The 57671-nt window shown below is 43.6% G+C and carries 55 protein-coding genes and 1 pseudogene (2 of these 56 running past the window's edge); 34 read left to right on the top strand and 22 right to left on the bottom strand.

The window, feature by feature from the left end; genetic code table 11:
• From U5R06_02375 to U5R06_02340, 8 genes are all read left to right on the top strand, one after another.
• On the top strand, positions 1-329 hold the 3' portion of the coding sequence (locus tag U5R06_02375) for a hypothetical protein (protein ID MDZ7721686.1). It extends 7 nt beyond the left edge of the window; 329 of the gene's 336 nt are visible here — the last part of the coding sequence; its start codon lies off the left edge, out of view; the stop codon is at positions 327-329.
• Between the two features lie 226 nt (positions 330-555).
• A complete protein-coding gene (locus U5R06_02370; GenBank protein ID MDZ7721685.1) occupies positions 556-897 on the top strand; it encodes a hypothetical protein in 342 nt (113 codons plus the stop codon).
• Entirely contained in the window at positions 882-1565 is a 684-nt protein-coding gene (locus U5R06_02365) for a hypothetical protein (GenBank protein ID MDZ7721684.1), read from the top strand. The genes U5R06_02370 and U5R06_02365 overlap by 16 nt, the downstream gene beginning before the upstream one ends.
• 24 nt (positions 1566-1589) lie before the next feature.
• Positions 1590-2417 carry a hypothetical protein gene (locus tag U5R06_02360; GenBank protein ID MDZ7721683.1) on the top strand — a complete coding sequence of 276 codons (828 nt, stop codon included), beginning with the start codon at positions 1590-1592 and terminating at the stop codon, positions 2415-2417.
• A gap of 23 nt (positions 2418-2440) precedes the next feature.
• The gene (locus U5R06_02355) at positions 2441-3190 is read left to right on the top strand and encodes a DUF5131 family protein (GenBank protein MDZ7721682.1); all 750 of its coding nucleotides are present in this window, start codon (positions 2441-2443) and stop codon (positions 3188-3190) included.
• Between the two features lie 14 nt (positions 3191-3204).
• Positions 3205-3711: a hypothetical protein gene (locus tag U5R06_02350; protein MDZ7721681.1), complete on the top strand. Its 507-nt coding sequence runs from the start codon at positions 3205-3207 to the stop codon at positions 3709-3711.
• Between the two features lie 4 nt (positions 3712-3715).
• Entirely contained in the window at positions 3716-4186 is a 471-nt protein-coding gene (locus U5R06_02345) for a glycosyl hydrolase 108 family protein (protein MDZ7721680.1), read from the top strand.
• A gap of 36 nt (positions 4187-4222) precedes the next feature.
• On the top strand, positions 4223-4642 hold the full coding sequence (locus tag U5R06_02340) for a 3TM-type holin (GenBank protein ID MDZ7721679.1): 420 nt from the start codon (positions 4223-4225) through the stop codon (positions 4640-4642).
• A gap of 250 nt (positions 4643-4892) precedes the next feature.
• Here U5R06_02340 and U5R06_02335 read toward each other — a convergent pair whose 3' ends face one another.
• Both U5R06_02335 and U5R06_02330 read right to left on the bottom strand, forming a co-directional pair.
• Positions 4893-5279 (bottom strand): hypothetical protein, encoded by a 387-nt coding sequence (locus U5R06_02335; GenBank protein MDZ7721678.1) that lies wholly within the window; start codon positions 5277-5279, stop codon positions 4893-4895.
• Positions 5280-5344: 65 nt separating this feature from the next.
• Positions 5345-5911: pseudogene (locus tag U5R06_02330) on the bottom strand (GAF domain-containing protein).
• Positions 5912-6551: 640 nt separating this feature from the next.
• Here U5R06_02330 and U5R06_02325 point away from each other — a divergent pair.
• Both U5R06_02325 and U5R06_02320 read left to right on the top strand, forming a co-directional pair.
• Positions 6552-6764 (top strand): hypothetical protein, encoded by a 213-nt coding sequence (locus tag U5R06_02325; GenBank protein MDZ7721677.1) that lies wholly within the window; start codon positions 6552-6554, stop codon positions 6762-6764.
• 206 nt (positions 6765-6970) lie between these two features.
• On the top strand, positions 6971-7216 hold the full coding sequence (locus tag U5R06_02320; protein ID MDZ7721676.1) for a hypothetical protein: 246 nt from the start codon (positions 6971-6973) through the stop codon (positions 7214-7216).
• A 172-nt stretch (positions 7217-7388) separates the two neighbouring features.
• On the opposite strand, the gene U5R06_02315 is transcribed toward U5R06_02320, so the two are convergent.
• Positions 7389-9749: a PAS domain S-box protein gene (locus U5R06_02315; protein MDZ7721675.1), complete on the bottom strand. Its 2361-nt coding sequence runs from the start codon at positions 9747-9749 to the stop codon at positions 7389-7391.
• Between the two features lie 443 nt (positions 9750-10192).
• On the opposite strand from U5R06_02315, the gene U5R06_02310 reads away from it, so the two are divergent.
• The 12 genes from U5R06_02310 to U5R06_02255 all read left to right on the top strand — a co-directional run bounded on the left by U5R06_02310 (position 10193) and on the right by U5R06_02255 (position 16697).
• Positions 10193-10501 carry a hypothetical protein gene (locus U5R06_02310; protein ID MDZ7721674.1) on the top strand — a complete coding sequence of 103 codons (309 nt, stop codon included), beginning with the start codon at positions 10193-10195 and terminating at the stop codon, positions 10499-10501.
• A 108-nt stretch (positions 10502-10609) separates the two neighbouring features.
• Complete coding sequence (locus tag U5R06_02305; protein MDZ7721673.1) at positions 10610-11155, top strand: phospholipase D family protein; 546 nt, start codon at positions 10610-10612, stop codon at positions 11153-11155.
• Positions 11149-11505 (top strand): hypothetical protein, encoded by a 357-nt coding sequence (locus U5R06_02300; protein MDZ7721672.1) that lies wholly within the window; start codon positions 11149-11151, stop codon positions 11503-11505. Before U5R06_02305 ends, U5R06_02300 begins: the two co-directional genes overlap by 7 nt.
• Entirely contained in the window at positions 11498-11719 is a 222-nt protein-coding gene (locus U5R06_02295; protein ID MDZ7721671.1) for a hypothetical protein, read from the top strand. Before U5R06_02300 ends, U5R06_02295 begins: the two co-directional genes overlap by 8 nt.
• Before the next feature lie 11 nt (positions 11720-11730).
• Complete coding sequence (locus tag U5R06_02290; GenBank protein ID MDZ7721670.1) at positions 11731-12126, top strand: hypothetical protein; 396 nt, start codon at positions 11731-11733, stop codon at positions 12124-12126.
• Positions 12123-12860, top strand: coding sequence for a hypothetical protein (locus U5R06_02285; GenBank protein MDZ7721669.1), 738 nt, complete (start codon positions 12123-12125; stop codon positions 12858-12860). The genes U5R06_02290 and U5R06_02285 overlap by 4 nt, the downstream gene beginning before the upstream one ends.
• A gap of 150 nt (positions 12861-13010) precedes the next feature.
• Positions 13011-13517, top strand: coding sequence for a hypothetical protein (locus tag U5R06_02280; GenBank protein MDZ7721668.1), 507 nt, complete (start codon positions 13011-13013; stop codon positions 13515-13517).
• Positions 13518-13781 (top strand): hypothetical protein, encoded by a 264-nt coding sequence (locus tag U5R06_02275; protein MDZ7721667.1) that lies wholly within the window; start codon positions 13518-13520, stop codon positions 13779-13781.
• 35 nt (positions 13782-13816) lie between these two features.
• Positions 13817-14377: a hypothetical protein gene (locus U5R06_02270; protein MDZ7721666.1), complete on the top strand. Its 561-nt coding sequence runs from the start codon at positions 13817-13819 to the stop codon at positions 14375-14377.
• Positions 14378-14438: 61 nt separating this feature from the next.
• On the top strand, positions 14439-14792 hold the full coding sequence (locus U5R06_02265; GenBank protein ID MDZ7721665.1) for a hypothetical protein: 354 nt from the start codon (positions 14439-14441) through the stop codon (positions 14790-14792).
• Between the two features lie 29 nt (positions 14793-14821).
• Entirely contained in the window at positions 14822-16003 is a 1182-nt protein-coding gene (locus tag U5R06_02260; GenBank protein MDZ7721664.1) for a glycosyltransferase family 4 protein, read from the top strand.
• A 382-nt stretch (positions 16004-16385) separates the two neighbouring features.
• Entirely contained in the window at positions 16386-16697 is a 312-nt protein-coding gene (locus tag U5R06_02255) for a hypothetical protein (protein ID MDZ7721663.1), read from the top strand.
• 898 nt (positions 16698-17595) lie between these two features.
• Here the strand turns inward: U5R06_02255 and U5R06_02250 are convergent.
• Complete coding sequence (locus U5R06_02250) at positions 17596-17742, bottom strand: hypothetical protein (protein ID MDZ7721662.1); 147 nt, start codon at positions 17740-17742, stop codon at positions 17596-17598.
• Between the two features lie 1155 nt (positions 17743-18897).
• Positions 18898-19110 carry a hypothetical protein gene (locus tag U5R06_02245; GenBank protein MDZ7721661.1) on the bottom strand — a complete coding sequence of 71 codons (213 nt, stop codon included), beginning with the start codon at positions 19108-19110 and terminating at the stop codon, positions 18898-18900.
• A gap of 1403 nt (positions 19111-20513) precedes the next feature.
• On the opposite strand from U5R06_02245, the gene U5R06_02240 reads away from it, so the two are divergent.
• The 6 genes from U5R06_02240 to U5R06_02215 all read left to right on the top strand — a co-directional run bounded on the left by U5R06_02240 (position 20514) and on the right by U5R06_02215 (position 23455).
• A complete protein-coding gene (locus U5R06_02240; GenBank protein ID MDZ7721660.1) occupies positions 20514-21557 on the top strand; it encodes an integron integrase in 1044 nt (347 codons plus the stop codon).
• A gap of 165 nt (positions 21558-21722) precedes the next feature.
• Positions 21723-22025: a hypothetical protein gene (locus tag U5R06_02235; GenBank protein ID MDZ7721659.1), complete on the top strand. Its 303-nt coding sequence runs from the start codon at positions 21723-21725 to the stop codon at positions 22023-22025.
• Between the two features lie 16 nt (positions 22026-22041).
• On the top strand, positions 22042-22257 hold the full coding sequence (locus U5R06_02230; protein MDZ7721658.1) for a hypothetical protein: 216 nt from the start codon (positions 22042-22044) through the stop codon (positions 22255-22257).
• An 83-nt stretch (positions 22258-22340) separates the two neighbouring features.
• Positions 22341-22952 carry a DNA-processing protein DprA gene (locus U5R06_02225; protein MDZ7721657.1) on the top strand — a complete coding sequence of 204 codons (612 nt, stop codon included), beginning with the start codon at positions 22341-22343 and terminating at the stop codon, positions 22950-22952.
• Between the two features lie 67 nt (positions 22953-23019).
• Entirely contained in the window at positions 23020-23223 is a 204-nt protein-coding gene (locus U5R06_02220) for a hypothetical protein (protein ID MDZ7721656.1), read from the top strand.
• Positions 23224-23242: 19 nt separating this feature from the next.
• A complete protein-coding gene (locus tag U5R06_02215) occupies positions 23243-23455 on the top strand; it encodes a hypothetical protein (GenBank protein ID MDZ7721655.1) in 213 nt (70 codons plus the stop codon).
• A gap of 401 nt (positions 23456-23856) precedes the next feature.
• Here the strand turns inward: U5R06_02215 and U5R06_02210 are convergent, their stop codons facing one another.
• The 17 genes from U5R06_02210 to U5R06_02130 form a co-directional block, all read right to left on the bottom strand.
• Positions 23857-24966 carry a hypothetical protein gene (locus U5R06_02210; GenBank protein ID MDZ7721654.1) on the bottom strand — a complete coding sequence of 370 codons (1110 nt, stop codon included), beginning with the start codon at positions 24964-24966 and terminating at the stop codon, positions 23857-23859.
• A complete protein-coding gene (locus U5R06_02205; GenBank protein MDZ7721653.1) occupies positions 24927-26870 on the bottom strand; it encodes a tubulin-like doman-containing protein in 1944 nt (647 codons plus the stop codon). Before U5R06_02205 ends, U5R06_02210 begins: the two co-directional genes overlap by 40 nt.
• A gap of 9 nt (positions 26871-26879) precedes the next feature.
• The gene (locus U5R06_02200) at positions 26880-27344 is read right to left on the bottom strand and encodes a hypothetical protein (protein MDZ7721652.1); all 465 of its coding nucleotides are present in this window, start codon (positions 27342-27344) and stop codon (positions 26880-26882) included.
• A 35-nt stretch (positions 27345-27379) separates the two neighbouring features.
• Entirely contained in the window at positions 27380-29647 is a 2268-nt protein-coding gene (locus tag U5R06_02195) for a vWA domain-containing protein (protein MDZ7721651.1), read from the bottom strand.
• Positions 29648-29693: 46 nt separating this feature from the next.
• Positions 29694-30959: a M48 family metallopeptidase gene (locus tag U5R06_02190; GenBank protein ID MDZ7721650.1), complete on the bottom strand. Its 1266-nt coding sequence runs from the start codon at positions 30957-30959 to the stop codon at positions 29694-29696.
• A 709-nt stretch (positions 30960-31668) separates the two neighbouring features.
• A complete protein-coding gene (locus U5R06_02185) occupies positions 31669-31980 on the bottom strand; it encodes a hypothetical protein (protein MDZ7721649.1) in 312 nt (103 codons plus the stop codon).
• Between the two features lie 25 nt (positions 31981-32005).
• Entirely contained in the window at positions 32006-32341 is a 336-nt protein-coding gene (locus U5R06_02180; GenBank protein ID MDZ7721648.1) for a hypothetical protein, read from the bottom strand.
• A gap of 531 nt (positions 32342-32872) precedes the next feature.
• Entirely contained in the window at positions 32873-33601 is a 729-nt protein-coding gene (locus U5R06_02175) for a hypothetical protein (GenBank protein MDZ7721647.1), read from the bottom strand.
• 44 nt (positions 33602-33645) lie between these two features.
• On the bottom strand, positions 33646-35340 hold the full coding sequence (locus tag U5R06_02170; GenBank protein ID MDZ7721646.1) for a hypothetical protein: 1695 nt from the start codon (positions 35338-35340) through the stop codon (positions 33646-33648).
• Complete coding sequence (locus tag U5R06_02165; GenBank protein MDZ7721645.1) at positions 35330-37075, bottom strand: sigma 54-interacting transcriptional regulator; 1746 nt, start codon at positions 37073-37075, stop codon at positions 35330-35332. The genes U5R06_02170 and U5R06_02165 overlap by 11 nt, the downstream gene beginning before the upstream one ends.
• 12 nt (positions 37076-37087) lie before the next feature.
• The gene (locus U5R06_02160) at positions 37088-37573 is read right to left on the bottom strand and encodes a hypothetical protein (protein ID MDZ7721644.1); all 486 of its coding nucleotides are present in this window, start codon (positions 37571-37573) and stop codon (positions 37088-37090) included.
• A complete protein-coding gene (locus tag U5R06_02155; GenBank protein ID MDZ7721643.1) occupies positions 37560-38267 on the bottom strand; it encodes a hypothetical protein in 708 nt (235 codons plus the stop codon). Before U5R06_02155 ends, U5R06_02160 begins: the two co-directional genes overlap by 14 nt.
• A gap of 1 nt (position 38268) precedes the next feature.
• Positions 38269-40650 (bottom strand): class I SAM-dependent methyltransferase, encoded by a 2382-nt coding sequence (locus U5R06_02150; GenBank protein ID MDZ7721642.1) that lies wholly within the window; start codon positions 40648-40650, stop codon positions 38269-38271.
• Between the two features lie 19 nt (positions 40651-40669).
• On the bottom strand, positions 40670-41533 hold the full coding sequence (locus tag U5R06_02145; GenBank protein MDZ7721641.1) for a hypothetical protein: 864 nt from the start codon (positions 41531-41533) through the stop codon (positions 40670-40672).
• A gap of 116 nt (positions 41534-41649) precedes the next feature.
• On the bottom strand, positions 41650-43053 hold the full coding sequence (locus U5R06_02140) for a sodium:solute symporter family protein (protein ID MDZ7721640.1): 1404 nt from the start codon (positions 43051-43053) through the stop codon (positions 41650-41652).
• Between the two features lie 15 nt (positions 43054-43068).
• The gene (locus U5R06_02135; GenBank protein ID MDZ7721639.1) at positions 43069-44211 is read right to left on the bottom strand and encodes a cysteine desulfurase family protein; all 1143 of its coding nucleotides are present in this window, start codon (positions 44209-44211) and stop codon (positions 43069-43071) included.
• 226 nt (positions 44212-44437) lie between these two features.
• Positions 44438-45019, bottom strand: coding sequence for an NYN domain-containing protein (locus U5R06_02130; GenBank protein MDZ7721638.1), 582 nt, complete (start codon positions 45017-45019; stop codon positions 44438-44440).
• Between the two features lie 497 nt (positions 45020-45516).
• Between U5R06_02130 and U5R06_02125 the strand changes: the two genes are divergently transcribed.
• The 6 genes from U5R06_02125 to U5R06_02100 form a co-directional block, all read left to right on the top strand.
• Positions 45517-46308 carry a DEAD/DEAH box helicase gene (locus U5R06_02125; GenBank protein MDZ7721637.1) on the top strand — a complete coding sequence of 264 codons (792 nt, stop codon included), beginning with the start codon at positions 45517-45519 and terminating at the stop codon, positions 46306-46308.
• Positions 46260-46739, top strand: coding sequence for a hypothetical protein (locus U5R06_02120; protein ID MDZ7721636.1), 480 nt, complete (start codon positions 46260-46262; stop codon positions 46737-46739). Before U5R06_02125 ends, U5R06_02120 begins: the two co-directional genes overlap by 49 nt.
• A 196-nt stretch (positions 46740-46935) precedes the next feature.
• A complete protein-coding gene (locus tag U5R06_02115) occupies positions 46936-50667 on the top strand; it encodes a Zn-binding domain-containing protein (protein MDZ7721635.1) in 3732 nt (1243 codons plus the stop codon).
• Positions 50664-53492 (top strand): helicase-related protein, encoded by a 2829-nt coding sequence (locus U5R06_02110; protein MDZ7721634.1) that lies wholly within the window; start codon positions 50664-50666, stop codon positions 53490-53492. Before U5R06_02115 ends, U5R06_02110 begins: the two co-directional genes overlap by 4 nt.
• A gap of 9 nt (positions 53493-53501) precedes the next feature.
• Positions 53502-57479, top strand: coding sequence for an N-6 DNA methylase (locus U5R06_02105; GenBank protein MDZ7721633.1), 3978 nt, complete (start codon positions 53502-53504; stop codon positions 57477-57479).
• 52 nt (positions 57480-57531) lie between these two features.
• Positions 57532-57671 carry the start of a hypothetical protein gene (locus U5R06_02100; protein MDZ7721632.1) on the top strand. 1156 nt of this gene lie beyond the right edge of the window, so only the first 140 of its 1296 coding nucleotides appear in the window; it begins with the start codon at positions 57532-57534; its stop codon lies beyond the right edge, outside the window.

Below are 57671 nucleotides of genomic sequence, written 5' to 3'. Positions count from 1 at the left end.
AATTCAAATATCTACTCAGATTCGTTTCAGGTTTTTTGCACTCAATCGTTGCGGACATACACAAAAATCTATACCGGCTGGACGATCTCGCGGCTGAAACTTTTCCCAAAAGCTGGCTGTTTCATTTTATTTCATTTTTCCTGCTGTCCTGCGCTGTTCTTTTGGCCCGGATTTCACCCTGGTTCATCGTCGGCGCCGCACTGGCTCAGGAATATGAACAGTTTTTGCATTATTTCGCTTACAGAAATTGCCATGATTTCGTCATGGACCTGCTGGCCGATGCCGCCGGTCTGTTGCTTGCAATCAAACTCATGCAGAACCTTTTGTAATGATACCGTCCCGGGAACATAATTTCAAATGCCGCGACAAATGCCAGGCCATTTTCAAAGTGTATTTCCTGCAGCGTTCGGTTTCAGACGTCTGCCGTGATTACAATATTTCACGCCAGACCTTTTATCGCTGGGAGCGCCAGTTCAAAAAATCTATCCAGCCCGTCTGGGGCGGAATTTCACGGAAAAAAAGGAGACTGTAACCATGCAAGAAATCCAGGAAAGATTGGATAAAATTTTTGAAAAATACCCGAAATATGTTTCCTTCGAATACCGCAGAGAAACAGATTCTCGTACCAACCAAATCAAATACTATTTCAGAATTTACACCTCTGACATTGGCCATTATCAATTCGACAACAAACCTGATTTTCTAAATTTTCTTGATTCTGTTATCTCCGATTCAATACTGGAGATCAAAAAAAGAAAATTAGATAATTTGCTAATCAAACAAGCCCAACTTGAAAATAGCTCATACTGCACAATGAATGAAATCAAACAACTCGAATCCGAAATAAACCATCTATCCAATCCCCATCAGGAGGGCGATCAATGCCAAAAACAATAACCTGCATATTAGGGTCACAATCATCCGGCACCACACTCTTGACCGAATATTTCAAGGAGGCCGGTTTCACTCTCTCAGATTGTGCAGATAAAACCACGTTCTTTGAAGACCCCGAACTCAACAACATTAACGAGCAAATGCTTCTAAAACGCGGTATGAACTGGCATAATGTCCCGCTACATACCACGTTTCACCCGGATCAATTCACGGCAACCATCCTGCACAAATATTTTCTCAAGAATCCGCAAATCAATCTCATCAAAGACCCCCGGATTCTGCTGCTTCTGAATATCTATGAATACATCGATATTGATTTTCAGTTTATCTGCACCTTCCGCAATCCCCTGGCCACGGCCGCAAGCATCAAGAAACGATTCTCTCTTCCAGCTGAACAGAGCGTAAAGCTCTGGGCCTCTTATTATTCACGCATGATCAATAGAAAGATTCCCGTGATTCAATTCGGTGAAAGCGTTGAATTCTCGGATTATATCGACAACCTCCGCCGCTGTTGTGAGTTTTGGGATTTCGAATACGATCATTCCGCAGCGGTCAATGTGTTCAATCACAAAAAACTGCATATCCATGACCCGAATCTCTCCGGTGATCATATTTCACCGCTTTATGTCCTGCTCTACAAACACTTGCAAAAAATGGCGGCTGCCTGTTAATCAAACAGAAAGGATTTTTCACTCATGGCAAAAATTGCAATCATAACTCCGGTAATACTCAACACGCCTGAACTGGTCAATATGACCCTGAATTTTACAAAATCAATTCATTCCCGGGATCATTTCATAAAACTGTTTCTCATTCATAACGATTCCGGTCCGCTTCCCCGTGCTGCGGAATTTAAGCAAATCATGCAGTCAAAAAGCATGGATATAAAAGTCATTCACAATGGCACCAACCGCGGTGTTCCTTATGCCTACAATGAAGGACTCTACCGCGCACAGTGCAAAGGATTTCAAACGTTCATCCTGGGCAATAATGACGTTCTGCTCGCGCAACAGACCATCGATCAGCTTTACGCCTCTTTCCGCAAAAACGATTATCTCATGCTCTCTGCAGTCGACCGCAGACCCGAGCTTTCCCCCGATCAGTTGCAAACCATTTCTCGTTTTCCGGCTGATCTTCAATCGTCTGCCAGAGGATTCAAACCCGCATCCGATTATGCGTTCATCCTGTTTTCCAAGACAACCCTCAATCTTATCGGCTATTTCGACGAGCAATTCTCTCCCGCCTATTTCGACGATGACGATTACTCCGCCCGTCTCTGGATCGCCGGACACGATTCCGCAGCGTTCACCGGCGCGCCCATGATTCACCTGTCCGGCATCACCAACACGTCAAAACCCGGACGAATCTGCACGCACAAAAAATTCCGACTCAACCGCACAAAATTCGTCAATAAATGGGGATGCGAACCGTTCAAATCCTGCAAACCGGCTGTTCAACATTACTATCCGCACCCCTGTAATGATACTTCACGCAGCTTGTATATCCCCTATGGCCATCAATGATAAAAACACAGAAAGGGAGTACCATGGCAAAAAACACAAAAATCGAATGGACAGACCACACGTGGAATCCCTGGCGCGGCTGCCGCAAGGTCTGCAAGTGCTGTTCAAATTGCTATATGTTTCGCGAACAAAAACGCTACGGTAACGATCCCACGCAGATCATCCGGGCTGCGGATCAGACCTTCAATGCACCTTTGAAATGCAAGGACTCGGCTTTTGTGTTTACCTGCAGCTGGTCTGACTTTTTCATCCGGGAAGCCGACGAATGGCGGGGAGAGGCCTGGGATATCATTCGCAACACACCACACCTCACTTATCAAATTCTCACAAAACGCGCCGCCCGCATCCGCGAGTGCCTGCCCAAAGACTGGGGCAATGGCTGGAACAATGTTTGGTTGGGAACATCTATCGGTACAAACGATTCTCTCACACAGCTTAATTTCCTGCTGGACATTCCGGCGCAGATTCGTTTTATCAGCGCCGAACCCCTCCTCGAAAAAATTGATTTTGGATTCAGGCTTTGGTCCGAAAAGTCTCCAAATTCAGGCAAAATCAACTGGGTCATTGTGGGCGGTGAATCCGGCCCCGGCGCCCGACCCATACTCGAAAAATGGGTTCAACTGATACAAGAGGATTGTGCCCTGGCCAATATTCCGTTCTTTTTCAAGCAGTGGGGCGGCAAAGAAAAAATCAATGGTTCATACGGTGGCCATCGGCTCAACGGCGACATGGTTCAGGAAATGCCGTCTGTTCAAATGTCTTTATTTTCATAGACAGGAGTTATCCCATGAGATCCCTTGTCAGTCTCGAATCACCGTTCGCTCGCAATATTCCGGTCAATACAGCCTATGCAAGGCTCTGCATCAAGGATTCCCTCAATCGCGGAGAATCGCCAATTGCCGGCCACTTGCTTTATACGCAGCCGTTTATTCTGAATGACACAATCCCCCACGAACGCAAGATCGAAATCGACGCGCATCTTGCATGGCTGTCCGTTGCTGACCGGTCTGTGGTTTACATGGACCGCGGAATCAGTCAGGGCATGCGATACGCTATCGATAAAGCTCAAAGCTACACCGTTACCGTTGAATACCGCACACTCCCGGGAATTGATTCGCTCTATTATTACCCCTGGGGTAACAACTCCAAGCGCAAAGAATTAAAAGGACGCATATTCAAGTTGCTGTCCCGCGGCGACAAAAACAGCGCCCTGGTCGAATTCCTCGACAATGGCCAGCGCGAAATCATTTCAAGAAACGCAATCCGAAAACTCAAAACCAACCCACAAAGGTGATATTATGGCAAACTTTTTAAAATGCTTCGAAAACACAATGATCAACGAGGGATACGGAACCTACACGAATGATCCCACCGATCACGGCGGCGAAACAAGGTGGGGCATCTCAAAATCCGCCCATCCGGATATTGATATCAAAAACCTGGACCGCGAAGGGGCAATGAACATCTACCGCCATGAATATTGGAATCCTGTCAAAGGCGACAAAATCAAAGATCAACTCATTGCAGCCCTTTTATTTGACACGGCAGTGTTATCCGGCGTTTTTACAGCGACCAAACTTGCTCAAATCGCCGCCAACTGTCCGCCGATCGATGGCATCATGGGACCGGTCACCCTGAGCACGCTGAACAATCTTGATCACATTGGCCGGGAGTCTTTTTTCTTCGCTTCGCGGTTTCCCGCATTGCTCGATACGCTAAAATCTGTAACAAATCCTCCAGACAGAAACGCTTTCTTTTGGGCTGGATAAACCGTTCACTCAAAAGCGTAAAGGAGATATAACACAATGGCAAAAATAAAACTTGCAATCCTGGGCGATCTGATTGATTCTGTTGACAACCTAATCGACAACACATTCACATCCAAAGAAGAAAAATTGGAACTCAAGAACGAACTGGTCAAATCAAAAGCCCTGTTTCTCTCGGCGATCAATGCATCTCAATCACACACCAACACAACCGAAGCAAACTCCGGCTCCCTGTTTATCGCCGGATGGCGCCCTGCCATTGGCTGGATCGGCGCCCTGGCCCTGTTTTATCAATTTATTGTATACCCCATACTCCTATGGTTCAATGTCTCAGACACCCCGCCGGCCCCCTTTGACTATTCGCTTCTCTATTCAATCATCACCGGCATGTTGGGAATCGCCGGTCTCAGATCGTTTGATAAGATTAAAAAGGTTGATACAAAAAATATTAAAAAATGATGTTATAAGAGCAATTCGTTGTCGTTAATACCACTAATATATCTGGGATTTTTTGTATTAATTCTAATAGCTTTTACATTTTTATTTCCTCATAGTTTGCTGCTAACGGGCTGCGCGCTTTTTGCGCCGTCCACTGCAGCAGCAAGGTTCGATGCTTCAGATTTCTGCCTTCGCATCCTGTAACTTGCGAACTACCCCACAAAGAATAACAAGAAAAACCTTAAGCCTATTGTCTTCCCTTTCCTTTGGGTCACGTACCTGGGGCATAGATATCGATGTGATCGCCAGCGGCCATAAATAAGCGGTTTATCAACTCGGGTAAATTGGTGACCTCGATATCACGAGATAGACTATTGCGAATCTGGTTTAGTATTTCAAGTGTCGACCAGAACCATTTTTCATTATCCAACTCCTCCCGAAAGCATTTGCACAGCTTAAGTGTCTGGTAGAATCGAAGACCAACAGATTCAAGTCTTTCTTGATTTCGGACATTCTGCTGGAGGTATTGGAAAAGTAGGGCCTCAATAATCAAATGGGCTGCAACAACCGCGCTTTGATCATCGGGAGCAGGCCAGATTTTTTGCTTCACTGTAGATAATGCTTTTTCACGTGAATCTAATAAATGAACTTGAGGCATATTTTTGCTTCCGTCGAACCCATTGAATCACCCGCGTGGAATGGTCGCAGAGCAAAGCGGCGCGGCTATTTCTCGTCGGGTGAATTCAGTTGTTCGATGATCTCGTCGGCATTTTCGGGGTACAGTTCCCGGATGCAGTCGGGGCACATTCCGTGACTGAAATTAGTCCCTGTATGGTTTGAGACATACGCTTCGAGTCGTGTCCATAAGCCCTCGTCATCTCGAATTTTTCTGCAATGGGAGCACATCGGCAAGATGGAACGTAAGGTCTTGATTTCGGACAGCGTACGCTCCAACTCGTGGTTCTTTTCGTTGAGAAGGTCAAGGTGCCGACTGTTGGACAAGGCGATTGCGGCCAGATCTCCAAAGACACCTGCTATATCAGCGTCTGCATCCGTGAAGTCCGAAGGTTTGTTGGCCAGGCCCATGATGCCCACGGTCTTCCCATCAAGGTTCAGTGGTGCGAACAGCACATTTCTCATGACGACATGCCCCGCGGGCATGTACTTTACCCACTCGCTGTTCATGAAATCGTTGTTGTATACGGGCTTGTGGCTCACATACGCAGTTTCGCGGAGTCCACGAATGGGCATCGGCAGTTCTGGGTCTACTGAACACGGCATCCCTCCGGCCTCAAGAACGAGACTTCGTTCTCATGCCCATCGTCACTCAGAAGTGCAACATAGCCTGAGACTGCCCCAGTCATTTCGCAGCAACGGTCGAAGATCGCGCGTGCGGAATCGGAGAAGGTCTGCTTCTCCAGAATCGCGCGAGCCCCACTGACTACCGCAGCAAGCTTGGCTTCCGCAGATCGAACTACACTCATTGTATCATTTCTCCTCTCATCGAACAAGTGAGTATACAGTTTCTTATTAGCATTCAAAACAAACTATTCAAAATTATTGATAAAATCAATAAAAATCATTGCTTTTATCAAATAAATTCCTTATAGCTCTCGAGCGCTAAACAGGTCGTATAGCACTTTAAATGCAATGATAAACGGGAACAGGGGATTGTTTTCAGGATCGCATCGGGTTTCCACCCCGGCGTGCCGCATTAAAAGAGGTTCCACTTCCCAACGACCACCCTGTCCTCACAGATATCCCACCAAAGTTACAATCCCTTATTAATTTTCATTGTTTTTTAATCACTTACCTTTTTTTCTGTAACCCCTTGTTTCTTTTCTTGTTAATTTCCCTTGCGATTTCATTCCGTTTCTTTTATACTTTCCCTGTAAATCATAGTGCACCTAATTTAAGTCAGGAAATTGACATGGCCAAAGTAACAGCACCTCTGTTCTCCCTGGATGCGTCCGGAACCATCGGCAAGGCGTTCACCTTTTCCAAGTGGAAAGGCCGCAAGCAACTACGTGCGAACCCGCGTTTCGCCGTACAACCCAAAGTCTTCCGGCCAGACCACTCAGCGGACAGCTTTCAGCTCTGCTGTAACGGTATGGCAGGGAATGTCGTCCGGGGAAAAAGATAACTGGAATGCCCGCGCCAGAGGCTTGGGCCTGGTAATGTCCGGTTATGACGTTTTACGTCCAGCAGTACCTGGACCAGGGCGGTGTGCCGACGATGCCTTGACGAGTCCCATCTCAACGCCTCACCATAGCGCTTCGCTGAACCCGGCCGTTGACTCCCGGCCGGTCTTTTCAAAGGTGAATGAACACGGTCGAAAGGATCTAATGTATGGCGAAAATTCCGCAGAACACGCTCAACCATCTTCCTCAAAGCTATTCAATCCCGCTGATTTCCAACTATTTTCAAATACTCCCCCAATACCTCGACCGCGCAGAGGATTCAATCGATATCTGTATCTACACCGCCCGCTATTACCGGGGCCGTTCCAACAATGTCGTAAATGATTTCTTTAAAGCTCTGCGTGATGAACATGGACGAATAGTCGTATCCAAGTCCTGCTCAAGCCCAATTTAAGAAAGAACACTGTCAAAACACACTTGACTCATGGTTAATAGCTTGCCCGCCTGCTGGCGGGAACCGCCGTGTACGAGCCCCGTACGCACGGCCTGCCCCGATGTTTTTTTATCGGGGTGGTTTGAGAGGCGCACTCCGGTCTTATAGCCGTAGCCGCCTACTCGATTGGCAGCTATGTCGTTTGTACGGATGAGGCATCGAGCAACTCTCGCACTTTGCGAGCGAGGTCATCGCGCGTGAACGGCTTGGACATGAAATGCATGCCTTCGTCAATTACACCGCGTCTGCTTATCACATCAGATGTGTAACCGGACATGAACAGCACCTCGACGCCTGGCTTGGCCACAGTGATTCTTTTCGCCAGTTGGCGTCCATCCATTCCGGGCATGACCACGTCGGTCAACAACAGATGAATGGCCCCCGGATGCTGGGCTGTCAGTTTCAAGGCTTCGGCCGGTGTCTCCGCGACGACGACGTGATACCCGAGGGTTTCCAGGAACAGGCCACAGGTCACGCGCAGCGATTTCTCGTCCTCCACCAACAGGATGGTCTCCCCTCGTCCTCTGGGTGCTTCCGCCTTGCTGGTAACGGTTGTTTTCACGACCTCTGCCTCAACCTCTTGCAAATAGACCCTGAATGTCGAGCCCTTGCCTGGTTCGCTGTAGACGTCTACGGATCCAAAGTTCTGCTTGGCGATACCATAGACGGTGGACAATCCCAGACCCGTTCCCTTGCCGACCCCCTTCGTCGTGAAGAACGGCTCGAACACCTGCGCCAGATCCTCCTCTTTCATTCCGCAGCCATTGTCGCTGACCGAGAGACAGACATACTCTCCTGGAATGGCATCCGGATGGCTTGCGCAAAATTCTGCATCAATGTGAGCCTTTTCGGTCTCGATGACGATCTCACCGACGCCGGAAATGGCGTCACGAGCATTGACGCACAGGTTGGCAAGGATCTGGTCAATCTGCGCCGGATCGATCAGTACCGAACCCGTGCCCTTGCCGGGCCGCCAGGCCAAATTAATGTCCTCACCGATGAGCCGCCGCAACAGCTTGAGCATGCTCTCCACGGAATCATTGAGGTTCACGACCTTGGGCTCAATAGCCTGTTTCCGGGCAAAGGCTAAAAGTTGCCGGGTGATTTCAGCCGACCTCTCGGAGCACAAGCTTATTTCGTCGAGCCACCCCCTGATCGCATGGTTCGGCTCAATTTCCTCCTTGCACATCTCGGCGTATCCCATGATGCCCATGAGCAAATTGTTAAAGTCATGCGCCACGCCCCCCGCCAATCGGCCCACCGACTCCATCTTCTGGGCTTGATGGAGTTGTTCTTCAAGATGTGTTTCGTGCGAGAGATCGCGTTTCACGGCGACATAATGCGTGATATTGCCCGTCGTATTTTGCACGGGTGAGATCGTGGACTCTTCCTTGTAGAGGGTGCCGTCCTTTCGCTTGTTGATCATGCGGCATCGAAACACGCGCCCGGCGGTCAGTTCCGCCCACATCCGGCGGTAGAACTCTTCGTCGTGTTTGCCGCTCTTGAGAATTCGCGGGTTCCGGCCGATGGCATCTTCACGGGTATAGCCGGTAATCGTCTCGAAGACCGGATTCACATAGACAATGCTGCCCGTCTGATCCGTGATGATGATCGCCTCCGCCGCCTGCTCCACCGCAATCGCCAACAGGTCGCGGGATTCCTGGGACTGCTTGAGGGCCGTGATGTCCATATACGTTCCGATCACACCAACGATCTCACCGTCCTCATTGAGCAGCGGCAATTTGTTTGTCAGCAGCGTGATGGTGTCCCCGGCCGGGGTCGTCTGGGTTTCCTCGACGAGCAGCTTGGCGCAACCACTTTCGATGACGGCTCTATCATCGGCGCGATACTTTTCCGCCTGCTCGCGCCATCCCATCTGGAAGTCGTCTTTTCCGATAATGTCCGCGGGATCGGCGAAACCCGCATCATGGGCGAATGCCGCATTGCAGCCCAGGATGACAAGATCCTTGTCCTTCCAGAAAACACGAGCGGGTATTGCATTGATAATCCGTTGGATCATCAGTGCGGATTCCCGCTCTACTCTTTCTGCTTTCTTTCGTTCAGAAATTTCTCGGATGTTGCACTGCATGACCTTCTGGCCGCGTTCCAGATAGGTAGTGCTGATGAACTCCACCTCATGCCGCTTTCCGTCGCGGCCCTCCAGCGCCAGGTCATCGTACCGGATGAATTCCTTCTGCTGTAGCTCGGAAAAGTTAGCCTCGTTGGCGACAACATCCGCGAGGAAACCGATCTCCCAGACTTTCTTCTGGACCAAATCTTCGCGCGAGTAGCCCAGCAATTCCAATAGATACGGATTGGCATCCGTGATCATCCCGGTCTCGGCGTCGAGGATCAGAATACCGTCCTTGGCAGACTCGAAGAGTCTGCGATAGTGGCTTTCCGAAATTCGCAGAAAATCCGACATGCCGGCTTCCTCGCGCCTTGCATCCTGGCTCTGCTCCGTCTCGCTGTCCGGCGTTTGATTCGTGCTCATATCATTCTTCCTTTCGCCCAACCAGTGAGTATACAGTTTCTTATTAGCATTCAAAAGAAACTATTCAAAATTATTTATAAAATCAATAAAAATCATTGCTTTTATCAAATAAATTTTTTATCGCTCTCGGGCTCTAAATAGATTGTTTAGCGCTTCAAATGTAATGATAAACGGAAAAAGGAGGTTGTTTTCAGGATCGCGTCGGGTTTTCACCCCGGCGCGTATAATAACAGCAGATTCCACCTCCAGTCGAACACCCGGACCGCGCAGTATCTCACCAAAGTTACAATTCTGTATCCATTTCCCCTGTTTTCCCTAAACTTACCCTTATTTTCTGTAACACCTCGTTTCTTTCTGTTTCATTTTCCCTTGCGATTTCATTCCGTTTCTTTTATACTTTCCCTGTAAATCACAGTGCACCTAATTAAAGTCAGGAAATTGACATGGCCAAAGTAACAGCACCTCTGTTCTCCCTGGATGCGTCCGGAACCATCGGCAAGGCGTTCACCTTTTCCAAGTGGAAAGGCCGCAACTACGTGCGAACCCGTGTTTCGCCGTACAATCCGAAATCCACCGGCCAGACCACTCAGCGGACAGCTTTCAGCTCTGCTGTGACGGTATGGCAGGGAATGTCGTCCGGGGAAAAAGATAACTGGAATGCCCGCGCCAGAGGCCTGGGCCTGGTAATGTCCGGTTATAACTTTTACGTCCAGCAGTATCTGGACCAGGGCGGCGTGCCGACGATGCCTTGACGAGTCCCATCTCAACGCCTCACCATAGCGCTCCGCTGAAACCGGCCGCTTAATCCCACGGCCGGTTTTTTAAAAGGGTGAATGAACACGGTCGAAAGGATCTAATGTATGGCGAAAATTCCGCAGAACACGCTCAACAATCTTCCTCACAGCTACTCAGTCCCGCTTATTTCCAATTATTTTCAAATACTCCCCCAATACCTCGACCGCGCAGAGGATTCAATCGATATCTGTATCTATACCGCCCGCTATTACCGGGGCCGTTCCAACAATGTCGTAAATGATTTCTTTAAAGCTCTGCGCCGCGCCTGCGCCAGAGGCGTCAAGGTTCGTATGCTGCTCAATTCCGATTTCAGCAGTCCGCGATTTCGACTCTCAAACGAATTCATCGCCAAATTTTTCAAACAGGAAAATTTCAAAGTGGCCTTTGCCGGCAAAAGCACGCGTTTGCACGCCAAACTGGTCCTGATCGATGATAATATTTCCGTGGTAGGGTCACACAATTTCAGCCGCCGTGCCGCCCGCAGCAATTTCGAAACGTCAATTTTAACCCTGTCAGAGCCCGTAAATCATGACTATAGGCAGCAATTCGAACGCCTGTGGAAATCTCGTCAACTCATCAAAGGTAAAATAGGAGATCCGGTCAAATGTTAGAACTGTTATTCGTTTTCTTGTTTATCGCCATCATTTTCATGATTGCCGCTACATATTACATTCGCAAATGCTCACACATCTTTCATGATTTTGCCAACGTCAACCTGAACACCGCGCTTGATGTGTGGCTGGACAACCAGGTCACCCGAACCGTTTTTCTGGTCAAATCCGGTAAACTGGACGGTTATTATCAGCAACCCTGCAACCATCAGGAAGAAAAGCAAATCACAGACAAAATTCTGCAGGATGTTCTCACAAACGCCGGTTTGGATCCGAAAGATTATCATCTCGACGCCATTATTCAATCCAAATTCCATGAAATCAATTCCCGGAATCGATTAAATGCCTGATACAAATGAAACAATTGACAAGATGGCGGAACAGGTTCAGCAAATCTATGATTGTCTGTTCGGCAATCCTGACAATCCGCTCTCAGGTCTCTATGTCCATGTTGACCGCAATACCCGTTTCAGAAGAACATGCATCAAAATCCTGTTGATTCTGCTGCCCACTGTTGCGGGTATTCTGGTCTATATCATAAAATCTCATACCAACCATTTTTAAGGAGTATTCTAATGCCCGTTGACAGTCCATACCCCGAACAAATTGCAAATTCAGCAAACCTGCCGGATGTTCAGCAATATGTTGATACTTACGATGCCGCACATATGAACAATGTCCGCGCCTTTATCCGTGACATGACCGCCGCGATCGGTACGGATCCACAGGGAAATTGCAGTGATCTCACCACCCGTCTTGTGGACGTTGTCAGTGCGGACGGCAAACCGATCACCCCCTCCAGAATCGTGACCGTGGCAAAAGACAATGGCCAGTTCGAATCCATACAGGATGCCATCGATTCGATCACAGACGCCAGTCCCGATAAACGCTACACAATCCTGGTGTATCCCGGCATTTACACCGAAAATATCTCGCCCAAGAATATGTCGATATCGTCGGCGCGTCCATGATCATGCAGGATTACGAGAGCGCCATTGATCCCGTTGCTCAAATTCAACCCGCCAGCGGCCATTGTATTGATAACACCGGCGCCTCCAATCTGAGAATGTCAAACATTCTCTTTAAATTCACGGATGCGTCTGTAATCACCAGCTCTCGGGAGCTTTCCGTTCATCTGGTCAATTGCAAGGTCTACGGCAGTTCCTCCACGCTGCCTGCTTTGTTTGATACGGGCTATTGTGATGTCCACGCCCGCAATTGCTCGTTTCAGCTTTCGGAAAACGCACACCCGCTTATCAAATTCAACGACGCTATAAATCGTTCTGTGCATTATAGATTCATAGGCTGCCACATTCGCGGTATCATTGAACCGGTTATCGCCGGTGACAATACTGTATATTTCGATTTATCCTCTTCTATGTTTTTCGGTCATCTTTATTCGAATAACTGGTACACGAGTGTATCTCTATTCTTTTCTTTCATAGAAGCAGATAACAGCGCTCCGCTTTCTGCCTGTACGGGGACCAGTTTCTATTCAAAATTTAGAATCAATATGCGGTCAAGCACTTTGATTTTCAATGACTCGGGATCTACCATACAGCGCATTTCAGGAACCTATGATGTGAAACTCAATAGCTGCTTTTCTTGCTTTAATGAAGAACATGCTGCTTACATTGATGAATCCCTGAGCAACGGATACAATATAATCGGTGAATGGCCGCCATATTTTTTCTATCCGCTGTAGCCCAAAAGTCCGCCACCGAGATAATATTCATAATTTATGTAGCGGTTCATTAAAATTGAGACAGCGGTGCGAGAGTAACAAAAGAGCGGCGCGCGATAAGATCAACGCGCGCGCAGCAAGCACAGAAAGAAAAAGGAATTTCTAAAGACAATGTCCACAGACCTGGATGACAAACTAATCTTTGCAGGACTGAGAATATCAGGAACAGTCAGGCGCGGCCAGCCGGACGCGATCACATTTCAACGCAGCCACGGCAGCCTGCAAATCAAACATGGCGTGCAGGCCGGCGCGAATCCCAAAACCCAACGCCAGCAGCTCCAAAGGGTTCATCTCAAGGCGGCCACAAACAATACGAACAATATTTCATCCGCGGACAAGGAACGGTTTCGCCATGAAGCAATAAAACGCGGCAAACAACGATCAGGTACGTGCGAGTTTAAAAGTCAATTTTCCAAAAACAACAAATACGGGCAATCAAAATTCAGCACGGGACTCTACTCCGGCGACTTGCCGGAACGCCACAATCTCAGGTACGGCACCAGTGTTTTCGGCGAGGGGTTCTATTCAAATTCTCCTGATGTCCCGAATGACATCGACGCCATGGAATCACAATATCCTGACATTTCAATGGATTGTTTTAAACCGGAGACCGAATAAATGTTCGATCCATCAGATTTAAGCGGAGAACAAAAGGATGCTTTGCTCGAATATGTCCGCAAAGCCTCAAACGATCCGATCCACATGTTCACTCTAAAAGTACTGCAGAAATTTCTGCCGATTGAGGAATGGATCAAAAAGAACGATCCCAAAAACCTCAGGGAATTTCAGACAATGTGGGAGGGAATACAAAATCAAGTCCAGGCCGAAGCCAAACAATTCGAAACGGATTTACTCAGAGCAGCAGGCGCGCTCGATGCATGACGAACTTTGTACGACCAAAATCAAGGACCAGTCTCATGCCCAAAGTCACACAACCCCTCATGAATGGCTTTTATGAAGCATTCTCCAATATCTTTGTGTTCCAGCGCAATCCGTTCGGACAAACGATCTGCCGCAGAAAAGTCGTGCCCGCTCAGGACCCGACCAGCGCCCACGTTGATCAACGCGCCCACCGCTGGGCCCATGGTGTCCACAATTATCTGCACAATAATTCATCAGGCGAATCCCTGACAACCTGCGTCGTAGACGCCGCCATTTCTCCGGATAGCCCCAAAAACCCCACACACACGGACAAAGGCATAGACGAATCCGACCCCGTAAAACGAGTCATTGAGATATCCTGGGACGCCGTCACCAACAAATACAACGGCTGGCCGCTCAATAATCTCGCGGGCTATTTCATCAACCTGTCAACTGATTACGCCAGCTGGCAGCGACTCCCGGAGAGTCCAATCGTGGCCGATCACTATGACTTGATTTTACCGGCGGACAACTATTATATCACCGTTCAGGCCATTGATACCGAGGAAAATATCAGCAGCGAAAGCGATACATTGATTTTCACAGTGACAATCTGATTCACGTTAACCAGCTTTTTATACTATATCTCGAACTTTGTAGCGGAAAGATTTCCAAACCATGGCAAAAGTAAAAGCTCCATTATTCTCACTCAAAGCGCAGGGAACCCTGGGCAAAAAAATCACCTACCGCACCCACAAACAAAACACCACGGTCACCCGCTGGAGCAAACCCACCGGCCAGGCCTCACAAGCGCAGTTGCAGAACCGCGTCAAAATGAAACAAGCCCGTTTCGCCTGGTCGGATCCTCTGAAAGCGAAAAGCTCTATTATACCCGTTTGGGCTTTATCAGGGACAATATTCCCGGATATAATTTCTTTATCAAACAATGTTTCGCAGGCAAGATTGAATTGCCGCGCAGATGGTACGGCACAAACACCTTTGGCAATGGACAGTATCAGTAATAACAATTAAATGAACCTGATTTCGAGGAATGATTAAATATGTCAAACTCTGTAGAACTGGAATTGTACGGATGCATGCACGATCATTCGGGTTATGCCGTTCACACCCGCGCCGTCGCCCGATCTCTCATCAACGCCGGTTTCCGGGTCCGGCTCGTTTGCTACAATAACACAAAACCGCTGCCGTTCCCGGACCTGGAACCTTACCGCAAGATCAAGCTCAAACCCAGGTACCCGATCATTCGCTTGATCATGCTGCCCCCGCATCCGGTATATCAGCAGCGCCGATACACGATTCTCTACACCATGATCGAAACCCAATCCATGCATCCCGGTGTCATCCAAAGATGCTCAACCGCGGATGAAGTATGGACTCCGAATCCGGATAACGTTGTACAATTCAGAAAACACCTGCACAATTCGATGCCGGTCTACCACATGCCGGAAGGCACGGACCCTGTGCTTTACTCATCCTCCGGACCGGTTGCGTTCGATCGGGATGCGTACGATTTCATCGCCTGTTCCGTTTTCGCCTGGCAGTGGCGCAAAGGCCCGGACATTCTCTTGCGCGCCTGGATGAAAGCGTTCACACCGAAAGATAAAGTCCGGCTCTTGATCCGTTCCAGTGTTGTCGCGGTCAACAAATCAACCGGCCGCCGGATCATCCGCGAGGCCGTCGAAAGCGCCAAAACCGATACGGGTGTGAAAGACTTTGCGCCGATTCAAATCATCGAGGATCCGATCCCGGACGAGGATATCCCGAAATTATACCGGTCTTGTGACTGCTTTGTTCTGCCCACACGCGGCGAAGGTTGGTGCCTGCCGGCGCTCGATGCCATGGCCTGCGGCTGCGTCCCGGTGGTCACCAAAACCGGCGGTCTCCAATCCTTTTGCACATCGTCGAACTCTGTACAAATAAAACCCGGCAAACCCGTCGTATTCAAGCCGGACGAATTCAGGCTCATGAATTTCTTTGATGATCAGACGTTTCACAATCCATCACCCGACGATCTGGCAGCAGCCCTGAAAAAACTCAAATCCAACTCTGAACGGCTGAAAAAATTATCAAATCAAGGGTCAGAATATGCACGCAGTCATTTTTCCTGGAATAGATCGAATCAACCCATTATCAACCGGATTTTGGAAATCCATAAAAACATCCACCCAAAAGCAAAAAACAACAAATCAGAGGAATCATGCACGAAAAGCCAATCTATTTAATTTTAGCAGAATGCCGTTGCCTGTACCCGGAGCGAAAGTGTGGCACTTGCCGCGACCGCCCCCGTTGTTATGCAATGGCCAGAGCCGCCCACGACGCTTTATTCCGTAATTTCGCGTTTATCCCAAAATCAAAAATTCTCAAACAGGGATATTACCCACACATTCTCTCCGCCAAACATTATCTGTTCTTTGTCAATAAACTCGCCCTCACAATGTGCGACCACATTAAAAAGAACTGCAAAACCTGTTCATCCCGCGAATATTGCACAAATTGTTCAGCCAGAGCAGGCGCGTTAATTAACTTTGATTATGAAATCCTCATCGGCGGCACAGAGCCCGAACGCCGGCCCATCTCAAACAACACAGAAAGGAGCACCGAATAATGTTTGCAACCGACGCCTGGAAAATCATCGCCCGCATGTACTGCCCCCGGCAGGACAAAAACTGCAAACCCTGTCCGGAAAAAACGAGATGCATCCGGGATGCAAAATCGACTTCACTTTACCTGCAAAAAACCTTTACCTTGGTTCCCAAAGACGAGCAAGACATCCAGCCGATCTACCGTAAACATGCGATTGATGACGCCAAAATCCTCGACGAAACACCCAACCCCGTTCAATCTAATCCCAAAACCCGTCAGGGCCATAAATCGGACACACCGACAAAACTCAAAAAAAGGGCAGAGGCTGAATAAGCAATACCGGTGGCCGCCTCGTTCACCCTGCGCGCCGACCGTCTCACAGCCCCGACCGCCAGCCACCAGCGCGGCGCGCAAGCTTCCCTCGGCGTCCGCTTTTATAACAAACGGCGACGCACCGCGGCGTTCCTGGCCTGCCCGGCACGCGCGCCAGTCAAACTCATCGCAGCCAGGCCGAATCCGCCCGCACCGCAAACCACGCCCGCCATAACCAACACCGCCCGCACCACCTGCCACGATCACAGCCATTCCAGACTGGCTCCGCCAAATCCAGCCGCCAGACCACAAAGCCGGCCAAGCCATCCACGCCGCTCTGTGCACCCGCGCGCCCCGGACTCCTTTTTCTTTGCCGCGTCGCTAAAAAACGAGCCGCGATTGCAATTCGTGCGAAATCCGAACAGCGTTGCCCCGCACAGAGGGCGGCGCCAGCTGCGTCTGCGCTGAATTGCCGGCCGTCAAGTAAAGCGTCGGCGCCGGGGATTTATGCAGGCCAGGTGTTCACCGCCCGCCATGTTAGGGGGCTCCACAACCCGCCTGCTTCCGGTGCGTTTGCTCCGCTCATTCCGTCCCTCTCGAAATTCTCAAACCATCACTCGCTACGCAATCCGCTCCTCATTCGGCGGGCTGTTCCGCCTGGAGGGGATGGCCGTGCCCATGGCCAGACCGCGCCTTTTTCCGGCCAACCTGCCGGGCACCGCCAACAGGTCACAAGGCTTCAGGACGTGCGCCGCCCGCACCCTTTGTTCTCACTGGGGTTCATTAAAACACATGCCGCGAAAAAACAACCCCTCCCACTGGGTGTAGCAAGCGGGCGTTAGTCTTGGTTATATCCCTGCCGTTTACCCGCTGGCCACCTGGCGGGTCATGCAGACAGGCGGGCATCGATGCCAAACCATCAACCCCACATCACGCTTCCAACACACCCGACAAACGACAATCCGAAACGCGCCAACCCGCCTGCAGCATACCCTATCAGGTGGCCAGACGTAACCCTGCCCATGGCCACACCGCGCGTTGTCTCCCGGGCGCCCGCTTGCCGCATTTCCCCCCACCCGGGTATTGCTCAAAGCATCCCCCATATACATGGCCGCGTCGGTAGTAAAATCCGCCTGAACCTGTCACGCACACATCAACCCCGTTGGCTCTGACTCTGCTCTTGTTCCGTCCGCCATGTTGGGGGGCTTCAGCACGTGGCCTCACTTACTGCAGGGCCGGGCATTCTTCGCTTGGTTATTATGCTACGATGTTTAGCATCTACACCCCCAATGCGCATCACGGTGCCCGGTCCCTGCAGCCGCTTCGGCCACCTGTTCCGCCCGGAAGGGATTGTAATAGCCTGTGAAAAAACCAGGCTACTACAAAAAGGTCACAAGGCCTCAGGACGTGCGCCGCCCGCACCCATCGTTCTCGCTGGGGCTCATTGTAGGATGTGCCGCGAACAAACCCCCCGTCCCCGTTTGTGTGGCAAGCGGGCTGTTTCTCAATTTTCCTCCTATGGCCATACCGTGCAACGCCCGCTTGCCCCTTTCGCCCCCACCCATCTATCAATGTTTCAATCTTTTGCCGTGACGTTGTTGATGCCTTTTTTCCGGATTCTCTTATTCGGCACTCATCCAATTTTATTTGTCCAATATCAATCGGCTCGATTTGGGTGATGTCCGGTTTGGGTTCAGGTAAAATCCGTTTTCCCCTTTTTTCAGTTTCTTCTTTGAAATATCCATTATTTTAATTAATATTTTCCGGCCATGTCTTTATTTCATTATGATCAAATTAAAATTTAATTTCTGTATCATCTGTGAAAATGCTTTATTACTCGAATCATTCGCCGGTTTATCGCTCACAAAACCGACCTGGTGTTTAATGAATGACAACCCTTTCGCCCTTTTCGGTCATTTCTATTATCAAGAAATAAAAAACACAAAACACTATCCCCTGAACAATTCATTTCTATCCGTCATCAGTAAATCCCACGGCGGCCTTGATCTCGAATCTTTTTACATCATAAAAAACAAAATCAAAAACTCATTTGTAAGCAAAACCCTCGACCCATCCTTTGCCATTTAATTGCTGCCCGGCATTTCCCTTTTTTGTAGGTGGAGTAATCCCCCTCAACAATTCATTCCTATCTGACATCAGCAATTCTCACAACAGCCTTGACCCCGGATCATTCCACATCATAAAAAACAAAATCAAAAACTCATTTGTAAGCAAAACCATAGATCCATCCTTTGCCATTTAATTGCTGGCCTGCATTTTCCTTTTTTGAAAGGGAAAGTATCCCACCCAACAATTCATTCGTATCTGACATGAACAATTCACACAACGGTCTTGTCCCCGGATCATTCCACATCATAAAAACCAAAATCATAAACTCATTTGTAAACGTAACCATCGAGCCATTCTTTGCCATTTAATTGCTGATCTGCATTTTCCTTTTTTGAAGGGGCACAAATCCCCCTCAACAATTCATTCCTATCTGACATGAACAATTCTCACAACGGTCTTGTCCCCGAATTTTTTCACATCTTAAAAGACAAAATCAAAGACTCATTTGTAACCGAAACCATAGTACCATCCTTTGCTGTTTAATTGCTGATCTGCATTTTCCTTTTTTGAAGGGGCAAAAATCCCACTCAACAATTCATTCCTATCTGACATGAACAATTCACACAACGGCCTTGTCCCCGAATCATTTCACATCATAAAAGACAAAATCAAAGACTCATTTGTAAACGAAACCATCGAGCCATCCTTTGCCATTTAATTGCTAACCGGCATTTCCCTTTTGTAGGGGGAAGTATCCCCCTCGCTCCAGCCAGGCGACCCGCCCCTTTATTATTTTGCCGATAGTCAATGACGTACCCAAAGGGCGGGCACCTGTCTTCCGCTACCCCCTCTCTTTTCGCATCAAGCATTCACTGCAGAAAGCGCCGGTTTTCATCATTGTTTACGCTGCAAGCACCCGCTTCAAATCCTGAAATCTATACCCACCCACCCCCTCAAAAATGCCCTCGTTTTAGCCCTTGCACCCCCCTTTATCAACCCCATTAACCAACCACTATTTTTATTATACTTAAACCCCTTTATAACCCACTTTTGTAAAATTGCTTATTTTTAAGCATACCCTGATACCTTTTTGCTGATTTTTAACCCTTAGAATCCATCTGAGAGCTTTTACTTTTTTTATTATATATTGTTTTTATTGTTCTTATACCCATTATTTTTTAATGCTTTCTCTAATCTACTGTTTTTTATGAACTTTATAGCATTTATTTATTGTTGTTGCAGGTTGTTTCACATAAAACGCATTTAGCCGCGGCATACCCGCTTATTTTGCCTCTTATGTTTCATATCGTACCATTTCTGCCGCTATTTTTATTCTGATCTTTGACAGTAATTTTAATGAAAATTAAATGTGCCAAACCAGCTGTGGCAAAGGTAAAAAATGCTCCATGTTTTTGCAAATGGTGGCGGCTCCCCTGCAGCTCGGCTACCGCGGTTCATCCCGCAACCGCGTTCCTTCTCATTCAGGCTATATCTCAACACTGTATCTATACTGTCGCTTCGGTACGCCGCTGCCCGCCCTTTTTTTCGCTTGTTCCGGCCGCGCCGTTCTTTGTAAATGCCTCTGCATTCTCCCAAAGTCATTTAAAAATATTAAATGTCTCACTTTGCTTGAATGCGCGGCCTACACAAGCTGAACGGGCGCGGGCACATTTGCAAAATCACTCCGCATTTTTAAAAGAAAAGCAGCTGGTTTGGCAAAAAAATTTTCAAAAGAAAAAACCAAAAACCGTAAAAGGAGAATCAAAAATGCAAAAATCAAACAACACACAGTCTGAAAAGTCCGGTACTTTAACATCCTGCTCATATGATCAAAACTGGCAACATGAGCATAAACGTTTAATTGAAGAAATTCGCATTCGTCAATATTCCCCAAGAACTCTCAAATCCTATACAACATGGATTTATAAATTTCAGGCCTTTGTAAAAAGCAAATCACCGCAGCTCATTGAATCCAATGATGCGAAACAATTCATCACATTTCTTTCTGTAAAAGTCTCGGCGTCAACTCAAAATCAGGCATTGAATGCCTTGCTATTCTTTTTTCGTCATGTATTAGATAAAGAATTCAGTCATTTTGATAATATATCACACGCAAAACGTACAAAATATACACCGACGGTATTATCAAGAAAAGAAATTGATGATATTCTTGTAAACTTAAATTATCCTTTTAATCTCATTGTCCAGTTGCTTTACGGTTGTGGTTTGCGTTTAAACGAAGTGATCAACCTGCGTGTACATGATTTTGATTTTGACAATGGAACACTCACCGTATTTGGCAAAGGCCGCAAATTTAGAAAAGTCCTGTTGCCCAAAAAAATTATACCGGATCTGCAGGAGCATTTGCGTCGCGTTAAAAAACTGCACAAGCAGGACCTGTCAAATAATTATTCCGGTGTGTTTATGCCCGATCAGGTAGAACTAAAATACAAAAACAGCGCCAAAGAACTGGCCTGGCAGTTCTTTTTTCCCGCAAAGCAGTTAACCCGCATTCCGGACACGAAAACTTGCCGCCGCTATCATCTACATGAATCGCATGTGCAAAAAGCGGTCAAGGCTGCGGTTAACAAAGCTCAAATACCACGCCGGGCCACACCCCACACATTTCGCCATAGTTTTGCGACGCACTTGCTCAAAGCCGGATATGACATTCGTACCGTTCAGAATCTTTTAGGACATCGTGATGTAAGAACCACGATGATCTATACTCAAATTCTGGAATGCCCACATTCAAAAAAAATTAAAAGCCCACTTGATATGAATCCTGATAAACCATCATCAATAATCTGAACTATCAAAAAAGGTCTTTAGTATATGCAAAAAACAAAGTACAGTACTTTGCCTCCGACAATAAATTGGTTATCGACACCGGGAAACGGTCTTATTATTATAATGTAATTTCTGAACAACTGGAATTTATCTAATAACAATAACTATTAACAAGAGGAGTGCATCATGATCAACGGTGTAAAGTATGCTGAAACAAACGATGAATTCGTCAATTTTGTCTTTGACCCTGACGGCGCCTGTGAGGGCAGGGTAGAACGCCACAAACGAAAAATCATTTTTCGTAACATTAGCGGAAAAATTGATTGCAAAATAGATTATCATGGCGTCTTGTTGACTCGGACAGATCTTGATATAGGTAATAAAACCTATTACCCGGTCTGGATACCTCCGCACAAAGCTCATCTTTTTGATCCGCTATCGGGTCAGCTATACATTGATTGTGATAAATATGGTATGTTTTTTAAATAATCGAAAGGAGAACACCATGAAACCGGGCGATAAAATCCTTGTTTTTAAATTGCCGGCAGATAGCCATTATTTGGCGGTCGTGGGAACAATCACTGATATACAAGGGGATCGAATTTGGCTTCAAGCCACACGCGTCAAAGACAGATGGTCTAAAAAATGGAAGGTACATCCGACAAGCTGTGCAATGTCAACATTTAAAGCTCGCTGTGTTCCATACAGTTTAACAAATTAAATTTCTCCGGACACCAAGTATTTTTATAGAGAGCCTGGCTAATCGGTCAGGCTCTCCTTAAATAACATAAAGGATTACAAAGCATGCAAAAAACAGAACCACAAAATGTTTACACTTCCAAAACCGTCATATCCGGCGCATTTGATCACGTCGGAATTTTCGGCTCTCGCCATTTATCAGAATCCGAGCTCTCAAATATTTACCACTTTTCCCGGGCGCTCTGCATATCCGGATCCTCGATCGCATCCGGCGGCGCCCTCGGTGCGGACAGTGCCGCACTCGCCGCAGCGGTCTCGCTCTCGCAGCCTGCACTGGTCTACCTGCCGGGCAGGCGTTCCCAGGTACCACGCGGTCAGGCCGGCGCTCCCTGGACGTCTCCTGCTGCAATTATCAACAAATTACCCTCCGACTATGTAATAGAATACGGCGGGGGTTCAGCCGGCACCTTTCAACAGCGGTGCGTTCGCCGTTCCGCGGCATTGATACGACACCTCGCGGCCATGCCGGGCAGATCCGCTGTTTGCATATTTATTTCGATGCCATCGTACCGCGCACAGCAGGGCGGGAGTTGGCATGAAATTCAGGCGGCGCAGACGTCGGGCTTTGTCCTGGGGCAGTCTCTTTTTGTTTTTATCTGTTCTGGTAACTCTTTTCGAGCAATTTCACAGTGTGGTTCAACCGCTACGCTTTTTTAATCTGGCCACGTCTGCAGCTGTTTGCGCGGTTATGGTATGCTTGAATTTCTGTAAAGGAGTCTATGCCATGAAAATATGGGTCAGAATCTGCAAAGAAAAAGCCGATCACGGTGATTTCCGTGCCGCCTATGGGTACGCCAAAGGAGCAAAGCTCCTGGAGAACAAAGTGCAGTATTTCGCCTCCGACAATAAATTGGTTATCGACACGGGAAAACGGTCTTATTATTATAATGTAATTCCTGAACAACTTGGCTTAAATGAATGCAAATAATGGTAAAAGGAGGAACATCATGATCATGATCGACGGTGTAAAGTATGCTGAAACAAACGATGAATTCGTCAACTCTGTCTTTGACCCTGACGGAACCTGTGAGGGCAGGGTAGAACGCCACAAACGAAAAATCATGTTTCGCAATATCAACGGCAGAATTGATTATAAAATAGATTATCATGGCATACTGCTGACTCAGACAGACCTCGATATAGGCAATGAAACCTATTAGCCGGTCTGGATATCACCGGCCAAAGCTCATCTTTTTGATCCGCTCCCGGATCAGCTATGGGTAGATTGTGATAAATATGGAATGATTTTTAAATAACCGAAAGGGGAGCATCATGAAATCAGGAGACAAAATCGTTGCATATGAAATGCCGGCGAACAGTCACTATCTGGCCGTAGTCGGTACTATTACCGAGATTCGCGCGATTTAGGTGTTCGTTTGTGGCAGACCGCATCGTTAGACGTATAATTCGTTTCAATTCACGCCCGAGGGACCGCAAGCCGGGAACGGGATAAAAATCAAATGCATACAGCGAACAAGCCAATTTTTTACGGGATATATTATATTGATTATCTTGTACTTGAAATATGAGCTGACAGTATATACTATAGTATATACTGTTTTTATTCAGCTTTTGATCCCTTTAGCGTTTCTTCCAAAATCTCTTTATTCAGCTCCCGCAACGACTTTGGCACATCCTCTGTGAATTTGATCACATCATAAATCGCTTCGTAAAGATCCCATAAAAAACTCAAATTATTCGACATTTCATTGACAAAGTCATCCCTGCTTGTCGGGCCAAAGGCCATGACACCATGATACTTAAAAGAACCGTTATGGGCGACAATCACATTTCGTTTGCAGGCGGCTTGAAAAACAGCTTCTGCCAAGTTACTGGCTGTTTTCTTGTCTTTTATCATAGAGACGAGCCGCTGCGGTATATACGTCTCAAAAAATATAGGATCTCTGAACAAATGTAACGGCCGGATGGTATCATCACCGGTTGGATTGGCATCTGTCTTTCGTTTGCGTATAAAATCCGTATAGAGATCGTGCCAATTTTCGATATGAAAGATCACGGTTCCGGGAATGCCGTCCCGGTATTCGAATACGGTATATTTCAAGGGGTTGTTGCCGGTCATGTTGTTATAATCCGAGAGTCTCCAATTCGCTTCGTCCACCGGATTGATGCAATAACGATAGGACTGGGTATTGAGGTTCGATTCATCATGTTTCAACAACGGCGAGGCTTTTTGCATCAATTCCCGCTGACTGTTTTGGATCTCGCCGAATTGAAACAAGGTTTGATCATCAAAAACCAGATTCCTGTAAAACGGTTCAAATATCCCGTATATGTCTTCCTTTAGCACGGATATCAGGTTATCCAGATCAAAAGCCTGATCCTCAAAAAGTTGGTTGATGTTTATATTCCCGGAGCCTAAAAGTTCAGCAACTTTCTCAGGTTTTAATCGTTTGAATCCGGTTGCAAACAAGGACTCCAGTTCATTTTCATCCGGGACATAGCGCGTACCCAGCGGATAATTATTATCCTGATGTTTGAACATTCGGTCTTTGACATTGTCCAGTTCATTAGTAATGTTCTGTCGCCACTGCTGTTCTCCCGTCCGTATGGTCTGATAAAGCGAATCCGGTTCGTTCAGCATGGAAAGGGTATATTCTTTCACGTCCTCGATCAGATTCTGCAGCATGGTAACCAGTTCATCAGTAACCAAAACATCCAGATTTTTTTTAATGTTTCCAACAATCTGATTAACTTTAGAATTATATTCACCTTTTTTAAATCCCATTCTTCCTTGAAATCATCAACTTGTTTCAAATCAAAACCCTGGATCCAGTTGCTTTCAGCCTCGATGGTTTTGGTCAGCTGCTGAACATCTTCGGAAATCGAAAAATATCGAAGTTTATTATTGTTTCTAAAAGCCAGCAATTGCTTTTCAAACTCGTCAAGTTCCTCGATGATCATGGTCAGCATCGTTTCGATATCAGAGATGCCAATCTCTTCATTGCCGTTTATGATTTCGATGATCATCTCATCAAGGGATAGATTTGAGTCCGTATACAAATCTATCAATTTTTTTTCTTTGGGATTTTTAAAGTCATGAATATAATCGCTATGAAACTTTTCCAACACCTCTTTTATCTTTTTTTGTGAATCATTATACAGAGTACCTTTGCCGTTGCAATCCCAGTCTTTCAATTTTGAAATTTCTTTAACCGAGCGATAAACATTATTTTGACTATCAGGTTCAACGGGATATTGAATTTTCTTTTGCACAAATCCTTTCAGCTTTTTAAACAGCATTTTATTGATCAAGGGTTTCTGCGAGACCAACCGGCTTTGCCCTCCGGAAAAATGCAGAATCCCCAGTTTACCCAATATATCATCGCGTTCACTCAGGGTGTTGTTTCTGACAACAGGTTGAATCTGCTCACGCGAAAGCGGTGTTTTGCGCATGTCTTTAAAGAAATTGTCGATCACTTTGAGTGTAAACCAATCCCGGATTTCATTCGCGGGGATGTCAATCGTATAAATACCCATGGACGCGTACAATTGTTTGCGGCGCCCATTGTCCCGGAGGGGCAGATGCACACCGATGGCAGGAAACATTTGTCCGTCCATGCGGTTGTCAATAATACGATTGGGCAGATCTCCGGCGATCTGAGAGGTGATAAAGTGAAGTGCGCCTTCCGCGGTCGCTTTAAATGCTTCCCGGGGATTGTGCACCGGGGTGTTGCCGGACGTATTGTATCGGTTGATCAACACCATCTTGTCGCAAAGTTTTTCACCGGGATCATTGCTGATATCCACGGTGATATTATGATTGTATTGACAATAAAAGCGATTTCCGTTCACATAATATTCGAGCTCCTTGAGCGCGGCATAGCCGTTGGCCTGAATCTGTTTGATGTTTTCAGGCGTAATGTCCTGGATATCCGGATCATTTACAGACTCTGTAAACACATCCGGCAGAAACAGAAACGCAAATAGTTTCGGATTGTTGCCGCTTTTCGAAGCGGCCTGGCGCGCCAATGCGGCGATATCCAGTGTGGCGCCGGCCCCGGTTCCGCCGGTCAGGGAGGAAAACAATAAAATATTCGGGACATCATTGTCATGGCGTTGAATCTCATAGCCCTCTTTTTCTGCATCATCAGACAGCTGGAGGGTTCCCGCCGTGCTCAAAGCTGCAAAGTCCTCAGCCAGTTTGTCATACACCTCATCCACATGAGCAAACAGACTGATCAACGAATAGGGCCGCGTGACCCCGGCTCCGTCCTTTGTGCCTGTGACCCGATTATCTGTAGCATGATAGTTATTAAAATACGGCTCCAGGCGTTTTTCAATATAGTTATTTTTAACCAGGCCATCCGTAATATCAACGCCAATCTGCAGATTTTCATTGATATCATTAATCCCGGGATCAATTTTTCCGATTTCCAGCGCCGGTTCCTGGCAGTCGATGAATCGAAACCTGAAAAAATTCGTGGTTTCCAGATCGAATAATCTGGACAGGTAAAATTTGATCAACGCAGCTGTTTTGACACCGGAACCGCCGAGTCCGATGATATAGGTTTTCTGCGGGTTCAGAATTTTGGTCATGTTCGGTACAGTCTGCATAATTCCTCCTTAGATGAGAACAAGAGATAATACGATCAACAGCAATAAAGCAGATACGCCCAATTTTCTCAGACCTGCCATAAAGGTTAGCACTGAAACACTGCACAGAACAGCAAGAATGATCTCTGCGGGCACATTGGCATAGGACCCGAGCAGCAAATCCGCTCCCAGAAAAATGACGGCAGGGAAAATGATCCGGTTCAGCACCGTTCCCGGTAATTTCATTTCCCGCGGTCCGTCAATATTGACGTTAAACAAAATCCGTGCTTTGCCGTCAGGTCGTTCATCCGGCAATTCGATTCGCGAAATGGACAGGGTAATGGTGGATTTACTCTGCTTTAATAGCTGAATCTTATCTCCGTCTTGTAATTCTGTTTCTCCCTGAACCGGCATTAATTCACCATAACGTTCAATTTTGACATCAGGACGCTGAACATTTCTGATTACCGGATAACCACCGGACAAGTCAAACATGACATCATCACTGCGAATGCCTTTAAACGGACAAATTAGATCGTCTTCCCCCTTTTCTGCGTATCTGAGGTCACTTTTACCGGCAGGGTCATCGAGTTTTGATTTTTGAATGTGTGGATGGCATTTTGTTTTTTTTGCCGAATGACTAACACAACCAGCACCAGAAACAACAGGATAACCAGATAAAACGCGGGATTTCTCAAACTCGCAAAGGAGCCGGCCACTGAAATATTCACCGGTATGGTCACAGCCGGTAAGCGGGCGCCGGTCAGTCTGATCTGCGCCTCATAGGTCTGCGAGGGAATTTTACCGTTGCGGTTGAGACGCAGTGTATACTGGCTCGTTTTACCCGCCTCCAGCTCCAGGTCATTTTCCGGATCGCCGGTCAGGGACAGTTTTTTGGTTTCGATGTATTCATCACCGTGACTCAGGGTACTGTCCACGCGCACGCTCACCGCCTGCGCATACGCGGAATTGTGACGCAGCGGTAAAAACAGTTTTTTACTGCGGAATATATTGTTGAAAAAATTAATGAATAACAGGTTGTTTTCATTCACAATATCATCGGTACGTTCGTTTTTATACTGATACGGCAGATCCCAGTCCGGCCGATTGAAAATCAGTGAAAACGGGATCAGCAGTTCCTCGACGTTATCCGCGTAAAAGCGCAGCATACCGGTGTATTTTTTATCCTTGAATTCCGGCGGCAGGTAATTCGGCACGCTGATGCTGATATCCTTAAGCGGAACAGAGCGTATCTGTTCTCCCCGGGAACGATTGATCGCGGGGAGCTTGTAATCCTGCGGAAACCAGTCCGAGGCCAGCAGCCCTTCGTCAAACATGAATTCTACCTTGGGCTCGATACGCCGAAGGTTGGGTTCGGCCAGAGTCAGTTTGTATTGACTCAGATTGTATGTGGTTTCCAGACGATTGCCCAGTTCACCGAAATTTATGAATGTCAGTTCCGGATCAATCATAAAGCGATTATAGTGCACCGATGCAATCGGCCAGTACAGCATCTGAGTCAGACTGATGTGGTCACTGAGGAAATAATCCAGCCGCAATTTGGCGGTTGAATTTTCCGCTTCGTCGGGTATGGTAAACTCGGCGCTGTCACTGTCGAAATAAATTCGACTCGAGTATTCGGGACTGATAAAATCACCGCTAATCCGCTGAACCGGCACGGATTCCTGAGTGTCCGGATCGATTAGTTCAGCGACAAACTTGATCCGGTCCCCGGCGGCATACTCTTCGCGTCTGGGTGTAATGTTCAATGCGGGTTCAAGCCGCGTTCGCCCTTTGATAAATATATCCGGTGTAAAAGGCAATTTTGACGGTTTGAGGATTTGCTGATCACGCGTGCGAACGGCAATAAAAGCAATATTGCCGTTGTTATCATAAACCGTTGTCGGGTTTCCGGTTATGTTCAAATCAGGGAATTGCCTGACCTGATTCCGTCCCATGACAATATAAACCTGAGACTCTTGAATCGCAAACTCTTGCGGGATGCTGATGCTTTTGTTCCACGGGTCCTGATACAGATCCAGGATATCGGGAGGTTCCGGAAAAAATTCCAGTACATTGCTGATAATATCACTGGCTGATTCAACCTCGACAAAACTGCCGCCGCACTGATTTTTAATCTTATTCATATAAGCCGTGGCGAGCAATTTATCATTCGGTTTCTCTTTGCTAAAGAGACCGAACAAGGTCATGCGAATGCGACGTCTGCTGTATAATTTCGCAATTTTCAGAATATTGTCACGGGACTTTTTTTTCATCTGGTCTGAGCTCAGAGAAGGATATCGCTCAAAATCGGGAATAGGCATGCCATCCGTGATGACGATCACATGTTTTGTCTGATCATTTGAAGATTGTGTTTCAAAGATTTCCCGAGCTTTCAACATGGCCATTTCGAGATCAGTGTATCCCCCTTTTAGCGGATAACGTTTCTGGAATTCATCCAACTCTTCCATAAATCCTTTGAAATCATTGGTAAAATAACCCTCCTGTGCGTCCTGTTTTTGCGGTACATAATGCACCTGGGTGCCGAACGGCAGTAACAACAACCGGTTCCTGCCCTGCAGAAAGGCCATCTGACTGGCGACAGCTTTAACCGCGGCAACCGCCAATCCATCTTCATCGCTGACAGGCATACTGCCGGACCGGTCCAGTAGAATGATCAAATCCATGCCTTTTTCATCTTGCTGTTGGGTGAACTGGGCGGTGGCGGTATTCAAGAATACTAAAACAACAATTAAAAATAATTTGACCACTGAATCGCTTTTCCCCAAAAAACACATAATACCTCCCGCGGTTTGCGTTTCAATTCATTCTATCGATTCTGAATCATTCCTGTCCTGACGCATTGCCATGCAAAAAGAACCTCGGCACAAATTCCCGATGCACCTTTTCCGCGATCATTTGCGCGATTTCTATGCGTGAAAACCCGAACAGCTTTTCTCCGATATCGTACAACACATCAATTTCCTTTTGCAGCAGGTCATGATCTGAAATGGCAATCTCGACCAGGTAATAAAACATGCCGTGCCGTTCACCGGGATTGAGTTTTAATACATTCTGACAGGATTGAGTAAATATGTCCTGCACCTTTTCCGATTCGATAATCGCGCTGAGAAAGCGGCTGGGAAACATGGTAAACGAGGCCAGGGAATGAACAATGCGATCCACTTCGCGTTGATCCAGTTCACCATCCAGTCCGGCAATCAACAATCCGCCCGAAGCCAGATAATGTTTCCGATGCGCGCCGATTTCGGAATCATCCATGACCATGAGCAAGTCAATTAGCTTCTCGATCTCGCCGCTCAGGTCTTCATCCGGCTTCTCAGAGTTATGATCCAGCTCATGATACAATTTCGATTCACTGAACAATTTGAGCGCTTTGATGCGCACGGGATTGATGGGATGAAAGGTATCCTGAATGGATGAAGAATAGGTGTAATTCTGCAATATCTTTTCGGTTTCAGCAAAATAGGATTGCAGGTCAAAGGCGATGCGTGTGGTATCCAGACCCGAGGACAGTTTGAAGAAATTCGACACACAGACCTGCAGATCCGGCGCCGCAATATAGCCATAGCGGTCCGCCGATAACTCGGCCAGTTTTCTCCACAGGTAAATTTTGTTTTTCAATACCAGCGGCATGCGGTTTTCATCGGGAAACACAAACTGAATGATGCGTTCCAGCTCGGCGCTGCGGCTGATCAGATGACCGATTTCATGTCCGATGACAAAACGCAGTTCCTGATCATTAAAGCGTTCGATCAGACCCGAGTTCAAAGAGATCAAATGCCGATGTTCCTCTTCCAGCCGATAAATCGCGGCCGCGTTGATGTCGGGCGCATTGGTGACAAAAAAGTCAATCGGTTCCTCAAACTCCAGCGCATCCCGAACTTCTTTACAGATTTGATAAAGTTTGGGCGCCATTTTATCCGTGATCTTGAAATCCCGGCCTTCAAACACGGCACGAACATAATCTTTTTGATTCTCAACCTTGCCTTCCCCGAGGATCTGTTTGATAATATCCACTTCGAACAGATCGTACAATTCCCGACTGCTCTGCTTTTCACTGGCGATTCGGATGCGGTCGTAGTTCATAGATGACTCCCGGTGGTCTCTCACCCTTGATTCTGGTTTTCAAAACAGGCATCCTTAAAACTCCTCTGCAATGAATGCCCCATCATAAAAACATACAAATTACTAGTCAGTAATGCAAGCATATAATAATACTCATAAAGAAAAATAGACGAACAGTTTTATTATTAAATATCAACACCTGCAAATCACTGGATTCCACAGGCAAAAAACTGTATCCATTCACACAAGTTTTAAGAATGGCTTGAATATGCAAAGTCAGATAAATATCTGCCCGCATTTTAAAAGTGTTCATTTCCCGTTATTTTCTTCCTCCTTTTTCTCCTCAGTCGCCTTTAGTTCAACAAGACAGACTTTATCAAATAACGGGTCTATTATTCCCTCTCCTACCAACTCGCCATTCTTATTCAGGACGTAGTCTGCGTCTCATAATTATTGAAAACATAAATGTCTTTGAAAAAAATCTTTTTATCCTTGATCTTTTTCTCTTTAATTTTTATGCCTTTTTCTATAGCTTGAACAATATATTCTCCCCAGATCACACAACACTTTAGAAAGCGTTTCATCTTCTTTTGTTCTTAATACCAATTTGATGCGCTGGCCGAGCAGCAATTGATGAATTTTTGTGTGCCGTAAATAAAACCTATAAAACAATAACAAGACGAAAAAAGTTATACCGCCAACAATCCATTTCCAATCCATTTTTATTCCCCTATAACGGTTCTGTTATCGGTTTATCTTCAAAAATCAATTCAATGAACATTCCCACAAACAACGCAAAAATCGCCCGGAACAGCAGCATACCGGGAAATACATAGAGAGACCATCCCTTTTTGGAAAAAGGAACTCTCATGGCAATCCTATGGCCTCCCCCGCTTTGAACCCGGAATTCAGTCAAATTGTCAACCAGTTTTCTTCTGTCAAACCGATCGGTTTTGATAATCTTTAATAATAATTCCCTTGGTACAGGGATGCCGTTTTCTATGGCGTCACGATGGAATCGTGCGAGTTTCGTCGCTTTCAATGAATCCGGACATAGTTTACGATATTCAGTATAAAGATCTGTAAAATCGTTTTTTATCTCCCTGACCTCGATCCGTTAAAATATCCGCTGCAACTGAATAAGCCGAATCTGTTTCACAAGGAATAAAACGGGTTTGATAGTCTTTGCTGTTCAGATTTCTTTCCCAGAACGTTTCAATGTACCCTGAATAGGCTATGATATCGCGGCTGATGAAATGAGTAAAAAACAGACCCGTCACCAGGGAATAAAACAATCCGATGCACACCACTCCTATAACCCGGCTCCAAATCCGCCATTTCTTTACATCCGGCGCCAGATTCCTGACTTCCAGGGCCACAAAAATCAAAATGGGAAGCAACATTAAAAAAACCCAGGGCTTTTCCAGGCACCAACATAGAAAGACGTCTTGACGAGTTCTTCTGTGGAAACAAATAGCAACCAAGCCGAGGATATGGCCATGATCAACCGGGGCATAAACAAACCAAAAACAGGCAGCACAAATTTTCGAAAATGAATAACAAAACATAGAGCAAATGGAATGAGAGCAGCCGTGCCGTAAGTAAAATAGGTAAACATTTTTTCGATGAATGTCGACTCTGTATCAGTACAGATATTCAGCAGTACTGCCGGAACGGCGAAAATAAAAACCAAAAAAAGAAAATAAAAAGTATATTTCTGACGTTCCTTGTATGATAAAACGCATTGCAAAGAGTTCCAAATGGAATAACGGCGCAAAAACCATTTGGCCGATTCCCTCAGTATCCGGCGATTTTTTTCATCATAATTCGGCCCTTTGCTCCGCGTTCTTTGAAGCTGTTCACGCCATTGAAAGCGGTTGAATTTATCCGTTTTATGACCAAAGAGTACAGACCGATATTCTGTCTCAACTTGCTCATGAACAGCTTGTGTCGTTCCTGAAATGATCACTCGCTTCTTTCTGCCTGAGAATGTTCAGCCACTGAATTTCACTGTCGGCGAGTTTGCTGGCTGGAATGACCCGTGAATCACGGTCGCGCTTACCCTCACGGTAGCTCTCCCGATCATAATAGTATTGTGCCTTGGCTGCAATTGCGGAAAAATAATAATTTTCCTTGAGGTGAATTTCTATCTCCTCATAGCTTGGAGCATTTTGAAATACCGGGGAATGCTCAAAATCAAAGATAAAATCCAGAAGGAGTTTACAAAATGAAATATTGTCTTCTATTCCAGAGATGACACTCGCTGTATTAAGGGGTTGCTTTAGTTTACATTTAGAGAATTTATCCGCTGAAAATGCATGTAAATTCCAATAGGCCAGTTCATTGTATTGATATTTAATTTGATAACAATCCCCTAATTTATAAGATTGATTATAAATACTTTTTAAAACACTTGTAAGATTATCTTTAATGGCCAAATTGGATGATAACGGCAAATGTAAAAGACAAATATGTACATGATTATCAGTGCCGGGATCTATACCATGATAATAAAAATCAATTGCCCTGGGTTTGATTACGACATAAACAGGCAAATCCGGACAGGTTTGGTCATTTTTATCACATGGACAGTTTCTGGACGAAGGATCAGCAGTCTTTTTCGTCACCGGCAGATACCGAAATATGGCCTGGCCTTCATGCAAAGTGGAATCCGGATCGAGAATAAAAAATTTACCTGATGTCATATTCAAATATCATAATTATGATGTAATTGATTGATGTATTTCTCAATATTTTTAATCAGGAGAGAAATCTTTTTTATATCAAAACCCATTTCATAAACTCTATTTTTTATATATCGGCATTCTTCCCACATTTCAGACCATTCGAGTCCGGATCCATAAGAGACCAGGTAAAGCAAATGCTGCAAATGATCGAGGTGTTGGGCCTGATATTTTGATGGGGAATTCTTGAGAAACGATTTTGCAAAAAGACTTCCGTCTTTCTCGTTCTGTTTCAGGCCATCAATCTTGGCCTGCAGCCGCACGACTTCTCTCAGACAGGATTTTGATATATCTTTTAGCTTGTTCGACTCGTCAATTTCCGCAAAGTCATCCGGAATAATGGATTCAAATCGTTTATAATATTTATTCACATCTTCAACTTGTTGATCTAAAAATTTTGCCAGCTTGTATCGAAAAAGACACGGCATGGTTACGGGGTCAGCTCCTGAATCCAAAAAATATACGCTGTTTACAATATCTGTCTTTCCGGATTCCATTTCTGCCAGCATCGCAAAAGACCAGGATGAAATGGGAAATATCCAGAATCGATTATCCAGTTTATGATAAGACTGGGTTCCTACTATCAATTTCCAGATTAATTGACTTCCCAATTCATCCTCATTTGCGTCCTTGTGAAGCAAATAATCGAGCAGAATAATATCATAAAAATCTTCATTTTGTCTTTTCAAATCTTTATTCGCAGTGCTCAGGTTTGCTGCAAATGCGATTTCAAACTCTGCTCGTTTCTCTTTATATATCTTATTCAGTGCTGCATCTACATAATACCCTTTAGAAAATTTAACAACCTTTTTCTTGTTTACTCCATTTTGCTTATTGAAATTGCCGTTTCCGCCTTTATCTATTCTACGCAATTCATTCTGACCAAAATCATCGACCACAAGGAAACGACGTTGATGATAAATTTTGGAACCAAATTCTTTAATAAACTTGTCATTATACTTTGTTTCGCTATGCCACCCCCCCAATTTTTTCCCGAGCGATTCTCCATGGCCGCCTCGATTTCCGGGATCGATATCTTCAATCCGTTGGGCTTCAAGCATGCGGATATGGTAATCCAGGACTTCGAGTGCAACCGTACGCTCGTATAGTTTTTCGTCAATCCATGTCTTATAATCGCATAATCTGTTGTAAAACCGGACAAGAAAAAGGGGGTCTTGAAGCCAGATGCAGCGATTCCAAATGGAACAGTCAAGGAAAAGCGCGCCTTTTCTTTCCTGTTCTGCTTCTGTAATCCTTTGATTGGTCAAATAGAGAATTGGATGGCATGAATTTTTATAGGCTATATGAATGTTCTTTTTTTTATTTTTGCCAATTTCTTTTCTGTATCGTTTAAAAGAATATCGATAAAAGAGAGGATTGTTTATATCAGTAGTTAACTGCTTTAAAGTTTCTTTTTTATTTCTATTACTATCTTTAAAATTAATGTATGGGATATGCTGTATGATTATTTGAGTAGGTTTTAATTGATTTTTTTCATGAAACACCTTAATCAAGGTATCTCTATCATTACTATTTTTATTTAGTTTATGAACATCAAGATCTTTTATATCAAATAACCCAATAATTATTTCTAAAAAAGAACAAAACAAATCATCTTCCGATGCTATCCATATATCAATTTTTTCACTACTCGCCATTGAATTTCTCGATTATTTTTTTAATAATTTCTTGTTCAGAAGCTGGATATTGCAAGAATTTTCTTAATACATTTTTTCGTTTTGTATCAAGTTTTAAATATTTTGTCAAAAACTGATGGGCTGCGCTGCTGTCCATAATATCTTCTGAACAGCCAGAGAGAAAACGTGCTGTATTGGTGGCGTCGTTGTTCAATAACAATGACCAATTGAGTATATAGGCAAGCAGATCCGTAAAAACCCCGTTGAACTTTTTACGATACAGTTTCCGTTCCCGTTGTGTCATATCTTCAGGATTTTTCAGTAATACAGCTGTAAATTCCTCCCATAGTTGTTCATGACTCAATACATCCACTGATGGTCTATTGTTATGGATATCCTTTTCAAAAAAATGCACATCGCTCTGTGTAATATCCTGTCCCGGATTATCCTTGATCGCAGCGAATATCACATTTCTTAATTCCCGTATATTGCCTTCTGTCCAGTCATGATCTCTGATTTTACGGATGGCTTGGTTATAAAACGTGCCGTGCCAATCTGGAAACATACTGCGGCTCAGATGATGTACCAGGTCAGGGATATCCTCTTTATGCTCACGCAGCGGCGGTATATCAATGACGTTGGCACTGATACGGTTTAAAAAATCCTGCTTGAGTACGCCTGTTTCCTTTAGATAATACGGATCCCGATTGGTGGCCAGGATCGTCATGACATCAATATCTATGGATTGCATCCCGTCCGGAGCATGCCCCAAACGCCGGACTTTTTGCGATTCAATCGGCTCCATCAATTTATTCTGGACACTCGGATCCAGACAGGCCACTTCATCAATAAAAACAGTGCCGCCATTACAGCGCTCCCACATTCCCGCCTTTTCTTGTTTGGCATCTGTAAAAGCGCCCTTCCAGTGCCCGAACAAGGTGTCTTCCTGTAAATTAGCAGGACAGTTGGATGCATTGAAAATTTCAAACGGCGCTTGTTTTCGCTCAGATATCGTGTGAATATATTGAGCCAGGAGATTTTTGCCTGTTCCTGTTTCCCCATATAAAAGCATGGTCTTTCCTGCTGAAGCCGCACGCCTGGCCTGTCGCAGCATTTTCAAGACAGACAGAGACTTGCCGATAATCGTGCCCGATTCATCCTCAAGCAGACCGTGATGATACAAGACGTCTTGCAATCTTTTTCGCGCTTCATCAGGCGGAGTTCCGGCTCCGGGAATCCGTTGAATGAAATCAAGCGCGCCCGCCTTTCGGATCAGGGGGTTATTTTCTTCTTTCGGCGTGCTGGAGAGAATGACTATGGGTAAATCCTCTCCAAACTCTTTTTTCAAACGAGGAAGAATAACATCCCTGCCGAACATGGTGCGTTCCTGGGGATCACCGAAATGATTTAATTCTCCCTGAACAAATGCCAGATCAAGTAAAATAAGAGACCAACGATTTCCTTTTTTAAATGGCCATCCATTACTAATAAATTCAAGCACCTGACCCAAGTCATTTTCAATCTTTGATTCCGTATTATTCCATTTTTGCCCGGGACAGAAAATTGTTTCCGCAATCCCTAAATTTCGTTCTATTGCATTTGAATCTCCTGTTATATCAATCAGGCCGTAATTATAACAAAGATTTTTCCTGTCAGCTTTATAGGATTTAAAAATCCGTGGATCAACATATTCTTTAAATTGTTTGCCGAGACCACATCGGCCAAACTGATCGTCTATGATTAATATTTTGGGCAAAGTATTCATTATCTAATTTGTTGATTTTTTTACATGAGGAAGTTTTGATATCTCTGTACTAAGAGAATCTATTGTTTTTTGAACTTGAAGTAACATTTCATCAGTTCTTTTTGAATTTTCGGTATTTATAAATTCTTTGATGCTTAAAATTGCTTCTGTTAATAATTTATCCAACTTTTTGACACTTTCATCCAATTTTGTGGTACGCATATATATCTCATAAATGATTTCTTTATAAAAGTATTTTTCTTCTTGATTGAGACCGTTGAAAAGGCAAGAGTCAACAATATCCGTTGGAGGCAGGTATTCTATAGCATTTTTAATAAACTTTCGGTATTCATCTTCAAGTGAAAGCCAGGATTCCAAGCGATCAATTTCATCATATTTTTTTTGATACAAGAGACTTTGAACTTCATTTCTAAGCTGGTTACCTAATATATCATGATTTAGATAAGCACGTTTATTTTCCCATTCAAGGTTCTTTTTACTTTTCAACATGTTTTTCAATTATTGACGACCATTCTTGAACAAATTCGTTAATAGGATTGGGTAAATTATCAAGATCAATATTTTCTTCATCTAGGTTATTCAAAGCATCAAAAAGTTCTTCTTTATCTGCATTTTTGAATATTTTTTCCCAACTCTGGCTTTTTAATAATCCTTTTATCTCTAATTTTTTACTTTTTAATTTTAGGTAAATATTTTCATGATTTACAACAGGCACATGTGATAAAATAACCAGTTTTGATAAAATATCTACTAGATATTCCTCTGAAAATTTTCCCATTGTAAAATATTTTTCTGGATCAATAAATTTTTCTTTGCATTTCTCGATAAATTTTTGCAGATTTTTTTTTATTCCATCATCTTCTCTTGGAAAAATGATAGGTAAATAAAAAACATCATCTTTTTGATGATTAATTAAATCTTCTTTAATTCTACCATTTGGTTCCTCTATCGCTTTTTTGAACCTTTCTTGAAAAGTATCAGGGGAGTCACCAGAGTAAAATATCAAATGGCATGGAGAGCTAACAATTAAATTCATAAATATTTTATTTATCACTACAAAATCATTCCAATGGAGAAACAAAATATCATTTCGATCAATATTAGCTTTGGGCATCAATTCAATAACATCCAAACACTTAAATATTTCTTTTCTTTCAGTAGAATCATAGTAGTACATTTTCATTTTAATATTCCTGTTCTTTTCTATATGCTAATATAAAATAATCACTCATTTTTCCATCATCATTTATTTCAAATTTTATAGTTAATTCCTGGAAAGCTTGATCTTTATAATTAGAGTCCAAAATTTTTAAACACTTTTTGACGTTATTGTAATCCTGCCCCCGTCCCATTGCAGTATTATTAAATATTTTAACTAATTTAATTTTTAAAAAATATTCATCTTTGTTTTTCCCTAAAGTGATATTTTTTATACTATCGTTTTTAAAACCATTTTCAAGTAAATCTATTATTTTATCGGTCTTGTCATTAGCTAATTGAATAAAGGGATCCTTAAGTTTACATCCACCTGTCCACCAACTCTCATCTTTACGTGTTACATCTGGGAAATAATCATATTTAATTGATGTTTGTTTGTCCATCAATTTAATCTCAAGTACACCTTTTAATCTAAGCAATCTAAACCGAAAATCATTCCCCTTATTTTCTTGGCACTTGCAAAAAACACTTTTTAATAACTGAAAACACTCTTGACATTCTTTATTTGTCGAAAGGCTAGTGTTTTTGTTATTGATTATAAAATTTACTTTATTTTTTAACCACTTAAAGACATTTGTATTGACAATAGTATTAAGTAAAACATTTGATTCCAAATTACCAGCATTTGCTAAAATATCACAATGCGCCTTACAACACTCATCATGATTCCCCCCCGAAAAAAAATCCAACCTTTTAAAAAACTCACTAACAATATCATATTCATCCATTTTTCCCCTCTCCAGCCAAGATTCGACCAACTGGATAAATTCGTCATTTTCTGCATTTATTCTTTTGACTTTCTTGATCTCCACAGTTGGTAATGTAATGATCCATGATTTCCAAGGTTTTTCTCTGGCATATGCAAAATGCCGTTTAAAATCACTTATTGCATCATCTCGATTTTTTGTTCCCTCAGCATTAGCAAGTGCATTTATACTACTAAGCACAAAATTACCAACTATTTCATTATCTCTAAATAATTTGCCAATCTCAATATTTATTAAATTGTATACATCATTAAAAAATGCATAAAATACTGCTTCAGAAAGAAACTCTTTATTTAGTACATTATCAACTTGTAAAACAAGACCAAAAAGTGGTAATTGACCGAAATAAAAAGGAATAATAAAAAATGGAATTTCCTTATCAAGCTTATTTCCCTTTGAGCATTTTTTAAAAAATGGTTTTTCTATATTATCTCCAAAACATTTATCGACTTTATTTATTAGTTTTTCTTTCCATTCCGTGAGTGGTATTATATTTGATACGCTTACTTTATCAAGAAAAGTCATGAATAATCCATGCGCAGTTGGATATTTTTCCTGAGTATTATAAATAGAATCAACAAGCATCTGTTCATTAGGGATATCATCTTTACTTGCATCAATTGAAAAATATTTTGCAAATGTCAACCTTTTATCAAAAGGTAGAATTACTGCTTCACATTTCATCTTTGTTACTTCAAACAAAGCCTTGATATAGTCTTTTTCCATAATTTTTGAAATAATTTGCCCATAAATAAATTCATAATATTTATCATTTATAATTCTTCCAATATCTGATTCATAACAAAACAGAAATCCTTTCATAGGACCATATCCAAGATAATATATTTCATCGGTCACGATTGACAAATAATCTTTTTTTGAAATAACTTCTTTGTAATATTCAGGTTTTTTAAAATTTTGTTGAGTTTCAATAATTCTTGTTTCAGAACCTCCCTTATTTATCAATATGCCTCGATTGATAATACCTGTATTTTTCATTTCAGTGAACAAAGCTGTTATTTCTTCATTTTCAAAATTTTTAGGTTCGATTTTTATTTTTTCATCATTGTTGAGCTGATCAATTATTTCCCCGAAATTATGATAAAAATCAATATATACATATTTGGGTTTAAATTTATCAACATACTCTGCCAACCACTTTTCCTCAAAATGTGGTATTGAATGCCCCATACTAATCAATAAAGACGTTCCAATTATTGCACTAGAAAACTCAGGATTACTAAATATACCTTCAGCGGCCAAATTCAAAAATAATATTTTACCATTTGAATTAATACTTTTAATTTTCTTTTTTGCACTGTCAATCGCCTCTTGAGATGGATCGATACCAATATAGTTTTTCTGTTGGTGCTTTTCAAAGAGGTAAATTAGCAACTCGCCCTTACCACAACCCACATCCACAATTGTGTCAATTGATTCAAAAATTAAATTTTTTTGAAAAACTTTCTCGTATATTTCTTTAATACCCGACATTTGTTTATCATGAAAACCAGGAAAATAACCAGATTCATTTCGATATAACTTGTCATAAGCCTTTATGTTGTATTCTAATCTTTCCATTTCTTATCTTTTATTTTTTTTAAATGTTAATTTTATATAATTGCACCAAAGCATTTTTCAGCAAATCGGCTCTATCTTCTACTTGGATAGAATTGCACCCAATGTTTATTATTTTAACCGTATCTTTTGTGCAAAATATTTTACCAAATAAAATTGTCCCAGCATGAACAAATTCTTTACATGCCTTTGGATAAATATTAATTATTGTATCACACCCTGTCATCTTTTTTATTTGATACAACAATTCTGCAACCTCTTGCCTGCAATTTTCACGTTTGTTTGAACAATATATTTCTTCTCGTTGACCAATTGAATTAATAATATTACATGTTAGACCGGAATTATTTTTTACTATATTTGCACTTTCAGGCAATTGTTTATTTTTTACTAATTTTTTGATATGACGACCATATTCATTTCTCAAAGTCTGTTCGCTGAAAAAATCACCGGTCTCTAAATCATTATTATCCATTACTGGTTTTAGCAAGTTTAAAGATTGCTTGCTCTCCAGGTAATCATTATAAGAGTTCGGTAAGCTGGAAAATTTATCATAGAATCGCATACGATCAATATTTTTAGGTATATATTGCCAATCATTAGCCAATACTAGAACATGTTTATTCTGGGCATTTATTTTTTCAATTAAATCTAAACCAAATTTCCACGATAATAAAGGGAAATAACCAATTTCTTCTTTTACAATTTCATATCGTGGATTTTTTAATTCTTCTGCAATACCAGGTAATAGCAGATCTTCTGTATGATCATAATAGACAAGAAAATGTCCGGCTTGAATAGCAATTGATTGGCAGCTTGCTAAATTAGATTTGATGATGTCCAGAATATTTTTCTCATCATTTGCGAAATAGCTTTCTGTATGCAATAACTAACTCCTGTAATTTTCTTGATATATATCTTTAACAAATTTCATTACATTATAAAGTACGAAAATGCCGCATAATATTGAGATCAATGGGAAAATTATACTAAAAATAAAAATCATTTTGCACCTCCAGATAATGTTGTTTTTCTTGAACCAAGCATGTATCCTATAAAATAAGTCATACCGCCAATTAATAGTCCTGCTATTATCGCCGGAATGCCTTCAGGCTCGTTCCATACCGTTTGCCAGAGTATCGAAGTAATACCACCACCGAGCATTGATAACCAACCCGCAAGATGAACAGTCCGTTTTAAAAACAGTCCGAGTATTAAGGGTAATAAAAGTGCCGGTGCCCAAATAGAATAACAAATTAAAAGACCGTCTATAATTGACGGTGCATAGCGAGCCACAACGGTTGCAATGACAACTATTAATACGGTACCTGCTCGTCCTAAAAATAGTGAACTTTTCTCACTAGGCTGTTTCCTAAAGCCAATAATATCTCTTACAATAGATACCGAACCGGCATTAATTACAGAGTCCTGACTAGACATGACAATAGCAATCAAAGAAGCAAGTAGTAAGCCAAATGCTCCTGGTGGCATCAATATGCTACCTATAACCAGAAATACATCATCAGGTTTTGTCCCTTCAGGAACAAAACTATGCCCTATTATTCCTAATGTAATAACAATTGCTAACCAGATTACACCAAAAGCACCTGCAAAAGAAAATCCTTTTTTTGAATCAATCGTTGATTTTGAAGCGAGTGCACGATTTGCATAAGGGGGGATAAGTGTTTCACCCAGAAGAAAGGATATTACAATGGCAATAATTTGGAGAATAGTGAAACTCTTAAAACTATTAGCTGTTAATTCTTTAGCATTTGTCATCACAACATCAGCTGATTCCGGCATTTTTATGAAGGCAAGAATCAACATGACAGGTATGATTATACTGAATAATCCAAACTGCAAAGCATCCGTAGCAATAGATGCACGAATTCCTCCGGTCATCGTATATAAACCTGTCATAAAAGTTATTATAACGATACATAACATTAAATCCCAACCAGTAATAGCCTGTAACATCGAACCACCAATTTTAGCCATAATACCACTAAATCCAATACATAATCCTACAGATACTATTCCAGCTAATAAATGTGCAAATTTGCCATAACATTTTTCCATTACATCACCAAGCGTATAGCAATCCCTGAACTTTTCAGTGAGTCTTGGTGCTATAAAAAGTCCAACGATTATGGTTTGCAACACATATGCAAATGTAAAAAAATAGAAAGCATAACCTGCACTATACCCTTTACTTGTCATACCAACAGCGAATCCTGGGCCAACATAGGTAGCCGCTATACTGGCAAATATCATTGCAGCCGGTACAGAATGCTTAGCTATAGAAAATTCAGAAAAAGATTTCGTTCGTCTTGTAAAGTAGGCGAAAATTCCTAGAACTGAAAAATATAAAATTATACCAATAATATCAATAGTACCAAGAGTCATTTTACACACCTTTTGTTAATTATACACATTTATACTATTTCTTTCAGTCTCTATCATTATTTCGAGCGCTTGTTCAATATCAGATACGTTTGTTAACCTGCTTGTACTAATTCTTAATGATCTGTTCACCTCACTTTCTTCAAGTCCCATTGCGGCCAACACATGCGACGGCTCTCCGCCCGTTGTACAGGCGGCTCCGGTGGAAACATAAACACCTTTATGACTCAAAGCTTCAACCAGCATCGCGGCATCCTTATAGGGGACCTGCAGGTTCAACGTATTACAGATGCGTTGCTGCGGGTCTCCATTTACCACAGACCCTTTTATGTCATTTAACAATTTATTCTGTAACCGATCGCGCAAGGTTTTCATGTGCTGCATATCTTTATCAATATTATTATGAACCTCTTTGGCTGCAACACCCATTGCAACAATACCCGGTACATTCTCTGTGCCGCCGCGGCGTTTAGATTCCTGATGTCCGGATAAAAATGGATTGATGTGCGCCTTCCTGTTAACATACAGTGCGCCCGTTCCTTTGAGACCATGAAACTTGTGAGCCGAGAGACTCAAATAATCACATTGTATTTTTTTTATATCAACAGGCAGTTTACCGGCCGCCTGAACAGCATCAATATGAAGAACAGCATTATATTTTTTCGCCAAATTTGATATTTCTTCAACCGGAAAAATAACACCGGTTTCATTATTGGCATACATGATGGACACAAACGCGTTGGGATTTTCTTTTAAACGTTCTTCCAATGCTTCCATACTGATTTGGCCTTTATAATCAACAGGCACATAATCAATCGAGTATCCATGATTTTTATATTCGGCCGCTGTTTCCATCACTGCTGTATGTTCCACAGATGAAACAATAACAGATCGTCTCTGTTTATCATGTCTCTGGAGTGCGCTTTTAAAACTTGTGACAATGCTCTCCGTACCGCCGGAAGTGAAAACAATCTCATGCGGTTCAGCCTTGATCATATCAGCAACATGCGCCCTTGCTTCTTCAATGAGCTTTCTGGCTTTAATACCTGCTGCATGAGGGCTGGATGGATTGCCAAAAACCTTGAATGTGTTGATAACAGCTTCCTTTACTGTAGGCAGTGGTTCGGTGGTCGCATTGTTATCAAGATAAATATCCGACATCTTTTATCCTATTCTTAATATTGCTTGAGTAACAAGCAATATTGATGCCATGAAAAAAGGATCGCAACAAATAATCGACTTAATTATTTATAATCAGTAGTTTGCATACATTCCTTAATTCATCTATTTTGTCATGAAATACCAGGATACGGCAATAAAAAGAGAACTTTGAGTGTCATATTTAACACCTGGAGTGTAATTTAAAAGACCTGTGATGTATATGGTGTTATCCAGACACATCCAACATCTTGCCGGCCTCTTCAAGCGCTATATGCCCATAGGACTGATTTCTCAACCGGCTGTCATGAAATCCGGCCTGGATGACTTTTTTATTGAAATAATCTTGTACACGGTGAACCGCGGGAAGATAATCAGAATCATCACTCATCAGAATACAGACATCATAATGATCGAGAAACGCCCCCATCAACATCTGGCATATTATTTCAGCATCAACACCTTTTTCCTCTCCGAGCTGTACCTGTCCATCTTTCTGTTTTGGCGGCTTGCGGTGTCCGTATTTAAAAATATACCCCTGCTCCCGATCCAATGATTTGAAAAATTTTCGCAGTTGCATTTCTTTGTTCGTCAATCTGTGTTCTCCCACTCCGACACACACATAAGTGCCGCAATGAACAACACGCTCAAATTCCGGATTGCAAAATGCTTCCGCATATAACTTGATCAAGTTGCTGTTCAGCGTATCCCACACATCAATGTCTTTGCGTTTAACATGATGTGCGCTCCCGTAAGAGATGGTAAAATTGTCATAGTCGATAAAAATGCAGAGACGAGTGAGGTTGAGCATGATGCGGTGCCTCCGGTTTTGGGTAGAGTTTTATTTTATCATTCATACAAGAATCTGTGACTCTTTTTCTTGAGATCAAGCTTTATAGAAAAATAGTACTTTTCACAAAATTAAAAAACAACTCGTTAATTACTCAACCTAAAAAACGCTGGATGTCAGTCTGTCTCGGATATTTTACAGACCGAGTGAACATTCCCATACCTAAAGATATTCATTTAGATGAATAAATTCAAATCATTTTAAAATCGAATATACCTTAACTCATATCATCAGATGATAATCACAATCAGTAAACCTGAGCACATTCAATATCGTATTCAAATTTAACAGTATCTTATATAAAAAGTCATGACCCAACAATGCAAAATCGTTTTGCAAAATCCTTGCGTTTCAATTTTAAAATAATTATTATAAGAAAAAGTGCTTGCTAAAATGACCAGCTGATTTTTACATGTCATTTGGGGTAAAATCGAAAACTCTCATTGACGGGGTTCAGGATGGATGTATTTGGTTTTCGCCATGATTTGATCACGGATTATAAAGAATACGTAAATAGTTTTCTCCAAATTCAGGATACTCAGATCAATGAGTATGTGAGCCGAAAGCTACAGCAAGGGAGTCTGTGGCCTGAACCCTTGATTCAACTCAATCCCTCATTCGAATCCGGTGAATGGGTGGATGAACTGGTTGATCAGAATGTATTGCATCCGGAATGCAGACGAATATTCAGAAAAAAATCTGATGCACAAGATAAAGGCAAACCATTACATCTTCATCTTCATCAAGCCCAGGCTATAAAAACAGCACAGTCTAATGATTCTTATGTATTAACCACTGGAACAGGTTCCGGCAAGAGTCTCGCTTATATCATCCCCATTGTTGACAGTATCGTCAGACAGGGATCGGGTAAAGGTATTAAAGCTATTATAGTTTACCCGATGAATGCATTGGCCAATAGTCAATTTGGGGAATTGGAAAAGTTCATCCAATGGGGATATTCTAAAAATAATTATCCGGTCAAGTTTGCAAAGTATACGGGACAAGAGTCAGATGAAACCAGAAGGGAAATCATAAAAAATCCGCCGGACATTTTACTGACAAATTATGTCATGCTGGAACTCATTCTGACCCGATTGGACGAAAGAAAACTAATTGAAGCAGCATCCGGTTTGAATTATTTGGTATTGGATACTGGCTGCACACATATCGCGGACGGCAAGGTGCGGATGTTTCGTTTCTGGTGCGGAGGGTTCGAGAGGCTTTTGCAGCTTATCACTTACAGTGTATAGGCACCTCTGCAACACTGGCGGGAAAAGGAGACTTTGGTGAACAGCAGAAAAATATAGCCGAGGTTGCATCTCAAATTTTTGGAACAACGGTCAAGCCGTCAAATGTAATCGGCGAAACGGTAAAAAGAGTAACACCAGATATTAAGATCAACGATCCCAATTTGATAGAGTCATTAAAAAAACAGCTTTTACAACCCGATTATAAGCTTTCCCCAAAATTCGAGTCATTTATTAAAGAGCCATTATCCATCTGGATTGAATCAACGTTTGGCGTTACAAAAGATAAAAGTGGACGACTAATTCGAACGACACCTAAAAGTATTGGCGGAGAAAATGGAGCTGCCGGAGAATTGAGCAAAGCTGCAGGTATTTCCGAAAAAAAATGTGCCAAAGCAATCAAAGATGCATTAATGACCGGTTATCGTTGCTGAACCCAACCCGGAAAATGGATTTCCACCTTTTGCATTCCGCCTGCACCAGTTTATCAGCCGCGGTGATGCGGTGTATGTATCACTGGATCATGAGAACCGGTATATCACCATCAACAAACAACAGTTCGTCCCCGGAGACCGGAACCGTATTTTACTCCCTGTTGCATTTTGTCGTGAATGCGGGCAAGAATATTACATGATAAGAAAACAACAGGATGATCAAGGGATACGCATTATTGCAAGAGAATTAAACGATCAACAAACTGATGATGATGAAATCGGTTTTCTATTTTATAACAAAAATAATACCTGGCCGCAGGATCCGGACGACGTTGTCAAAAGACTTCCAGATGACTGGATCGAAGAAAGAAATGAACAACAGGTTATTAAAAAGAATCGTAAAAAATATCTGCCCCATTCGATAACTATATCTCCAAATGGATATATTCATCAAAAAGGCAATAAATTTCAGTTTATTCAGGCACCATTCAAATTTTGCCTGAATTGTGGTGTTTCCTATGGCATACGGCAGCGAAGTGATTTTGCAAAATTATCAACATTGTCTTCAGAGGGCAGAAGTACGGCAACGACCATATTGAGCCTTTCTTCCATACGCTATTTACAAAACGATTCCAATTTGGAACCGACAGCCCGTAAACTGTTAAGCTTTACTGATAACCGGCAGGATGCATCATTGCAAGCCGGTCATTTCAATGATTTTATCGAAATCGGTGTACTGAGATCCGGACTCTATCAAGCTATAGTAAACAAAGGTGATCAAGGGCTTAACCATGATGAACTGACTATAGCGGTTTACAATGCTCTGAACTTTGCATTCGAATATTATGCCAGTAAACCCGGGGCTCAGTATCTTGAAAAGACAAATACGGAAAAAGCATTTCGCAATGTATTGGGGTATCGTCTATACAGGGATTTAAAGCGCGGATGGCGAATCACCTCTCCCAACCTGGAACAATGCGGATTGATTAAAATTGAATACAGTTCCTTGAGTGAAATCAGTAAAGACCAGAACCTATGGAATGGATGCAATGAAAATATCGTCCATGCCTCTCCTGAAACAAGACACAAAATTCTAAAAGTCCTGCTCGACTTTATGCGCCGGGAATTGGCTATTCAAGTTGATTACCTGGATAGTGAATTCCAGGAACGCTTACAGCAACAAAGCAGCCAACACCTTGTGGCGCCATGGGCCATTGATGAAAATGAAAGAATGATTCATGCCTCTGTGCTTTATCCACGATCAAGAAAGGAACGTGATTATTCAGGTAATATCTTTTTATCTGCCAGAGGCGGATTTGGAATGTATCTCAGGCGCTCTACCACGTTTCCGGATTCTAAAGACCTTTTATATTTAGAGGATACTCAAACGATCATCATTCAAATACTTGACAAGATATCTGAAACAGGTATCATTGCCAAAGTGGATGAACCAGCAGATGAAAATTCGGTAGCAGGTTATCAATTATCAGCTGCTTCTATCATCTGGAAACCCGGTGACGGGACACAAGCTTTCCATGATCCCATCCGTGTTCCCAATCAGCCGGAACAAGGCAGCCGTACGAATCCGTATTTTCTTGAATACTATCGTAAATACGCAAAAAGCACGCACACATTGGAAGCCAGAGAACATACTGCACAAGTTCCGTATGACGATCGGGAACATAGAGAACAAAAGTTCAGAAAAGCAGAATTGCCCATTCTATTTTGCTCACCAACCATGGAACTGGGAGTTGACATTGCCGAATTGAATGTTGTAAACTTGCGTAATGTCCCTCCAACCCCCGCCAATTATGCACAACGCAGCGGAAGAGCCGGACGAAGTGGACAACCCGCCATGGTATTTACTTATTGTACCACGGGCAGCCCGCATGATCAGTATTTCTTTAAACGTCCGGGCTTGATGGTTTCAGGAAATGTCACTCCACCAAGAATGGACCTGGCCAATGAGGATCTGATCAAAGCGCATATTCACGCTATATGGTTGGCAGAAACCGGTACGAGTTTAGGAAAATCATTAAAAGACATTCTCGATTTGAGCGGAGAAGAACCTTCTCTGGAATTAACTCAATATTTCCGGGATAGTATTGAATCAAAAGAGGCAATAATCAGGACAAAAAATCAGGCTGAACAAATATTACAGAACGTCCAAAATGAATTGAAAAAAACCGATTGGTACCATGATGCCTGGTTAGAAAGTGTTCTCAATAATGTGGTAGCAAGCTTTGACAGAGCCTGTGACCGTTGGCGAAATTTGTACTGGTCCGCCCTGGCCCAGGCAAAAGTGCAAAGCCAGATCATTCTGGATGCGACAAAGACGCAAAAAGAAAAATCCCGAGCGGAAAGACAAAGACATGAAGCGGAAGCACAATTGAAACTATTGACCGAAGTTGGCAATGTGGTTCAATCCGACTTTTACAGTTATCGTTATTTTGCCAGTGAAGGTTTCTTGCCCGGATACAATTTTCCCAGGCTGCCTTTATCAGCCTATATACCCGGCCGACGCACCAAGCAAAAGGATGAATTTTTGTCACGTCCCCGTTTTCTTGCCATTTCAGAGTTTGGTCCCCGCTCATTTATTTATCACGAAGGCTCTCAATATGTCATTCATAAAGTCATATTACCTGTTCATGATGAAACGTTGAACACAGGCACAGCAAAGATCTGTTGCGAATGCGGATATCTTCATCCTGTATCCGATGGTGTTGGTGTTGATTTATGCGAGCTTTGCGGCAGTCCACTGGATAATCCGATGAACAGACTTTTTCGACTTCAGAATGTCTCTACAAAACGCAGAGACCGGATCACCTCTGACGAAGAAGAACGAATGCGATTGGGATATGATCTGTTGACTGGAGTTCGATTTAATGGCAATAATCCACATCTTTATGGATGGATTGAATCAGAAAATACCAGAACCGCTACATTAAGATATGGCCACACGGCCACCATCTGGCGGATCAACCTTGGCTGGAAACGGCGTAAAATCAGATCACAGCTTGGATTTATGCTGGATACAGAACAGGGCTTGTGGGAGCGAAATGAAACCACATCAACTGACGATGATGATGTATTTTCCAGAAGAATTGAACGGGTAATTCCCTTTGTTGAGGACAGAAGGAATTCACTCATCATAGAACCGACACAGCAACTGGATATGGGGCAAATGGCTTCTTTGCAATCCGCCTTGAAAGCTGCAATTCAAATTGAATTCCAACTGGAGGACCAGGAGCTGGCGGTAGAGCCTTTGCCGGATTATAATAGCAGAAAAAGTATTTTAATTTATGAATCCGCCGAAGGTGGCGCCGGTGTATTGCGGCGATTGCTGTTTGCACCGCAAGAATTTAAAGCAGTGGCACGGCGAGCGCTTGAGTTATGTCATTTTGATCCTGCAACCGGTGAGGATTTAAAACGTGCTCCTTTTGCAGATGAAGATTGTGAAGCGGCCTGCTACAACTGTTTGATGAATTACGGCAACCAACCTGATCATGAACATCTGGACCGTCACAAAATTAAAAATATCCTTTTACAATATGCCAACTCTACCGTGCATTTGTCACCGGTTAACCAAACCCGTGAGCAACATTTCAAAAATTTACTAAAGTTATGTGATTCCGAGTTGGAAAAAAACTGGTTGCGGATATTGGAAAAAAACGAAATGAGATTACCTTCAGAAGCACAGCCTCTCATTCATACCTGTGAAACAAGACCTGATTTTTTATATAAAGAAAATCAGGTGGCGGTTTATATCGATGGTCCTTATCATGATTATCCCGAACGACAACAACGGGACCATGAAAAGACAGAATGCATGGAAGATTATGGATACACAGTCATCCGCTTTGGTCATCAGCAGGAGTGGTTAAAACAAATCGAAAGATACCCCAATATATTCGGGAGTCACGAATGAGTTTTGCAGTCGGTACGCTGGTCAATGTACGTGGACGGGAATGGGTGGTTCTACCCGGCACAAAAGAAGAGTTGGTGTTGGTGCGCCCCCTTGGAGGTACGGATGATGAATCGACGGGGATATTGCCTTCATTGGAAAAAATAACACATGCCCAGCTGGAGCTGCCTGATCCTGCCGAAATCGGAGACTATCGCTCCTGCAAATTGCTGAGGGAAGCCCTGAGAATAGGATTTCGTTCGAGCGCGGGACCATTCCGCTCCTTTGGTAAACTGGCGGTTGAACCCAGACCATACCAGATTGTGCCGCTTTTGATGGCGCTTAAACTGGACCCCGTTCGTTTGCTTATCGCGGATGATGTGGGTATCGGAAAAACTATCGAAGCAGCGATGGTTGCCAGAGAACTGCTTGACCGCGGTGAGATTAAACGTATTGCTGTTTTGTGTCCACCCCAATTGGCTGAACAATGGCAAAACGAGTTGCGCGACAAATTTAATATCGATGCAGAACTGGTGTTAACCAACACAGCGGGACGTCTGGAACGACATTGTTCTCTTGGCGAATCCCTTTTTGCCCATTATCCCTATGTGGTGGTGTCAACTGACTTTATCAAATCTGACCGGCGGCGTGACGAATTTTTACGCACTTGTCCGGAATTTGTCATTGTGGATGAGGCTCATTCATGCGCCTATTCCAGTGCATCCAACAAAGGACAACACCAACGGCATCAGTTGGTGTCCGGTCTGTCAGAGAATTCCAACCGGCATATGGTATTTGTCACAGCGACACCGCACAGCGGCAAGGAGGACACGTTCCGTTCCCTTTTATCATTTTTAAATGCCAAATTTTCTGATTTGCCGGATGATCTGACCGGCAAAGAAAATGAACATCACCGCCGTGAACTGGCACAGTATTTTATCCAGCGCCAACGTGGAAACATTAAACAATATCTGGGAGAAAACACCCGATTCCCGGAGCGGGAATTAATAGATCCCGACCCCACTTATACCTTATCCCAGGCTTATCGAAGTTTTTTTTATAAAGTGCTGGCCTATGCCAGAGAAACCGTCAGCGATCCTTCAGGCATGAATTTCCACCAACGGGTTCGCTGGTGGTCTGTGCTCGCCCTGCTGCGCTCACTGGCATCGAGTCCGGCAGCTGCTGCCGCCACATTGCGCAACCGCGCCGCCAGCGCAGACAGCGAAACGACAGAAGAAGCTGATGACCTGGGAAAAAGAACCGTATTAGACCTGGTGAATCATGATACCAGCGAAGTCATGGATGTGGTGCCGGGCAGCGATATCGGTGAGCTTGCCGCTGATGAACACAAAAACCGCAAACGCCTGCTTGCTCTGGCAAAGGAAGCCGAAACTCTGTTAGGAGAAAATGACTACAAGCTTTCAGGCGCCATTGATATCATTAAAAAAATGCTGGGTGACGGTTTTAACCCGATTATTTTTTGCCGATTCATCCCCACAGTGGAATATCTGGCCGACGAATTACGTAAAGCCTTGCCCTCTTCTGTTGAAATCGCTGCCATTACCGGTAATATCCCACCATCAGAACGTGAGAGTCGCATCCAGGAATTGGAGAAAAAAAATAAAAAGCGTGTGCTTGTCAGCACAGACGCATTAAGCGAGGGAATCAACCTGCAAATGTATTTTAACGCTGTTCTGCACTATGACTTGTCGTGGAACCCAACCCGTCACGAACAACGCGAAGGCCGGGTTGACCGTTTCGGACAGCCGTGTGATACAGTACGGATCGCCACCTATTACGGTGTCGACAACCAGATAGACGGTATTGTGCTGGACGTCCTGATTCGAAAACACCAGAATATTCGTAATTCATTGGGCATCTCCATTCCGGTGCCGGCAAATTCGGATCAGGTGATCGAAGCCATCTTTGAAGGCCTTTTGCTGCGATCCAAACCCGAAAAATCCGACCAACTGTTGTTGCCGGGTTTTGAAGAATTTATGAAACCCCACAAGGATGAGTTGTATAGACAATATGACGATTTGTTCAATCGGGAAAAAATTTCACGTTCACTTTTTGCCCAGCAAACCCTCAAAGTTGACCAGGTGATGCGGGAATTACAGCAGGCCCGAGATTCGATCGGCAGCAAAGACGATATCACACGATTCGTCGAGACCGGTTTTAAAGCGCTGGGTGGTTTTGTAGAAAAAAATGGTCATTATAGCTTTGATGTCTCTGAAACCCCGCAAGCACTTCGAGATGTCATCGGAGTACAACAAAAATTCAAGGCACAATTCGATCAACCGGTCAAAGAAGGTGTGACTTATTTAAATCGAACTCATCCTATAGTAGAGGGACTGGCCACATACTTGTTTGATACCGCAATTGAAGCTGATGAGAACAGTATCGCCAAACGCTGCGGGGTTATTCGAACGCGTCAAGTGGAACGCCGGACCACTCTGTTTTTAACCCGTTTTCGTTTTCATATTCTTAATAAATCTACCAAAGAAGAAACAGTGTTGTTAGCAGAAGACGCCTCTATCCTGGCATTTCGCGGTTCACCCGGCAACGCAGAGTGGATTGAGGATGATCATATAGATCAGCTTTTAGAGTTGCAGCCGGACGCCAACACGCTGCCGGACCAGGCCTCAAATCATCTGCAGCAGGTTATTCAAGAATATGAAAATCTGAAACCGCACCTGGAACAGGCTGCCAGCGAACATAGCAAACAACTGCTGCAGTCCCACATCCGTGTGAGGAGCGCTGCTCATTTAAAAGGAGTCAAAACCTATATAGAACCGGTATTACCCGTTGATGTATTGGGGATTTATATCTATTTACCCATAAACTAGGCAATAGTCATGCAAACGCGCGCCAAAGACGTATTCACCACCATCCATGTTGAAGGGGCTATTCTGCCGCCGGACTTGCTGCAACGTATCTCCCAGGGTGATAATGAACTGGACGGATTAACACCGCAATCTTTCCACCTGCTGGAAAATGAAAAAATCACAGAGGCAATAAGCCGGTCATGGAACCGCATGCTGGGCGCGTGGACAGCTTTCCAGGATCATTTAAATAAACTGTCAGAAACCGATATTGCGACTTCAACAACCCGTGAAAAGTGGTTACTGCATCTGTTTCGGGAATTGGGATACGGGCGATTGACAACCGCCAAAGCAATCGAAATCGAAGGTAAATCATATCCCGTTTCTCATATGTGGCAGAACACGCCTATACATCTGGTCGGTTATCGTATAGATTTAGACAAACGCACCGCCAGAGTGTCCGGCGCGGCGCGCAGCAGTCCACACAGCATGGTACAGGAATTTCTCAACCGTTCCGATGATCACCTTTGGGCGTTTGTCTCTAACGGCAAAACATTGCGTATCCTGCGCGATAATGTCAGCCTGACCCGACAGGCGCATGTTGAATTTGATTTGCAGGCCATGATGGATGGTGAGGTCTACTCAGATTTTGTATTGTTATGGCTGCTATGCCACCAGTCGCGCGTAGAAGCTGAAAAACCGGAAAACTGCTGGCTGGAACGCTGGTCAAAGGCGGCCCAGGAACAAGGCACACGCGCTTTGGATCAATTGCGCAAGGGCGTGGAAGATGCCATCACTGCGCTGGGGAAAGGCTTTTTATCACATAAATCTAATCAATTGTTAAAAGAAAAGCTGCGCAAGGGTGATCTGGACAAGCAGGATTATTACCGTCAATTGCTGCGTCTTGTTTATCGGCTGATCTTTATGTTCGTAGCCGAAGATCGGGACGCCCTGCTGGTGCCAGAGGCTCCGCAAATGCACAAAACGCGATATTTAGAATATTATTCCACAAAGCGCATCCGACAGCTTGCGCTCAAGCGCCGCGGCAGCAAACATGCTGATTTGTACCAGGGATTCAAAGTGGTTACCCGTTTGCTCGGTGAACAGGGATGTCCGGAGCTGGCCCTTCCGGCCCTGGGAAGTTTTCTTTTTTCCGAACGCTCCATAGAGGACATTATAGAGTGTGACATTGTCAACCGCGATTTCTTGGATGCCATCCGCTCGCTGGCAGTGATTGTCGACAGCCGCACACGCCGTCAGGTCGATTATAAAAACCTGGGATCTGAAGAACTGGGCAGCGTGTACGAATCTTTGCTCGAACTGCATCCTGAACTGGATGTCAATAGCGGCCATTTTGAACTCAAAATGGCCGGAGGCAATGAACGCAAGTCCACCGGCAGTTATTATACACCTTCGAGTCTAATCCAGGTTTTGCTTGACTCGGCGCTCGATCCGGTGCTGAATGAAGCAGTAGCAAAAAAGAACCCCAAACAGGCAATATTGGATTTGAAAATATGCGACCCGGCCTGCGGCAGCGGTCATTTTTTGATTGCAGCCGCACACCGCATGGCACAACGTCTGGCAACTGTAGAAACGGGGGACGAAGCTCCGGCGCCGGATGCCGTACGCCATGCTTTGCGCCAGATTGTGGGCCATTGTTTATACGGTGTCGATATCAATGAAATGGCTGTGGAACTGTGCAAAGTCGGACTGTGGATGGAAGCATTGGAACCGGGAAAACCCCTGTCTTTTCTCGATCACCACATCCTTTGCGGCAACAGCCTGCTGGGCACTACGTCCGCCCTGCTGAAAAAGGGCATCCCGGATGAAGCGTTCAAGCCTATTGAGGGTGATGACAGAAAACTATGCTCCCAATATAAAAAACAAAACAAACGAGAACGCCAGACCCAACAATCCGATTTGTTTTACGATCTGTCTTTGCCCTGGAACCGACTGGGAGATTTCTCCACCGCCATGACAGAGGTGAACGAATTTTCCGACGAGTCAATTGTAGATATTCACGCCAAGCAACGAAAATACCACAAAGCCGTGCATTCTTCCGGATACCGGTTTGGTCATTTGCTGGCTGACCTCTGGTGCGCGGCCTTTGTATGGAAAAAAGATGGAGAACTCCCCTACCCGATTACCGAAGATGTGTTCCGGCAGGTGCAAAAGAATCCGCATCACATACCCCCCTGGATGTATGCACAAGTACAGCGCCTGAAACAGCAGTATCAGTTTTTTCACTGGCATTTAAGCTTTTCGGATGTATTTCGAGTACCGGCGAAGAATGAACAGCCTGATAATGAGCACACCGGATGGTGCGGTGGTTTTGATGTGGTGCTGGGAAATCCGCCCTGGGACCGCATCAAACTGCAGGAAAAAGAATGGTTTGCCGAACGCCACCCGGATGTTGCCCGGGCGCCCAATGCCGCCAAACGTCGAGCCATGATTGCGCAATTGAAGAACAATGATCCGGCATTGTATCAAGATTTTATGAAAGCAAAAAGAGCAGCCGAAGGCGCCAGCCATTTTATCAGAAACACGGGCCTCTATCCATTGACCGGCAGAGGTGATATCAACACCTATACAATCTTTGCCGAATTAAAGCGCCATATAATCAATTTAAACGGGCAGGTAGGATGTATCATTCCTTCAGGCATTGCTACTGATGATACTACAAAATTCTTTTTTCAACACCTAATGGAGGGAAAAAACCTGTTAAAGTTATATGATTTTGAAAATAAAAAAGGAATATTTCAAGGAGTTCATAGAAGTTATAAGTTTTGCCTGCTTACCCTGACCGGATCAAATCGACCAGCCGAGACCGGTTCGGATTTTGTTTTTTTTGCACTTGATACTGCTGATTTGAATAATGAGGATCGACACTTTAGTCTATCAGATGATGAAATTAAGCTCATTAATCCCAACACACGCACTTGTCCCATTTTTCGTAGCAAACACGATGCAGAAATAACAAAAAATGTTTATCATCGTATACCAGTATTAATAAAAGAAAGTAATTCTGAGCGCGGTAATCCATTGGGGCTTAGGTTTTTCACTGTTTTTCATATGACAAATGATTCCCATTATTTTAAAACTAGAGAAAATCTTGAAAGTGATGGCTGGAAATTAAATGGTAACTTTTTTAGGAAAGGGGACAAAAAGTATTTACCATTATATGAAGCAAAAATGGTCTGGCATTTTGATCATCGTTTTGGTTCCTATGAAAATGTACCTCCGGATAGCACTAGTACTCAATTGCCGGAGACAAAAGAAAAAGACCATATTAATCCATATTATACTGTATTGCCACGATACTGGGTGTTTGAAAATGTTGTTAATGAAAACCTTTTAAATAATTGGAAATTGAATTGGATAATTGGTTTTCGTGATATTACAAATACCACAAATGAAAGAACGATGATTTCATCAGTCATACCATTTTCAGGAGTAAGCAACAAATTCCCACTGATGATAATGAATAATCAGTCAATTAAAGTTTATATTTTACTGATTTTTAATTTAAGTAGTTTTGTCTTTGATTATATTGTGAGACAAAAAATGGGCGGTACTAGCCTAAATTATTATTTAGTAAAACAGTTACCAGTTTTAAATCCAATTGATATTAGAAAACCTATACTGAATAACATTGTTGAAAAAGCGTTAGAATTATTTTACACATCGTGGGACTTGAAAGCTTTTGCAGAAGATTGTGGATATAGTGGCACTCCCTTTAAATGGAATGAAGAACGCCGTTTTCTCATTCGCTGCGAACTGGACGCTGCCTATTTTCATTTATATGAAATCGAACGCAATGATGTGGATTACATCATGGACACGTTCCCCATCGTCAAGCGCAAAGACGAACAGAAATACGGCGAGTACCGTACCAAACGTGTCATCCTGGAAATCTACGATGAAATGGCCGAGTCTATGCGCACGGGGAAACCGTATCAAACCCAGCTGGACCCGCCGCCTGCTGATCCGAGGGTGGCGCATGAGGAATAAACTCTGATATTAAAAACTATATTTCGGAAAAAGAGAGGAACGGATGATTGATATGATGAGATTTGAGCATTTATCCAGCGAAAAAGCAAACGAATTGATAAGCGCAGCAAAAGAAAGGGTCATTTATATTGCTCCAAGTCTAAAAAAGCCCGTCGCCAACGGTTTGGTCGCGGCTGTTCAAAATCTGTCTCC

Source organism: candidate division KSB1 bacterium (genome assembly GCA_034521575.1).
Lineage (GTDB): Bacteria > Zhuqueibacterota > Zhuqueibacteria > Residuimicrobiales > Krinioviventaceae > JAXHMJ01.
This window is presented reverse-complemented; position numbering and strand designations above follow the sequence as displayed.

Coding starts and splice junctions, on each gene's coding strand:
- U5R06_02365 (MDZ7721684.1), top strand. CDS start 882: ATGCCAAAAACAATAACCTGCATATTAGGGTCACAATCATCCGGCACC.
- U5R06_02360 (MDZ7721683.1), top strand. CDS start 1,590: ATGGCAAAAATTGCAATCATAACTCCGGTAATACTCAACACGCCTGAA.
- U5R06_02355 (MDZ7721682.1), top strand. CDS start 2,441: ATGGCAAAAAACACAAAAATCGAATGGACAGACCACACGTGGAATCCC.
- U5R06_02350 (MDZ7721681.1), top strand. CDS start 3,205: ATGAGATCCCTTGTCAGTCTCGAATCACCGTTCGCTCGCAATATTCCG.
- U5R06_02345 (MDZ7721680.1), top strand. CDS start 3,716: ATGGCAAACTTTTTAAAATGCTTCGAAAACACAATGATCAACGAGGGA.
- U5R06_02340 (MDZ7721679.1), top strand. CDS start 4,223: ATGGCAAAAATAAAACTTGCAATCCTGGGCGATCTGATTGATTCTGTT.
- U5R06_02335 (MDZ7721678.1), bottom strand. CDS start 5,279: ATGCCTCAAGTTCATTTATTAGATTCACGTGAAAAAGCATTATCTACA.
- U5R06_02325 (MDZ7721677.1), top strand. CDS start 6,552: ATGGCCAAAGTAACAGCACCTCTGTTCTCCCTGGATGCGTCCGGAACC.
- U5R06_02320 (MDZ7721676.1), top strand. CDS start 6,971: ATGGCGAAAATTCCGCAGAACACGCTCAACCATCTTCCTCAAAGCTAT.
- U5R06_02315 (MDZ7721675.1), bottom strand. CDS start 9,749: ATGAGCACGAATCAAACGCCGGACAGCGAGACGGAGCAGAGCCAGGAT.
- U5R06_02310 (MDZ7721674.1), top strand. CDS start 10,193: ATGGCCAAAGTAACAGCACCTCTGTTCTCCCTGGATGCGTCCGGAACC.
- U5R06_02305 (MDZ7721673.1), top strand. CDS start 10,610: ATGGCGAAAATTCCGCAGAACACGCTCAACAATCTTCCTCACAGCTAC.
- U5R06_02300 (MDZ7721672.1), top strand. CDS start 11,149: ATGTTAGAACTGTTATTCGTTTTCTTGTTTATCGCCATCATTTTCATG.
- U5R06_02295 (MDZ7721671.1), top strand. CDS start 11,498: ATGCCTGATACAAATGAAACAATTGACAAGATGGCGGAACAGGTTCAG.
- U5R06_02290 (MDZ7721670.1), top strand. CDS start 11,731: ATGCCCGTTGACAGTCCATACCCCGAACAAATTGCAAATTCAGCAAAC.
- U5R06_02285 (MDZ7721669.1), top strand. CDS start 12,123: ATGATCATGCAGGATTACGAGAGCGCCATTGATCCCGTTGCTCAAATT.
- U5R06_02280 (MDZ7721668.1), top strand. CDS start 13,011: ATGTCCACAGACCTGGATGACAAACTAATCTTTGCAGGACTGAGAATA.
- U5R06_02275 (MDZ7721667.1), top strand. CDS start 13,518: ATGTTCGATCCATCAGATTTAAGCGGAGAACAAAAGGATGCTTTGCTC.
- U5R06_02270 (MDZ7721666.1), top strand. CDS start 13,817: ATGCCCAAAGTCACACAACCCCTCATGAATGGCTTTTATGAAGCATTC.
- U5R06_02265 (MDZ7721665.1), top strand. CDS start 14,439: ATGGCAAAAGTAAAAGCTCCATTATTCTCACTCAAAGCGCAGGGAACC.
- U5R06_02260 (MDZ7721664.1), top strand. CDS start 14,822: ATGTCAAACTCTGTAGAACTGGAATTGTACGGATGCATGCACGATCAT.
- U5R06_02255 (MDZ7721663.1), top strand. CDS start 16,386: ATGTTTGCAACCGACGCCTGGAAAATCATCGCCCGCATGTACTGCCCC.
- U5R06_02250 (MDZ7721662.1), bottom strand. CDS start 17,742: ATGCGGCAAGCGGGCGCCCGGGAGACAACGCGCGGTGTGGCCATGGGC.
- U5R06_02245 (MDZ7721661.1), bottom strand. CDS start 19,110: ATGGCAAAGAATGGCTCGATGGTTACGTTTACAAATGAGTTTATGATT.
- U5R06_02240 (MDZ7721660.1), top strand. CDS start 20,514: ATGCAAAAATCAAACAACACACAGTCTGAAAAGTCCGGTACTTTAACA.
- U5R06_02235 (MDZ7721659.1), top strand. CDS start 21,723: ATGATCAACGGTGTAAAGTATGCTGAAACAAACGATGAATTCGTCAAT.
- U5R06_02230 (MDZ7721658.1), top strand. CDS start 22,042: ATGAAACCGGGCGATAAAATCCTTGTTTTTAAATTGCCGGCAGATAGC.
- U5R06_02225 (MDZ7721657.1), top strand. CDS start 22,341: ATGCAAAAAACAGAACCACAAAATGTTTACACTTCCAAAACCGTCATA.
- U5R06_02220 (MDZ7721656.1), top strand. CDS start 23,020: ATGAAAATATGGGTCAGAATCTGCAAAGAAAAAGCCGATCACGGTGAT.
- U5R06_02215 (MDZ7721655.1), top strand. CDS start 23,243: ATGATCATGATCGACGGTGTAAAGTATGCTGAAACAAACGATGAATTC.
- U5R06_02205 (MDZ7721653.1), bottom strand. CDS start 26,870: ATGCAGACTGTACCGAACATGACCAAAATTCTGAACCCGCAGAAAACC.
- U5R06_02200 (MDZ7721652.1), bottom strand. CDS start 27,344: ATGTTTGACTTGTCCGGTGGTTATCCGGTAATCAGAAATGTTCAGCGT.
- U5R06_02195 (MDZ7721651.1), bottom strand. CDS start 29,647: ATGTGTTTTTTGGGGAAAAGCGATTCAGTGGTCAAATTATTTTTAATT.
- U5R06_02190 (MDZ7721650.1), bottom strand. CDS start 30,959: ATGAACTACGACCGCATCCGAATCGCCAGTGAAAAGCAGAGCAGTCGG.
- U5R06_02180 (MDZ7721648.1), bottom strand. CDS start 32,341: ATGTTGCTTCCCATTTTGATTTTTGTGGCCCTGGAAGTCAGGAATCTG.
- U5R06_02170 (MDZ7721646.1), bottom strand. CDS start 35,340: ATGGCGAGTAGTGAAAAAATTGATATATGGATAGCATCGGAAGATGAT.
- U5R06_02160 (MDZ7721644.1), bottom strand. CDS start 37,573: ATGTTGAAAAGTAAAAAGAACCTTGAATGGGAAAATAAACGTGCTTAT.
- U5R06_02155 (MDZ7721643.1), bottom strand. CDS start 38,267: ATGAAAATGTACTACTATGATTCTACTGAAAGAAAAGAAATATTTAAG.
- U5R06_02150 (MDZ7721642.1), bottom strand. CDS start 40,650: ATGGAAAGATTAGAATACAACATAAAGGCTTATGACAAGTTATATCGA.
- U5R06_02140 (MDZ7721640.1), bottom strand. CDS start 43,053: ATGACTCTTGGTACTATTGATATTATTGGTATAATTTTATATTTTTCA.
- U5R06_02135 (MDZ7721639.1), bottom strand. CDS start 44,211: ATGTCGGATATTTATCTTGATAACAATGCGACCACCGAACCACTGCCT.
- U5R06_02130 (MDZ7721638.1), bottom strand. CDS start 45,019: ATGCTCAACCTCACTCGTCTCTGCATTTTTATCGACTATGACAATTTT.
- U5R06_02125 (MDZ7721637.1), top strand. CDS start 45,517: ATGGATGTATTTGGTTTTCGCCATGATTTGATCACGGATTATAAAGAA.
- U5R06_02115 (MDZ7721635.1), top strand. CDS start 46,936: ATGATAAGAAAACAACAGGATGATCAAGGGATACGCATTATTGCAAGA.
- U5R06_02110 (MDZ7721634.1), top strand. CDS start 50,664: ATGAGTTTTGCAGTCGGTACGCTGGTCAATGTACGTGGACGGGAATGG.
- U5R06_02105 (MDZ7721633.1), top strand. CDS start 53,502: ATGCAAACGCGCGCCAAAGACGTATTCACCACCATCCATGTTGAAGGG.